We start from the raw sequence: 54,391 nt of genomic DNA, 5'->3' as shown, positions 1-54,391 counted from the left end.
TCCATGGAAACCACGCTAAACGTTGACGCAGCGTCAATGTCAAGCGATGCGGCATCCGATCGCTTGCAATCGTGGCAAACGCGATATATCGTGATCTCATCACAAACGCGATATATCGCGAAAACCAGCAGGGCGACGGATGCCGCCGGCACCCCGGTCCCGCAGAAGGAGAACACCATGGCCATCGAGAAGTGGGTCATCGCACCCGGCGACTCCCGGGTCATCGACCTCGAACTCGTCCGCAAGCTCAAGGTGAGCCTGATCGGCGGCAAGGTCGACGTGATCGCCCACGACGAGCCCGGCGCACGCATCGAGGTCTCGGGCGTCACCGGCAAGGACCTCATGGTCTCGATCGACGGCGACTCCCTCGAGATCGACCACCCGCAACTGCGATGGGACAACTTCCTCGAGGCGTTCAAGGGCTTCGTGGGCAGCGCCAAGGCCGAGGTGTCGATCCTCGCGCCGCGCAGCGTCGCGCTGAAGCTCGGCGTGGTCTCGGGCGACGCGCTCGTGTCGGGCTTCGCGGGCGACGCCCGGTTCAGCACCGTCTCGGGCGACGTGGTCGTCGACAGCCACGAGGGCGACATCGAGCTCTCGAGCGTGTCGGGCGAGCTCTCGGCCGGCAACCACACGGGCCGCATCACCGCGCACACCGTGTCGGGCGACGTGGTCGCGACCGGCGACATCGTCTCGTTCAACGCCGACACGGTCGCAGGCAACATGATCGTCGACGCGTTCAGCACGCCGAGCCGCATCGACAGCAACACGGTGTCGGGCGACCTCACGGTGCGCTTCGAGCCCGGCTCCGGCGCGCGCTACCGCATCAACACCGTCGGCGGCACGGTGCTCCTCGACGACATGACCGTGAAGGGCATGCTCGGCAAGGGCTTCGAGCGCACGGTCGGCGAACTCGCCGGCAAGTGGCTCGACCTCGGCGCGAACAGCGTGTCGGGCAGCATCTCGATCATGCGTCGCGAGGCGCCGGCGACGGCGGGTGCGGCGAGCGCCGCGGCCGGCACGAGCGCGGGCGACGGCGAGGCGTCGGCATGACCCCGCCGGTCTTCGCCCACGGCAACCTGCGCCTCTACCTGCTCGCACTGCTGGAGGAGCAGCCCCGTCACGGCTACGAGCTCATCCAGGCCCTCTCCGACCGGTTCGGCGGCACCTACAGCCCGAGCGCCGGCACGATCTACCCCCGCCTCGCGAAGCTCGAGGAGGAGGGACTCGTCACGAAGACCGCCGACGGCCGCAAGACCGTCTACGAGATCACGGCCGCCGGTCGGGCCGAGGTCGACTCCCGCCGCAACGACCTCGACGCCATCGAGGACGACCTGACCGACTCGGTGCGACGCCTCGCCGACGGCGTCCGCGCCGAGGTGAACGACGCCATGCGCTCGTTGCGCGCCGAGCTCGCGAGCGCCGCCCGCGAGGCCAAGCGGGCCGCGACGAGCACCTCGGCGAGCGCCGCGTCGAACGTGCCGGGCTACGGCAGCGACACGAGCCGTGCCGTGCACGAGGCCGACCTGGTGCTCAACGAGTTCCGGCAGCAGCTCCGCACCGACCTGCGCACGCACGCCCATCGCGGCGCCGTGACAGCCGACTCGGTGGGACTGCTCAAGGCCCGGCTCGCACAGGTTCGCGCCGACGTGCTGGCCTCGCTGGTCGAGCGCTGACACCGCCCCCGCACGGCCTCGCGTCGTGTCGGGGGCCGGTGCTGTGATGGGGGCATGACGGATGTCACGCTCCACCCCTGGTCGCCCGACGACCTCGACCTGCTGCGCCGGGCCAACACGCACGAGCTCATGGACCAGCTCGGCGGCCCCGAGGACGACGAGCACGTGATCGCGCGGCATGAGCGCTACCTCCGGCTGCAGCGCGAGGGCACCGCCCACCAGTTCCGCATCGCGATCCCCGGCCACCCCGAGGGCGTCGGCATCGTGGGCTACTGGGATCGCGACGACGACGGCGAGCACGTGCTCGAGGCCGGCTGGTCGGTCGAGGAGGCCTACCGCGGCCGGGGCATCGCGCCGGCCGCGGTGATCGCCATGCTCGACTGGGCGCGCGCCAACGGCGACACCCTGCCCGTGCACGCCTATCCGCGGGTCGACAACCCCGCGTCGAACGCGGTCTGCCGCAAGGCGGGCTTCGCACTCGTCCGCGAGGCCGATTTCGAGCTCACGCCCGGCAACGTGCATCGCCTGAACGACTGGGTCGTCGAGCTCGCCCCCGCCCGGGCGTAGCCTGCAGGGGTGCTCGCCTACCTCGCCGTCGCCGTCGGCGGCCTCATCGGCACCGGCCTGCGGCTCGCATGCGACCTGGCGTTCCCGCACGGCGACGGCGACTTCCCGATCGAGACCCTCCTCGTGAACCTCGTCGGCGCGTTCGTGCTCGGCTGGCTCGTGGGCGGGCTATGGACGCGGCCGACGATGCCGACGTGGATCAAGGCCGGCCTCGGATCGGGCGTCATCGGCTCGTTCACGACGCTCTCGGCAGTCATGGCCTCGCTCATCGTGCTGACCGGAGCGGGCGAGGCGTGGCTCGCGGCGCTCTACCTCCTCATCTCGGTCGTGGGCGGACTGGCGCTCGCGGCCGCGGGCCTGCGCATCGGCTCGCTCATCGCCCACCGTCCGATGCCCACCGAGATCACGGATGCCGGAGAGACCCTGTGACCGGCGGCCTGACCCCGGTGGTCGTGGTCGCCGTGCTCCTCGCGGGGGCCGGGGGCGCCCTGCTGCGGTACGCGCTGTCGCGGGCGCTCCCGGTACGCCCCGGACACCTGCCCGGCGGCATCCTCGTCGTCAACGTGGTCGGCTCGGGCGTCGCCGGCGCCCTCATCGGGCTCGCCGAGCGCGCGGCGCTCGACGGCGACCTGCGCCTGATCCTCGTCACGGGCTTCTGCGGCGGCCTCACGACGTTCAGCACGTGGACGGTCGAGACGGTCGAGCTGCTCGACGGCGGCCGCTGGCGCGCGGCGATCCTCAACGTGGTCGTGACCCTCGTGCTGGGGCTCGCGGCGGCGGCGGGCATGTACCTGATCACGCGCTGAAACGATGTAGCGACGCGTCCCCCGGTCCACCGACTTGACTTGCGCCTGCGCAGGTGTAGTGTCGTCCGCCGTGACGAACGAGGCGGGCACACCCGCTGAACCCAAGCCGGCCGGAACCACGGCCGCGCCCGCCGAACTCAAGTCGGCGAAGCACTGGATCATCGGCGAACCGCTGCCCACCGAGCGGCTCGAGGGCCAGCTGCTCCCGAAGTCGCTGGCACTCCCGATCTTCGCGAGCGACCCGCTCTCCTCCGTGGCGTACGCGCCGCAGGAGCTCGTCATGATCCTGCTCGTGGGCGGGCTCGCGTTCCTGTCGTTCACGCCGTGGGTCGCCCTCGCGGTCGTGGTGCTGCTCATCACGGTCGTGGCGAGCTACCGGCAGCTCATCCGGGCGTACCCGTCGGGCGGCGGCGACTACGAGGTGGCGCACCGCAACCTCGGCGAGAAGGCCGGCCTCGTCGTGGCATCCGCCCTGCTCGTCGACTACGTCATGACGGTCGTCGTGTCGGTCGCGTCGGGCGTCGACAACATCATCTCGGCGATCCCCGAGCTGAACCCGTTCCGCGTCGAGCTCGCGATCGTGTTCGTCATCATCCTCGCCGCCGTGAACCTGCGGGGCGTGAGCGAGTCGTCGAAGGCGTTCGCGATCCCGACGTACCTGTTCATCGGCAGCGTCTTCATCATGATCGTGGTGGGCCTCACGCGCACCGCGCTCGGCGACCCGCCCGTGGCGGAGTCCGCCGCCTACGGCGTCCAGGCCGAGTCCCTCACGCAGGCGGCGGTCATCCTGCTGCTGCTGCGGTCCTTCGCGAGCGGATGCTCCGCGCTCACCGGCGTCGAGGCGATCTCGAACGGCGTGCCCGCGTTCCGCCTCCCCAAGGTCCGCAACGCGCAGGCGACCCTCGTCGCGATGGGCGGCATCGCGATCATCCTCTTCGCGGGCCTCACCGCGATGGCGCTCATCTCGAACGTGCACTACGCCGAGGATCCATGCCATCTCATCGGCTGGACCGAGTGCGCCACCCAGCCGCAGCCGAGCCTGATGGCGCAGGTCGCCGCGGCGACGTTCGGCGGCGACTCGTTCCCGTTCTACGTCATCCAGGCGGCGACGGCCCTCGTGCTGCTGCTCGCGGCGAACACCGCGTTCAACGGATTCCCGCTGCTCGGATCGGTGCTCGCGCGCGACGGCTACGCGCCGAAGTCGCTCTCGACGCGCGGCGACCGCCTCATCTACTCGAACGGCGTGATCATCCTCGCGCTCGTGGCCATCGCGATCCTCGTGATCTTCCAGGCGAACCTCACGGTGCTGATCCAGCTCTACATCATCGGCGTGTTCGTGTCGTTCACGATCGGCCAGACGGGGATGGTGCGGCACTGGCTGCGCGAGCTGTCGCGGCGGCGGCATCCGGCCAAGGGCCCGTCGAAGAAGGCGCCTGCGCACGGCGACGGCGCCCAGCCGCTCTCGCAGGGCGCGATCATGCGCGCGCTCGTCATCAACGCGATCGGCGCGGCGATGACCGCGGTCGTCCTCATCGTCGTCACGGTCACCAAGTTCACCCACGGCGCGTGGATCGTGTTCGTGATGATGCCGATCCTGTTCTTCCTCATGATGGGCGTGCACCGCTACTACCGCGACGTGGAGCGGGAGATCGAGGTCGACCCCACGACGACGTTCGGCGCCACCGGCGACCACGCGATCGTGCTGGTCGGCCGCATGCAGAAGCCGACGCTGAAGGCGCTCGACTACGCGATCGCGGCGCGGCACGACTCCCTCGAGGCCGTGCACGTCTCCATCGACGACGACGCGACCAAGCGCCTGAAGAAGGACTGGGTCAAGCAGAACATCCACGTGAAGCTGCGGATCCTGTCGTCGCCGTACCGCGACCTCAGCTACCCGCTCATCCAGTACATCAAGAACCGTCGCGAGGAGCACGGCTCCGAGGTCATCACGGTCTACATGCCGCAGTACATCGTGGGCCACTGGTGGGAGAACATCCTGCACAATCACAAGGCCCGTCGCATCCGCCAGAAGCTGCTGCTCGTGCACGGCGTGACGGTCGCGCTGGTGCCGTGGCTGCTCGACTCGTCGGACCTGATCTACGGTCGCCGCTCGCGACCGCTGCCCGGCCAGGACCGTCGCGGCGAGCCGGTGCGGCCGATCCCGAGGCGGGCGGCGACCGAGAAGCCGGCCGCCCAGCCGCGCCGGTAGACTCCGCGGCATGGCCGACGTCGACCCCGAGGTCCGCAAGCTCATCGACTCCGTCGAGAATCCGGTGCGGCGTCGCGACGCCGACACGCTCCTCGAGCTCATGACGCGCGCCACGGGCCAGCCCGCCCGCATCGCCTACTCGGGGATCGTGGGGTTCGGCACGTACCACTACCACTACGAGAGCGGTCGCCAGGGCGATGCTCCCGGCGCCGGGTTCGCACCTCGCAAGCTTGCGACGACGATCTACCTCAACGACGGCGTCGCCGCGCATGCCGACGAGCTCGAGCACTTGGGCCCGCACACCACGGGCGTCGGATGCCTCTACGTGAAGGACCTCGAGCAGGTCGACCTCGACGCGCTCGAGCGGGTCGTGCGCTCGTCGTACGAGGCGTTGACCCGTCCGGTGGTCGAGTAGCGCGTCGCGCGGCCGCGGCGCGCGCCTCGACCGGGCGGTGACTACAGCATCGCCATGATCTGGCGCGCGATCATGCGGCCCGCGCGGTTCGCGCCGATCGTCGACGCCTGCGGCCCGTACCCCGCGAGGAAGATGCGCGGGTCGTTCCACGACGCGCCCTGCCCCACGGTGACGCCGCCGGCGCGCTCGCGCAACCGCAGCGCCGAGAGGTGGCGCAGCTCGGGACGGAAGCCCGTCGCCCAGATGATCGCGTCGGCGCGCGCCATACCGCCCGCGTCGCCGTCCCAGACGACTCGGTCGGGCTCGATGCGGTGGAACATCGGGCGGGCGACGAGCAGGCCACGGTCGATGCCCGCCGCGATGCGGCGGCTCTTCGGCACGCCCGTGCCGCTCACGACCGAGGGCAGCGCGCGCCCGGAGCGCGCGGCCTCGTCCTGCAGCGCGACCGCGGCCGACGCGCCCTCGAGGTCGAGCTCCTGGCGGTCGAGCCAGTCGATCGGTCGCCGCGACACCCAGGTCAGCCCGGCCGCCACGCCCTCGAGCTCGAGCATGAAGCCGATGGCCGACGTTCCGCCGCCGACCACGACGACGTGCTGGGCGCGGAAGTCCTCGGCGTCGACGAAGTCGGAGGTGTGCAGGTGCCGGCCGGCGAAGTCGGACATGCCGGGGTAGTACGGCACGAAGGGCGAGCCCCAGGTGCCCGTCGCGTTCACGAGGAACTGGGTCGCGATCCCATGCTGCGGGACCCCGGACTCCTCGGACGTGCGGCGACGGCGGCCGAAGAAGCCCCGCGACTTCAGCTCCTCGACCGGCTGGGGCGCGAGGTCCTCGGAGGTCACGAGCAGGTCGGCGCCCTCGTTCACCACCGAGCGCACGTTCATCGGGCGCCGCACGCGCAGGTCGAAGTGCTGCTCGAACCGCCCGTAGTAGTCGGCGACGACGTCCTTGGCGGGCAGCGTGCGGTCGGCCGTGTCGAAGCTCAGGCCGAGTTCGGCCATGCCGGGCAGGTCGTTCACGCGGTGCGCGGTGCCCAGGCGGAGGGACGACCACCGGTGCTGCCACGCCCCGCCGGGCCCGGGCGCGCGGTCGAGCATGACGAAGTCCTCGTCGGCGACGAGCTCGAACCGACGCAGGTAGTAGGCGACGGAGAGGCCCGCCTGCCCGGCGCCGATCACCACGACCTTCACGCGTTCCGGGTCCGACATCACGGAGACCATCTCAGCACGTGATCCTGTGTGCTCGCGCACGTCGTTCCGCCCCGTCCGAGGGTGCTCGGAAGGTTGTGCACGGCGCAGGCCGAGCCCGATCCGCGGTGCTAAACTGGCGGTCGGACGAATTTCATCTATCAGAGAGCGCCGGGTGACGACCATCCCACCCGGCCAGACGTCGTAAGGGGGTCACGCATGGGGCGCGGCCGTCAGAAAGCCAAGCACACCAAGGTCGCTCGGGAGCTGAAGTACTTCAGCCCGAACACCGACTATTCGGCGCTTGAGCGCGAGCTCACCAGTTCGCAACATGACGAGCACGATGACGAGATGTCGAAGTGGTCGGAGTATTCCGACGACGACGACACCTACGTCACGGGCGACGAGCAACGCGCCTGAGCGCGATCGACGTCGCAGCATCCCCGCGGAACACCTGCCGCCGCTGAGCCGGCGACTCGTCTCCTGAGGCGTTCCCGCGGGTTGCCTACGCACGTGACGTGGCGAGCTGCACACGCGGTGTCGTCACGCAGATTCGTCGCGCCAGCGTGCCGTCGTCTCGGCGAACCGCTCGAGCTCGGCGAGCGTGCCGTCGGGCGTGATCGCGCGCAGCACGATCTCGTCGACGACGTCGAACGCCGCGAGCGCGGACGCGTCGTCGATCGTCGCGTCGATCGCGCGGATCCCGGCGCGCTCGAAGTTCGCTGCATACGAGGGCACCGTCTCGTAGCGCCGGGCCTCCGCCTCGAGCGCCGGCCGGGCCGTGTCGTCGGCGATGGTGCGCACGTACAGGATGCTGCGCGCCGCGCGGTCGCCCGCGTCGCGACGCAGCTCCGCGGTCGCCTCGGCCGCAACCGACGGCGTGAGCCAGTTGAGGAGCACGCCGTCGGCCCGCTCGGCGGCGAGCCGCCGCATGCGGGGTGCGAGCGCGCCGACGACGACCGCGGCATCCGTCGCCTGCCGCAGCGCGGCGACGCCGTCGCGCACGAGCCCGAGCGGATGCCGCGCCCCGCCAGAGCCGATGCCGAGGACCGTGCGCTCGGCGGGAAGCCCCGCGAGGTCGAGCGTTGCGACCGGACGGCGGTCGAGCGGGATCACGCCGGTCGCGAGCCCGAGCGCGGTGGTCGCCTCCGCCGCGACGCGGAGCCCCGCGAGCGAGTCGCCGCCGGGGATGTCGTTGATCCACAGCGCGTGGAAGCCCAGCCGCTCGACGAGCGCCGCGAGCGTGCGGACCGTCGCGGCATCCGTGCGCCCGGTGATGCCGATCGAGACCGCCGCACGCATCGGGTCAGTCCGCGTAGGCGCCCACGAGGCGCACGGCGCCGCCGTCGACGCCCTTGGCGCCCTGCTCGAACCCGTCGAGGTCGCGAGCGCCGATCGTGACCGTGCCGGCAGGCCACGCGGGCAGGCCGAGCGCGCCGAGGGCGGCCACGACGTCGGACGCGGCATCCGCCGCCACGACTGCGAAGAAGCCGATGCCGAGGTTCCAGGTGCCCTCGGTCGACTCGAGCGTGGTGCCTGCGAGGCCGTTGAGCACCCGGAAGACGGGGGCGGGCGACCACGTCGACCGGTCGAGCTCGACCCAGGAGCCGCGCGGCAGCACGCGCGCGAGGTTCGCCGCGATGCCGCCGCCCGTCACGTGCGAGAGCGAGTGCACGGATGCCCCGAGCCGCTCGTCCTCGAGGAGCTGCACGAGCGGGGCGGTGTACAGACGCGTGGGCTCGAGCAGCGCCTCGCCCCACGTGGTGCCGAGGTCTGGCGCGGCATCCGTGTAGCTCAGGCCCGCGTTCGCGAGGATGTGCCGCACCAGCGAGAAGCCGTTGGAGTGCAGGCCGCTCGACGCGATCGCGATGACGACGTCGCGGTCGCGAACGCGCTCGGCGCCGAGCAGGCGGTCGGCCTCGACGACGCCCACCGCGGCGCCGGCCACGTCGTAGTCGTCGACGCCCATGAGGCCGGGATGCTCCGCGGTCTCGCCGCCGACGAGCGCGGTGCCGGTCTCGCCGCAGGCGCGCGCGATGCCCGTGACGATCGCCGCGATGCGCTCGGGAACCACCTTGCCGCAGGCGATGTAGTCGGTCATGAAGAGGGGCTTCGCGCCCACGACGACGATGTCGTCGACGACCATCCCGACGAGGTCCTGGCCGATCGTGTCGTGGCGGTCGAGGGCCTGGGCGATCGCGATCTTCGTGCCGACGCCGTCGGTCGACGTGGCGAGCAGCGGCCGCGCGTAGTCCTTGGCGAAGGAGAGGTCGAAGAGGCCGGCGAAGCCGCCGACGCCGCCGAGGACGCCGGGCCCGTGGGTCGCGGCGACGGCCTCCTTCATGAGTTCGACGGCCAGGTCGCCGGCCCGGGTGTCGACACCGGCGGCGGCATAGGAGGAATTCGCGTCGGTCACCCGTCAAGGCTACCCGCCAGCCGGAGGTGCCCGGCGTACAATGCCCCCATGAGCGCGGGGGGCACGCCATCGTGGGTGATTCGCGAGAACGCGTCTCGCTCGGTCCTGCTCGCCCTGTACCTGCGCGAGGTGCTCGGCATCGCCTCGCCCGTCGAGCTCCCCCGGCTGCGTGACGTCGGCCCGGTCGGCGCACGACTCGAGATGGACGAGCACGACCTGCTCGAGCGCCAGTGGCGCGCGTGGTGGGCCATGACGGTCGAGCCCGAGGTGCATCCGTCGCCCGTGCCGCTGGAGCTCGTCGACGCGTACGGCACCGAGGTCGCCCTCCCGGTCTCCGAGGCGGAGATCCTCGCCGCCTCGATCGTGCCGCACGCCGAGGCTGCGCGTGCGTGGGCGGACTGGGCGCACCAGAACTACCGGACGGCGTCGGCGTCGCGCCGCGGCGACTCCTACCGCGCCTACGCCGGCACCATCGCCGAGCACGAGCGCGAGGTGGGCCGCCGGGCGCACTCGTTCGAGCTCAACGTCGAGGTCGTGCCGCTCGCCGCGCAGGGCGTGTGGTGGATCGGCGCCATGACCGTGGCGGTCACCGACACGCTGCGATCGGATGCCTCGGCGTTCGACGACGCGATCCACCCGATCATCGCCGAGCTCGCGTAGCCGGCGCGTCTGCAAGACTCGACCGCATGAGCATCTGGTTCGGCGAGCCCTCACTCGCCTGGGCGACCTCCCGCCGCGAGGGCACCCTCCTCGACACCCTCGGCATCGAGCTGACCGAGCTGACCGAGGACTCGCTGAAGGGCCGGATGCCGGTCGACGGGCGCACGCGCCAGCCGGGCGGGGTGCTGCACGGCGGGGCATCCGTCGCCTTCGCCGAGACGCTCGCGAGCTGGGGCTCGACGTTCACGGTCGACCCCGAGGCGTTCTACTGCGTGGGCATGGAGATCAACGCCAACCACGTGCGGCCGATCGCCGAGGGCTGGGTCCTCGGCGAGGCGCGGCCGATCTCGCGCGGACGAACGACGCAGGTGTGGGACATCCGCATCACCGACGAGCAGGGGCGCCTCGTGTGCGTCTCGCGGTGCACCATGGCGGTGCTCGCGCGGCCGTCGGAGTACTGACCGCCGGGTGCTGACAGCGGCGGGGCCGCGAGAATATCGTGGTCCCGTGAAGCCATTCGTCCTCCTCGCCACGCGCGCGGAGGACCTGCCCGCCGACGCGGAGTACGCGCTCTTCCTGCGCTACTCCGGGCTCGACGAGCGCGACCTCATCCGGGTGCGGCTCGAGGCGGAGCCGATGCCGCACTTCGACCTCGACGCGCTGTCGGGGATATTCGTGGGTGGCGGTCCGTTCAACGCCTCCGACCCGCCCGAGCAGAAGTCGGCGGTGCAGCACCGCGTCGAGGCGGAGTTCGCCGCCCTGCTCGACGACGTGGTGGCCCGGGACTTCCCGTTCCTCGGCGCCTGCTACGGCGTCGGCCCGCTCGGCCTGCACCAGGGTGGGTCGGTCGACCGCACGTTCACCGAGCCGATCGGCGTCGTGCCGGTGACGCTGACCGACGCAGGCGCATCCGACCCGGTGCTGGCCGGGATGCCGCGCCTGTTCAACGCGTTCGTCGGGCACAAGGAGGCCATGAAGGACCTACCGTCCTCGGCGGCGCTGCTCGCCTCGTCGCCGACCTGCCCCGTGCAGATGTTCCGAGTCGGGCGGAACGTCTACGCCACGCAGTTCCACCCCGAGCTCGACCTCGAGGGGATCATCCTGCGCATCCACGCCTACGGCGGCTACGGCTACTTCGCCGACGACGAGGTCGACGCCACCATCGCCAGGTCGAAGCTGGGGCCGGTCGAGCATCCGAGCCGGATGCTGCGCACCTTCGTCGAGCTGCACGCACGGTAGGCATCGCTGTCGGATGCCGCGCGGCGCTGCATGCCGCTGCTCACGTGAGCAGCGGCATCCGTTCAGCCGGCTCACACGCGCGCGTGTGGGAGGATGGAACGTCCAGCTCGGACGCTTCACCCCCACCCCCGAGGAGCCATCGCTCGCATGTGCGGCATCGTCGGCATCGTCTCCACCGAGCCCGTCAACCAGCAGATCTACGACAGCCTCCTCCTGCTGCAGCACCGTGGCCAGGACTCCACCGGCATCGCGACCGCCGACGGCCCCGTCTTCCACATGACGAAGGCGCGCGGGCAGGTGCGCGAGGCGTTCCGCACGCGCGACATGCGCTCGCTGCTCGGCAACATCGGCCTGGGCCACGTGCGCTACACCACGAAGGGCGCCGCCGAGCGCGAGGAGGAGGCGCAGCCGTTCTACGTGAACGCGCCATACGGCATCATCCTCGTGCACAACGGCAACCTCACGAACACGCGCGAGCTCTCGAGCGACCTGTTCTCCATCGACCGCCGGCACGTGAACTCCACGAGCGACACCGAGATGCTGCTGAACGTGCTCGCCACCGAGCTGCAGTCGCAGATCAAGGGCCTCGAGCTCGACCCCGACCAGGTGTTCCGCGCGGTGTCGCAGGTGCACGAGCGCGTCGAGGGCTCGTACGCGGTCATCGCGATGATCGCCGGCCACGGACTGCTCGCGTTCCGCGACCCGTTCGGCATCCGCCCGCTCATCCTCGGCAAGCGCACCACCGAGGCAGGCAGGACCGAGTGGATCGTGGCATCCGAGTCGCTCGTGCTCGAGAACGGCGACTACGAGGTCGTGCGCGACGTCGAGCCCGGCGAGGCGATCTTCATCACCCTCGACGGCGAGATGATCTCGCGGCAGTGCGCCCGCGACCCGCGGCTCGTGCCGTGCTCGTTCGAGTACGTCTACCTCGCCCGTCCCGACTCGGTGATGAACGGCATCTCGGTCTACGAGGCGCGCCTGCGCATGGGCGACCGGCTCGCCGACACCATCGCCACCCACATGGACAAGGGCGACGTCGACGTCGTCATGCCCATCCCCGACTCGTCGCGCCCCGCGGCCATGCAGGTGGCGCAGAAGCTCGGCATCGAGTACCGCGAGGGCTTCTACAAGAACCGCTACGTCGGCCGCACCTTCATCATGCCCGGGCAGGCGCAGCGCAAGCGCTCGGTGCGCCAGAAGCTCAACGCCATGGGCACCGAGTTCAAGGGCAAGAACGTGCTCATCGTCGACGACTCGATCGTGCGCGGCACCACGTCGCAGCAGATCGTCGAGATGGCGCGCGCCGCCGGCGCCAACAAGGTCACCTTCACGTCGGCCGCTCCCCCGGTGCGGTTCCCGCACGTCTACGGCATCAACATGCCGAGCCGTCAGGAGCTCATCGCGCACGGCCGCAAGATCCCCGAGATCGCCGGCGAGCTCGGCGCCGACCACATGATCTACCAGGAGGTCGAGGACCTCCAGGCGGCGATCACGCAGGGCACGTCGATCGACCGGCTCGACCTGTCGTGCTTCACCGGCGACTACGTCACCGGCACCGTCACCGAGGAGTACCTCGAGTGGGTCGAGAAGACCCAGCTCAGCTGAGCGGCGCCGAGATGCGGCTCAGCGCGGCTCGCTGACCGCGGCCCGCTAGTCGTCGATGCGGTGCGTCGACTCGTGCACGACGTCGACGGCCCGCGCGCGCTTGGCCGAGGCGCGGTCGATGATGAGCGCGACCACCGCGCCGAGCGCGGCGCCGATCACGCCGCAGAGCAGCAGCAGGAAGCCGAAGACCTGGCCCTTGTCGAAGCCGGGCTGGAGATCGGGCTGCGCGGGCTCGCCCGAGAACGCGAACGTGAGGATCAGCGCGACGACCGCGCCGACGAGCGCGCCGAGCGTGATGAAGCGGCCGTAGCGCGGCGCGCGGCGCACCGTGACGACGTCGTCCGTCACGTCGGTCTCGAGCGGCTCGCCGCCGTCGCCCTCGGGGCGGGGGAAGTCATCGGTGTTGCTCACTCGTCCATTGTCCCATCCGGCGCGGTGTGCCATCGCCGGGCGCCGTCGGAGGCCGTGCCGCAAACCCTGCCGTCGACCCGTCAGCCCGGGATGACCGGCAGGACGTCCGCGAGGTCGGCCCGCTGCCCTGACGCGTGCACCCGCCCGGCGTCGCGGGCGTCCCGCCACGACAGGTCGCCCGCGGCGAGCGCGATCCAGGTCGCGGCATCCGTCTCGATGACGTTCGGCGGCGTGCCGCGCGTGTGCCTCGGACCCTCGATGCACTGCACCGCGGCGTAGGGCGGCACTCGCACCTCGACCGTACCGCCCGGCGCCTGCTCGGCGAGCAGCTGCAGCGAGTAGCGCACCGCGAGCGCGAGGGTCGTGCGGTCGACGGATGCCACGAGCCCGAGCCGATCGCCGGCCGCGGCGTGCTCCGCCGCGATCGCTCGCACGGTGGCGAACGCCGCGCGTCCGAGCTCGTCGTCGATGCGTGCGCGTGCCATGCCTCCATCCTCCCGCACGCCGGTGACGCCGAGGTGTGCGGGAGGCCGTCACACAGGGTCCCGGCCCGGGCGCGCACACCCCGATCCGGTAGCCTGAACCGGTGAGAATCCTCGTCCTCGGCTCGGGCGCGCGCGAGCACGCCATCATCCTCGCGCTCCTCGACGAGGAGGCCGGACACGAGATCATCGCAGCTCCCGGCAACGCCGGAATCGCGGCATCCGCCACCTCTGCGGCCCGCGGCAGCGTGACCACGATCGCCCTCGACCCGACCGACCCCGTCGTGGTCGCCGACTACGCGATCGACAACGACATCGAGCTCGTCGTCATCGGCCCCGAGGCGCCGCTCGTCGCCGGCGTCGCCGACGCCCTGCGCACCCGCGGCATCGCCGTGTTCGGTCCGGGCAAGGCAGCTGCGGCGCTCGAGGGATCGAAGACGTTCGCCAAGCGCATCATGGAGGCCGCCGGCGTGCCGACCGGCCGGGCCACCCTCGCCGAGACCCTCGCCGAGGTCGAGGCGACGCTCGACGAGTTCGGCGACCCCTACGTCGTGAAGGCCGACGGCCTCGCCGCCGGCAAGGGCGTGCTCGTGACGACCGATCGCGACGCCGCGCTCGCGCACGCCACCCACTACCTGCAGCAGGGCCCCGTGCTCGTCGAGGAGTTCCTCGACGGCCAGGAGGTCTCGCTCTTCCTGCTCTCCGACGGCACCAACGTGCTGCCGCTCTCGCCCGCCCAGGACTACAAGCGCCTGCACGACGGAGACTCCGGCCCGAACACCGGCGGCATGGGCGCGTACTCGCCGCTGCCCTGGCTCGCCGACGACTTCGGCAGCGAGCAGGCCTTCGTCGACGAGGTCATCGAGACCATCGCCCTGCCGACCGTGCGGCAGCTCGCCGAGGAGCAGACCCCGTTCATCGGGCTGCTCTACGCCGGCCTCATCCTCACGCCGAAGGGCATCCGCGTCATCGAGTTCAACGCCCGGTTCGGCGACCCCGAGACGCAGGCCGTCCTGCCGCGCCTCGCGACGCCGCTGTCGGGCCTCCTGTTCGCCGCCGCCACGGCCGGGTTGGGTGCGCTGCCGCGTCCCGAGTTCCGGGCGGATGCCGCGGTGACGGTCGTGCTCGCGAGCGAGGGGTATCCCGAGGCCCCCGTGACCGGTCGCGCGATCGAGGGGCTCGACGACGCGGCATCCGTGCCCGGCGTTCACGTGGCGCACGCCGCAACGGCCATCGGCGCCGCCGCGACCGAAGGCGGCGAGCCCCCGCTCATCGCCACCGGCGGCCGCGTGCTCAACGTCGTCGCGGTGGGCTCGGACTTCGCCGAGGCCCGCAGCCGCGCCTACGACGCGCTCGGCCGCCTGCGCCTCGAGGGCGGCCAGTACCGCACCGACATCGCCGCGCGCGTCGCGGAGTGACCGCCGCGCATCGTCGCGGAGTGAGGAGCACGGACACATGAGCGGAACGGCTGACCTGCCCGGCTGGACCCACGTCTACTCGGGCAAGGTGCGCGACCTGTACGTGCCGAGCTCGGCGCTCGTAGACGACGACACCTGGACGGGCGACCCGCTCCAGCTCTCGCGCATCGTGCTCGTGGTCGCGAGCGATCGCGTGAGCGCATACGACCGCGCGCTCGAGCCCGCGATCCCCGGCAAGGGCGCGATACTCACGGCCCTCACGCGCTGGTGGTTCGACCAGCTGCCCGACGTGCCCAACCACCTCGCCTACGCCGAGGACGACCGCCTGCACCTGCCGGCCATCCCCGCCGAGGTCGCCGACCGCGCCACCCTGGCCCGCACGCTCGACATGTTCCCCATCGAGTGCGTCGTGCGCGGCTACCTCACGGGCGGCGGTTGGAAGGAGTACCAGGCCACCGGCGCCATCGGCGGCGTGCCGCTGCCCCAGGGCCTGCAGAACGGCGACCGGTTCCCCGAGCCGATCTACACGCCCGCGTGGAAGGCGCCGATGGGGGAGCACGACGAGAACATCACCTACGAGCGCACCGTCGAGCTCGTCGGCGAGACGGTCGCCGAGCAGCTCCGCGCGATCTCGCTCGAGACGTTCGCGCACGCGTCGGTCATCGCCGAGCGTCGCGGCCTCATCCTCGCCGACACGAAGTTCGAGTTCGGCGCCGACCGCGACACGGGCATCGTGACGCTCGCCGACGAGGTGCTCACGAGCGACTCGAGCCGCTACTGGGATGCCGACGCGTACCGCACGGGCACGACGCCCGAGTCGCGCATGGCGAGCTTCGACAAGCAGATCGTGCGCGACTGGCTCGCCGCGAACTGGGACCAGGCGGCGTTCGAGGCCCCGCCGACGCTGCCGCACGAGATCGTCGAGCAGACCGCCGAGCGCTACCGGGCGCTGCTCGACCGACTGACGCTGGGGATCTGACGCGTCGGAGACCCACTCGGGGTCTCCTGCAACGACGTGCGCTGCTGCCCGATTCGGTGTTTCGGGGCGACACGCCGCGAGAGCCTGAGGATCACGGGCGTGTCGGCGCGAGACACCGAAGGCGGTGACGAGCGCGGCTCGTCCTCGACCTCGCGCGACGGCGAAACCAGGGCTACGACGCGATCGCCTTCGCGATCCGGTCGCCGCCCTCGCCGATCGCCCGAGTCGCCCCCGGGAACTCGATGACCCCAACCTAAGGACCGCCGAACGCGTCCTCAAGGCCCAGATCGCGGCCGCACGGAATACGTTCCGCGAACGTCGGGTTATCATTAGTTGTGACTACAACCAATGACCTCCCGTCGGGCGGGCTCCTCGCCGCCGACACCGGCATGGGCGCGGTGACGCTGCGGGTCGCCGACCTCGACGCCATGATCCGCTACTACCGCGACGGCGTCACCCTGCAGCTGCTGAGCCACGACGGCCCCGTCGCCGTGCTCGGACGCGGCGCCACGCCGATCGTGATCCTCGAGCACGCCCCCGAGCTGAAGCACGCGTCGCCGCGCAGCGCCGGGCTCTTCCACACCGCGATCCTGTTCGACTCGCGCGAGGCGCTCGCGACCGCGATCTACGCCGTCGCGTCGAAGTACCCGGGCACCTTCACCGGCAGCGCCGACCACCTCGTGAGCGAGGCGTTCTACTTCACCGATCCCGAGGGCAACGGCGTCGAGCTCTACTTCGACCGCGACCGCTCCACCTGGAGCTGGACGCACGGCCGGATCGAGATGGCCACGATCTTCCTCGACCCGAACACGTACCTGCGCGAGCACCTCGGCCAGGCCGGGGCGGATGCCGCGGCATCCGGACTCGGGCTCGGCGACGCCGTGGTGGGCCACGTGCACCTCTCCGTCGGCGACATCGACAGTGCGCGGGAGTTCTACGTGCACCGCCTCGGCTTCGAGACGACCGCCGACGGCTGGCCCGGCGCGCTGTTCGTCTCGGCGGGGGGCTACCACCACCACATGGCGATGAACACGTGGAACAGCGCGGGCGCCGGCCGACGCGGCCTCGCGCTCGGCCTCGGCAAGGTCGAGATCGTCGTGCCGACGGCCGACGACCTCGGCGAGCTCGGCGAGCGGATGTCGCACTACGACGTCGCGACGCGCGACGACGGCCGCACGCTCGCGTTCGACGACCCGTGGGAGAACCTCGTCGAGGTACGCGCCGAGCGCCGCCCGGTCATCGAGTAGCGCCGCCGAATACGACGCGTATCGAGACGCTTACGCCGACTTCGGCCCCTTCGCGTGCGACATGTCGTGGAAGGCGTCGAACGACTGCCCGGCGCCGGGCAGCGGCGTGAGGTCGGGTCGGGCGCGCAGGCCGTCGAGCACGACCGTGAGCTGGCGCCGCCAGTACGGCAGGTAGGCGCCGCCGTACTGCCCGATCGAGCCGAGCATGTCGACGAGCACGCCGAGGTCCACGGCCGTGACGTCGTCGCGCAGCGCTCCCTCGGCCTTCGCCCGCGCCACGATGCCGTCCATCGTGTCGGCGAACTCGGCGCCGGGCTTGTAGTCGGGATCGAGCTCGGCGACCCGCCGCATCACCGCGGGCAGGTACGGCGACTCGGCGACCCAGGCCCCCAGCCGCTCGAGCCAGAGCTCGATCGCGCGCCATCCCGTCTCGGCGCCGATGATCTCGGGCGCGAAGTCGTGCAGGTCGCCGACGGCGGTGTCGTAGAGCTCGCGGATGAGCGCGTCGCGCGTCGGGAAGTGGCGGTACACCGTGCCCGCGCCGACGCCCGCCCGGGTGGCGAGCTCGTCCAACGGGGCGTCGATGCCGCGCTCCCCGAAGAGCACCCTCGCCTCGGCGAGGAGCCGCTCGTGGTTGCGTCGTGCATCGCGACGTGGCGACGCAGTGGGGTTCACGAGTTCACTGTACGCCCGGTTGTCCGGTATCATTCGGAGAGTCGCCTCCGCTTCGATCGGAGCGGTGGCGGACGGCCCTCTTGGGGGAGAGGGAGGCGGCGCGGCGGGCAGCAGGCCGGTCTGACCGGGTGGGGGCGCCCGCCGCGCCCGATCCGCACGAAGCGTCGCGGGCTAGGCTGATGGCGTGCCCGAACCCCTCGAAGACGAGCAGCCCGTCGCGGCCAACACGCGCCGCATCGAGGCATCCGTCGTCACCGATTTCAGCGACCGCATGAGCTACGGCGGCTACCTCGACCTGTCGACCCTCCTCGCCGCGCAACGGCCGATCTCGCAGCCCGAGCACCACGACGAGCTGCTGTTCATCATCCAGCACCAGACCACGGAGCTGTGGCTGAAGCTGGTGCTGCACGAGCTCGAGACGGCGTGCGAGCTGCTGCGCGTCGACGAGCTCGCACCGGCGCTGAAGTGCATCGCGCGCGTCAAGCACATCCAGAAGACGCTCACCGAGCAGTGGTCGGTGCTCGCGACCCTCACGCCCACCGAGTACGGGCAGTTCCGCGGCGTGCTCGGCAATGCGAGCGGCTTCCAGTCCTACCAGTACCGCGCCGTCGAGTTCGTGCTCGGCAACAAGAACGCGAAGATGATGCAGGTCTTCGAGTCGGATGCCGCGGCGACCGCGATCCTCCGCCGCGCCCTCGAATCGCCCAGCCTCTACGACGAGTTCCTGCGACTGCTCGCCCGGGCGGGCTACCCGATCCCCGCCGACGTGCTCGAGCGCGACGTCACCCTCGCGTGGACGTTCCACCCCGACCTCGTGCCCGTGTTCGCGCAGATCTACGCGAGCCCCGACGAGCACTGGGCGGCGTACGAGACGTGCGAGGAGCTCGTCGACCTCGAAGACAACTTCCAGCTCTGGCGCTTCCGCCACCTGAAGACCGTCGAGCGCATCATCGGCTCGAAGACCGGCACGGGCGGGTCGAGCGGCGCCCCGTTCCTCAGGCGCGCGCTCGAGCTCACCTTCTTCCCCGAGCTCTACGCCGTGCGCACCGAGATCCCGGGCTGAGCAAGATGACCGACGCCCCCGCGGATCCGTTCGTCGCCCCCGTCGTCGCGCTCGACCTCGGCCCGCTGGCCGTGCCCGTGCGCCGTTCGCTCAACGGCGACCACGCCGGTGAGACGGGCACCATGCTGCCGCCGCTCGTGGATCACCACGTGCACCTCATGCTCGTCGGCGCCGACGCGCTCGCCGACACCGCGATCGCCGGCATCCTCGACCTGGGCGCGCCGCTCGATCTCGTGGCGGCCCGCCGCCACCGCGACGGACTGCCGCGCGCCGACTTCGCCGGCACGTTCCTGACGGCGCCCGGCGGCTACCCGATCGGTCGTCCGTGGGCGGCGCCCGGCTGCGCACACGAGGTCGAGGCCGACCGCGGCGATGGACGATCGGCGCTGCCGAGTGCCGCCGAGACGGCGGTCAACGAACAGCAGGCGTTCGGGGCATCCGTGATCAAGGTCGCGCTCAACGCCGACGTCGGGCCCGTGTTCGACCCGACGACGCTCGCCGCGATCGTGCGGGCCGCGCATGACCGGGGCCTGCCCGTGGTCGCGCACGTCGAGGGCGACGGGATGACGCGGCTGGCCGTGGAGGCGGGGGTCGACGCGCTCGCCCACACGCCGTTCACCGAGCACGTCGACGACGCCCTCGTCGAGCGCGCCGTCGCGATCGGCCAGCGCTGGATCTCGACGCTCTTCGTCACCGGCTACGGCACCGTCACGCCCGACTCCGAGCGCGCCGCCGACAACCTGCGGCGGTTCCTCGACGCGGGCGGCCGCGTGCTCTACGGCACCGACCTCGGCAACGGCGACCAGCCGCTGGGCGTGAACGCCGACGAGCTCGCACTCATGGCCGGCGCGGGCCTCGACGCCCCCGCGCTGCTCGCCGCGATCACCGATCCGTGGCCTCGCCCGGCCCGCGCCGAGGGCATCGCGACCTTCGTGCCCGGCCCCGTACCCGACACCCTCGACGACGTGCCCGCGTGGCTCGCGACCGCGTGCCTCGTGCCCACGGAAGACCTGGAGGCCCTGTGACCCTCGATCCGCACCTCGCGTACGCCCGGCGCATGGACCGCGCCGACGGCCTCGCGCACTACCGCAAGCGCTTCGTGGGCGCCGAGGGCGACCTCGTCTACTTCGACGGCAACTCGCTCGGGCGGCCCCCGATCGCGGCGATCGACCGGATGGACCGGTTCCTGCGGGAGGACTGGGGCGGGCGGCTCATCCGCGGGTGGGACGAGGCGTGGATGCAGCTCCCGTTCGAGATCGGCGACCGCATCGGCCGCGCCGTGATCGAGGCGAAGGCCGGGCAGACCGTCATCGGCGACTCCACGACGGTGCTGCTCTACAAGCTCGCGCGCGCGGCCGTCGACGCGCAGCTCGCACGCGACCCCGGCCGACGCGAGATCGTCGTCGACAGCGACAACTTCCCCACCGACCGCTACGTGCTCGACGGCATCGCGCGCGAGCGCGGCCTGCGCCTGCGCTGGATCGAGGTCGACACGTCGTCGGGCGTGACGCCCGAGCACCTCGCCGAGGTCGTCGGCCCTGACACGGCGCTCGTCGTGCTCTCGCACGTCGCCTACCGGTCGGCCTACCTCGCCGACGCCGAGGAGCTCACGCGGATCGCGCACGACGCGGGCGCCCTCGTCCTGTGGGACCTCTGCCACTCGGCCGGGTCGGTACCGGTGCGGGCCGACCACTGGGGCTTCGACCTCGCCGTCGGCTGCACGTACAAGTACCTCAACGGCGGTCCGGGCTCCCCCGCGTTCGCCTACGTGCGCGACGACCTGCAGGACGTGCTCGCCCAGCCCATCCAGGGGTGGATGGGCACCGCCGACGTGTTCGCGATGGGTCCCGAGTACCGGCCGGCCCGCGGCATCCGTCGCTTCATCAGCGGCACGCCGCCTATCGTGGGCATGCTCGCGATGGAGGAGACGCTCGCCATGATCGAGGAGGCGGGCATCGCCGCGATCCGGGCGAAGTCGGTCGCGCTCACGTCGTACGCGATCACGGTCGCCGACGAGTGGCTCGCTCCGCTCGGCGTCACGCTCGCCTCGCCGACCGAGTCCGAGGAGCGCGGCGGGCACGTGACACTCGAGCATCCGGCGATGCGCGAGGTCACCGCGCGGCTCTGGCAGCAGGACGTGATCCCCGACTACCGCGACCCCGGCGGCCTGCGCCTCGGCCTCTCGCCGCTGTCGACGAGCTTCGAGGAGGTGCACCGCGGGCTCGCGGCCACGCGAGACCAGCTGAAGAGCGTGCTCCTCGAGCGGGCCGGGTTGGCGTAGGGCCGGCGTAGCGGGCGGCCCGACGCAGGGCGGGCGCAGGGGGCGGATGCCTCAGGCCGCCGTCATGGCGTCCGACGGCGTGCGTGCGGTCGCGCGGCGGTCGCCGAGGACGATCGCGAGGATCACTGCGAGTGCGAGGCCGAACTCGAACACCGCCGAGAGCCAGAGCTCGGGTGCGGTGACCACCAGCGAGATGCCGAGTACGACGTGCATGCCGGAGATCGTGAGGATGATCGCGCGGCCCGCGGCGACCTGCGCCCGGTGCACGAGCACGAGGCCGACCACGACGGCCAGGCCCATGAGCATGTTGTAGACGCCCACGTTGCGGGTCCAGAGCGCGACGGCGTCGTACTCGTCGGGATCGATGAGGAAGATCGGGTACAGCTCGGGGCTGCGGAAGAAGAACGATTCGAGCATGCCGACGGCGATGAGCGTCAGCGCCTCGAGGGCGGCGAGCACCTGTGCGACGGGATTCATGCGCGCATCCTCGTCGGCGCCCGCGGCAGCCGCATCGGGGCCCGCCACACCATGAGGGCGCGGATACCCCGACCCCGACCTAGCAGCCCCGTCGGCGCGTTGGCAAGCCCTGCGGCCGCTTCGGGCAGCTCTCGACCAGCGCGCGTACCATGACCGGATCGCAACGACGAGGAGGGTGGAACCATGTCCGACACGGACCGCAAGATCGCCGACGCGACCCAGGCTGCACGCGAGGCCGCGAACAAGGTGACGGATGCCGTCGGCGATGCCGGCGACGAGCTGCTCGACGACGCGGGTGACGCCGTGCGCGACGGGAGCGACGCCGTCCGCGGCGCCGCCGACGACCTCGCCGACGGGGCGGCGGACGCCAAGGACCACGTGGCCGAGGTCGTCGGCGACGTGATCGACGACGTGAAGGCCGCGGCATCCGATGCCGCCGAGGCCGTCACCGCCCAGGCCAAGGAGGCCTACGCGAACGCGAAGACCGCCGCCGACGACGGCGTCACCTACGTGCAGGCGCGCTACCGCGAGAACCCGGTGGCCGTGATCGCCGTGGGCGCCGCGATCGTCGCGGGCGTCGTGCTCGTGCTGCGGGGCATCTTCAAGCGCTGAGCCGAGTGTCGCCGGCCCGGTCGAGCGCGTGGCGCCGACCGGGCCGACTCACGCGGTGACCCCCGACAGCCGGCGCCGCGAACGCGCGATCATCGCCTGCACGAGGTGCGGGTGCACGACCCGCACCGGCAGGAACCACGCCTGGCCGAGCCGGCCCTTGAGCCGCACGGCCGTGACCACGCGCACGATGCCGTGCCGTTCGTCGACGCCCACGCCGACCCGCACGTCGAGCAGCCGCTGGTCGACGGCGATCAGGACCTCGTCGCCCGAGACGCAGCGCACGGCGAAGCGGTCGCGCGGCGCCCTCGGCACGCCCACGAGCGGGCCGAGCAGCTGGCGCAGGCGCACGAGCAGGACGAGCCACGTCGGCAGCGAGCGCAGCGAGAACAGGCTGCGCGCCCACGCCGCCGGGTCGGCCGTCGCGTGCGCGGGCAGCACGCCGACCGCGACGTCGGCGTAGTCGGGATCGGCGATCTCGTCGAACGCCATCGACCAGAAGACGGGAGTGGACATCGTTCCTCCATACGGGGGCGTATGGCAGACTATACGGTACCGTACAGTCATGGCAAGCTTCTCCGCCGACGACTGGGTGGACGCGGCGTACCGTCGCTTCAACGACGGCGGCCTGGCCGCAGTGCGGGTCGAGGCCGTGGCGCGCGACCTCGGCGCCACCAAGGGCTCGTTCTACTGGCACTTCGCCGATCGAGCCGCTCTCGTGAACGCGGTCATGGGGCGGTGGGAGCGCAGCGAGACGGATTTCGTCATCGACCTCGTTGAACGCGCGGGCACGCCCGAGGAGCGGCTCGCCGCCCTCTACGACGTCATCGTCGACCGCATGGGCGAACGCGGCGGCGAGCGCACGCTCTACCTCGACGCGGCGGCCGAGTCGGTAGACGCCGTCGTCGCCCGCGTCACCGAGCGGCGCGTCGCCTACGTCGCCGCACTGCTGCACGACGCCGGCGTCGACGACGACGAGGCGCGCCGTCGCGGCGCCGCCGTCGTCGCGGCGGTCATCGGCTTCCAGCAGCTCGCCGCCGGCGGATGGAGGGCGGGCCCGGCGGTCGACACGCACGAGCTCACCGCCACGATCCTCGGCATGAGCCTCAGCGGCGCCCACGGCCGGCATGCAGCACGCCATGCGGATGAGGCCGAGCCCGAGGGTGCCGGCGTGCAGCCGGACGGCACGTCGCCCGACGCCCGATAGAATCGAGGCATCCACACCCTCGACACCGGACGGAGAACCGCGGTGCCCACCATCGTCGTCGACGTGATGCCCAAGGCCGAGCTGCTCGATCCCCAGGGGAAGGCCGTCGCCGGCGCCCTCGCCCGCACGGGCCGCACCGGATTCACCGGCGTGCGCATCGGCAAGCGCTTCGAATTGACCGTCGACGGGCCCGTCGACGACGCGCTCAAGGCGCAGGTCCAGCACATCGCCGAGGAGATCCTCTCGAACTCGGTCATCGAGGACGTCGTCGGCATCCACTACGAGCAGTCGAACGCCGAGCTCGCCGAGGAGGCCGCGCACGCGGCATCCGAGCATGCCGACACCGGCTACGTCGCGCCCGCGGGCGAGACCCACTGAGGCCGGCCCCCATGCGCATCGGCGTCATCACCTTCCCCGGCTCGCTCGACGACCGCGACGCCCAGCGCGCCGTGCGGCTCGCCGGCGCAGAGCCCGTGGCCCTCTGGCACGGCTCGCACGACCTCGAGGGCGTCGACGCGCTGATCCTGCCCGGCGGCTTCAGCTACGGCGACTACCTCCGCTGCGGCGCCATCGCCTCGCTCAGCCCGATCATGACCGAGGTCGTGGATGCCGCGAACAGGGGCCTGCCCGTGCTCGGCATCTGCAACGGCTTCCAGATGCTCACCGAGGCGCACCTGCTCGAGGGCGGCCTCATCCGCAACGACCACGGTTCGTTCATCTGCCGCGACCAGGTGCTGCGCGTCGAGAACGCATCGACCGACTGGACGAGCGGCTTCGAGGCCGGCCAGGAGATCACGATCCCGCTGAAGAACGGCGAGGGCGGCTTCATCGCCGACGCCGAGACGCTCGACCGCCTCGAGGGCGAGGGCCGAGTGGTGTTCCGCTACGTCGACGTGAACCCCAACGGCTCGCTGCGCGACATCGCCGGCATCACGAACGCCCGCGGCAACGTGGTCGGCCTCATGCCGCACCCCGAGCACGCGGTGGAGCCGGGCTTCGGTCCCGACACCCCCGCCGCGATGCGGTCCGGCGTCGACGGACTCGGGTTCTTCACCTCGGTCGTGCAGCGCGCGCTCGTCGAGGCGTAACTCCGCGAACGCGTCGAACGGCGGCAGGTCCTCGTGTGGACCTGCCGCCGTTCGCGTGCAGCGCGTCAGGCTCCGCGCGTCAGAACGAGGCCGGGATGATGCCGTCGTCGGTCTGGTAGCCGGTCACCGGAGCGTGCGGGATCTCCTCCCAGCGCGCGGGGTCCTCCTGCTGGACCTCGCCGGTCGCCATGCCGGTCAGCAGCTCGCGCAGGGCGAGGACGTTCTGCTTGATCGACTTGCCGCGCGCCTTCTGGCCGAGGCTGCCGTCGGACGTGTTGCCGCTCGTCTCGAAGAAGATCGCCGGGTTGCTGTGGCCCTCGGGGTTGAGCCCGTTGTGGTCGAGACCGAGCATCATCGCCGAGACGACGCCGCCCCTGATGTCGATCTCGAGGCTGCCGCCGACCTGGTAGCGGTCCATGTTGACGTACCCGGCCTTGGCGAGCTCGTCGTAGACGTGCACGTGCATCTGGCGGGTGAGCACGTCGTACGCGCCGCCCTGGACGCCCGGGAGGGTCGGTCCGCCCGGAGCCAGCGAGATGCCGAGCGACAGCGTGACGTCGTCGCCCGTGCCGTACTCGCGCTTGAGGCCCTGGTGGTGGATGTCGACCGCGAACGCCGGGTCGACCATGGTCCAGTACTCGTAGAACGCCTCGGACTCGACCGCCTCGAACTTGCCGACGCCCCAGTCGCGGTTGAGGTCGATCCGCTTCTGCGAGCCGTCCTGCAGGATCGTGTGCCGGATGTTGAGCTCGGACCCGTCGGGGTTGTACATCGGGATGACGTGGAACGTGTACGTGTCGCGGAGCAGTTGCCAGTCGGGCGACCCGTTCGTGCCGAGGTCCTTCAGCACCGCGAGCAGCGACTCGGCGCCGTAGGGCTCGTTGCCGTGGATGCGGCCCTGGAGCCAGACGGCCTCGGGGCCGTCGCCGACGGTGGCGACGTAGAGGTCGCGGCCCTGCTCCGACGTCGACACCGCGGTGCCCGCCTCAGCGAGCGTGAACACGTCGAGGCCGAACCGCGAGGTGCGCTCGAGCTTGTCGAGCTGGGCGACCACGTCGGCGTAGGTGAGGATGCTGGCGGTGCTGGTGGTGCCCTCGGTCGAGGGGAAGTTCGCGTCGGCCACCGCGGGTGCCGTCGCGGCGAACGGCGCCGCGATGGCGAAGGCGGCACCGGCCGCGAGTGCGGCAGCGGTGCGACGGCGGCGGTTCGGTGATCTCGTGCTGATGGTCATCGGTGACTCCCCTTCCGTACGGCATGCCGCGATCGCGACATGAGCCCTCGAACCGGGCCGGAAGGGCCTTTCCCGAGGGCTTGCGAGGAGCCTACGGAGGGACTTCTCCGCTTCTCAATGGACAGGCGTCCGTATTGTGGAACGATCCTGCGCCGTTCGTCCACGCAATGCCGAAAGTTGCAAGTTCGGCGACGGATGCCTCGCCGCGATCTGCATTCGTGGCTCCTCCATTGCCGGTTGATGGGCGGCCCATAGCGACGGGCCGGATGCTTCGGGGAGCCGCGGGGATCCGCCCCGCCTCGCCGGAGGACCTCATGACCGCCACCGCACCCCAGTACCCGACCGGACCTGCCGGCGCGACGCCGCAGTCGTACGCCGCGGCCCCCCAGCCGTACGCCGCGGCATCCGTCGCCTCATCGCCCGGCGCCGCGCCCGTGCCCCCCGCGGAGAAGACCCCGTGGTACCGCCGCGCCTGGGTGCTGGCTGTGTCGGCCGTGCTCATCGCCGCGCTGTCGTTCGCCAGCGGGTTCGTCGCCGGGAACGCCACGGCGTTCTTCAACCGGCTCGGCGGGCCCGGCATGAGCGTGAACGGTCCGGGCTTCCCCGACGGCGTACGCCCCGGCGACGGCCGGATCCCGCAGTTCCCGGGCGGTGACCTCGACGACGACGGATCGTGATCGGCCGAGCCGCGCGGGGGAATCCCGTTCGCGCGTTGGAATCCCCACCGAGCGGGATTCCTCCGCATCAGCGGGATTCCGGCGATGAGTTCGGCGCAGCCGACCACGGGCCGCGGCAGGATGAGGGGATGACCTCCGCCGATGCATCCGCCCCCGAGCCGCTCACGCCCGAGCTCGCCGACACGATCGCCGACCTCTTCGGCAAGCGCGACCGCGAGCACATGCAGCCGACCATCGACGCGTTCCTCGCGCTGCTCGCGGAGCATCCGAACCAGCCCGAGGTGCTCTACGAGGTCGGCGGCTCGTACGACACGGACGGACAGGAGCAGGAAGCGCTCGGCTACTACGAGGCGGCGATGGCCGCCGGCCTGTCGGGGGACGCGCTGCGCAGGTGCCTCCTGCAGTACGGCAGCACCCTGCGCCTCCTCGGGCGACATGAGGAGTCGGTGACGGCGCTCGACCGCGCGCTGGCGGGGTGGCCCGAGTCGCCGTCGGTGCGGGCGTTCCACGCGCTCGCGCTGCACGCGGCCGGGCGCAGCGATGGCGCCGTCGGCGAGCTGCTCGCGCTCGTGGCCGAGGAGATCCGCACGCCCGACGTGCTCCGCTACGAGGCGGCGCTGCGCGGCAATGCGGGGTTCCTGATCGGGCTCGACGAGCAGCGCGGGCGCTGACAGCGGCGGTCAGCCGCCGTCCTGCTGCGCGATCCAGGCCCGGATCAGCTCCTGCAGCGCATCCCGCTTCGCCGCGAGGTCGTCGGCGTCGAGGAAGCGCGCGATGCGGGACACCTCGCCTTCACCCTCGAGCAGCCCGTCGGGATCGGGGAGCGCCGCGCCCCGATGGAACATCAGGCTCGCGTGGGTCCGCGTCTTCGGGTAGAACGACGCGATGTTGCCCTTGTAGGTGAAGGTCGGCGCCTGCCACTTGATGACCTCGTTCACGCGGTCGTCGGCATCGAGGATCGCCTCGCGCACGGCGAGCACGAGTTCGCGCTGCGGGTTGTCGTAGCGGTCGAACCAGGCGTCCACGTCGGGATCGTGCGTCATCACCGCTCCTTTCGTCCGCGTGCAGGCCGGCTGATCGCTCAGTGCACGAGCGAGCCGAGCCAGATCACGATCAGCCCGAGGGTGGCCGTCACCACGGCGCTCAGGAGCCACCAGCCCCAGTGCCCACCGCGGCGCCGGGCGGCGAACCAGCCGATCACGGCGAGCACGGCGACCCCCACCCAGAGGGCGAGGTAGTACGCGAGGTACTCGTCGAGCAGGTTCAGGGCGGCGAGGCCGAGGAAGATCGTGGGCAGCACCATCGCCAGCAGCATCCCCGCCGTGTGCGCGGCCGAGGAGCGCGCGGCGAGCAGGATGCCGCGCAGCCGCGGCCCCTCCGACTCTTCGCGCGCGATCGTTCCCGCGTAGACATGGGCGAGCCAGAACACGACGACCGCACCCAGCGTGAAGACCAGCACCTGGAGGTCGGTGTCCTCGCGCCAGCCGATCGCGATCAGCGAGCTCACGAGCACCACGCCGTAGATGGCGGACTCCGATCGATACGCCCGCAGCATGAGGGTGGCGTGCTTCACCACGGTCTCGGACGCCGCCTGCGCAGCGTGCCGGGCCGTGCGCTCCTCGTCGGGGACGCGCGCCGCGTGCTGCTCGTCGCTGCTCGTCATGTCGGCCTCCCCGATTCGCGGACATCGTAACGCCGCAGGGGACCGGAGCGCTCGCCGAATCCGACGGACCGGTTCCATCCTTCGACGGATGCCGCGTGCGGCCGGCCTTGGCACGATGGAAGGACCCCGAACCCTGGAGCTCCTGTGTCACCCAAGCGCCTCTTCCGCGCCCTCGCCTTCGCCGAAGCCGTCACCTGGACGATCCTCATCGTCGCCATGATCCTGAAGTACGCCGCCGGCGTCGACGCCGCCGTGCTCGTCGGCGGCTCGATCCACGGCTTCGTGTTCCTCGCGTACGCGTTCGCCGCGGTGCTCGTCGGCGTGAACCTGCGCTGGCACCTCGGCCTCATCGCGTTCGCGGTGCTCACCGCGATCGTGCCCTACGCGACGATCCCGTTCGAGGTCTGGCTCATGCGCCGCGGCCGCCTCGAGGGCGAGTGGCGCCGCGAGGCAGGCGAGCACCCGGCCGACGGCTCCTGGGTGAACCGGATGCTGCGCTGGTTCCTGGCCCGCCCGGTACTGCTCACCGTCGTGGCGGTCATCGGCATCGCCGTCGTGTTCTCCGCGCTGCTCGTCATCGGCCCGCCCGGAGGCCGCGAGGCGTAGGCGTTGCTGCCTGCCCCGACCCGTTCAGCCGTCGCGGCGGTCCTCGCGGGGCGGGAGAATGGACGGCATGCCCATCCTCAACAAGGACATGTCGGTGTGCATCTCGCTCGCCGGCCGCCCGTCGAACCTCGGCACGCGCTTCCACAACGTCCTCTACGACGAGCTCGGCCTGAACTTCATCTACAAGGCGTTCACGACCGACGACATCGAGGGGGCCGTCCGCGGCATCCGGGCGCTCGGCATCCGCGGATGCTCCGTGTCGATGCCGTTCAAGGAGGCGGTCATCCCGCTCGTCGACATCGTCGAGCCCTCGGCCGCGGCGATCGAGTCGGTGAACACGATCGTGAACGACGGCGGCGTGCTGTCGGCCTCGAACACCGACTACGAGGCGATCGCGCAGCTCATCGCCGAGCACGAGCTGGATCCGGCGCAGCGGGTGCTGGTGCGCGGCTCGGGTGGCATGGCGAAGGCCGTCGTGGCGGCGTTCCGTGGCGCGGGTTTCACCGACCTCAGCATCGTGGCGCGCAACGCCGACGCGGGCGGCGCGCTGGCCGAGAAGTACCGCTACCACTGGGTCGCCGACGATCCCGAGCCCGACTTCGACGTCATCGTGAACGTCACTCCCCTCGGCATGCACGGGGCGGACGCCGCGGCACTCGCCTTCACGCCCGGGTTCATCGAGCGCGCGAACACCGTCTTCGACGTGGTCGCGTTCCCCGCCGAGACCCCGCTCATCCTCGCCGCCCGCGCGGCCGGGAAGCCCGTGATCACGGGCGCGGAGGTCATCGCGCTGCAGGCCGCGCGGCAGTTCGAGCGCTACACGGGCGTCGCGCTGACGCGCGACCAGGTGGAGCGCGCCTCCGCCTTCTCCCGCGAGGAGTAACCCGCCGCACGAACGCTTTTCTCAGGACCACGGGGTCGCAACCGCACGCTTCTCAGGAGATTCGCCCGACCTCGGCCGCCGAGCCGCGCAGATCTCCTGAGAAACGCAGACCGTGCCGCGGCTCCGGGTGGCGGAGCGGACCGGGCGCGGTCGCGGCAGCCGGTGGGGGCGGGTGGCCGGGCGCGCTCGGTCCGCTCGGCCTGCTCACGTGAGCACGCCGGGTAGACTCGTCGGGTCCGGCATCCGCCCGCGGCATCCGCTCGCCGCTGTTCCCTGGAGCTCGCCACCCGTGACCACCGAAACCGCCGCCACGACCGCTGCCCCGACCCCTTCGACGGGCTCCCCTTCGACGGGCTCAGGGACCCCCGCGCCGGTGCTCGACACCGTCGAGGTCGCCGCCGTCACGCCCGAGAAGGAGCAGCCGTACGCGGCGCTGGGCCTGAAGCCCGACGAGTACGAGCGCATCCGCAACATCCTCGGACGCCGCCCCACCAGCGCCGAGCTCGCGATGTACTCGGTCATGTGGAGCGAGCACTGCTCCTACAAGTCGTCGAAGATCTACCTGCGCCAGTTCGGCAGGAAGGTCACGCCCGAGATGAAGCAGCACCTGATGGTGGGCATGGGCGAGAACGCCGGCGTGCTCGACATCGGCGAGGGTTGGGCCGTCACCTTCAAGATCGAGTCGCACAACCACCCGTCGTACATCGAGCCGTTCCAGGGCGCCGCGACGGGCGTCGGCGGCATCGTGCGCGACATCATCTCGATGGGCGCGCGTCCGGTCGCCGTCATGGACGCGCTGCGCTTCGGCGCCATCGACCACCCCGACACGGCGCGCGTGGTGCACGGCGTCGTCGCGGGCATCAGCTTCTACGGCAACTGCCTCGGCCTGCCGAACATCGGCGGCGAGACGTGGTTCGACCCGACCTACCAGGCCAACCCCCTCGTGAACGCGCTCGCGGTCGGCGTGCTCCGGCATGAAGACCTCCACCTCGCCAACGCGAAGGGCGCCGGCAACAAGGTCGTGCTCTTCGGCGCGCGCACGGGCGGCGACGGCATCGGCGGCGCGTCGATCCTCGCGTCCGACACGTTCGCCGAGGGCGGCCCCACCAAGCGCCCTGCGGTGCAGGTCGGCGACCCGTTCGCCGAGAAGGTGCTCATCGAGTGCTGCCTCGAGCTGTTCCAGCAGGACCTGGTCGAGGGCATCCAGGACCTCGGCGCGGCCGGCATCTCCTGCGCGACGTCCGAACTCGCAAGCAACGGCGACGGCGGCATGTCGATCGTGCTCGACGAGGTGCTGCTGCGCGACCCGACGCTCACGCCCGAGGAGATCCTCATGAGCGAGAGCCAGGAGCGCATGATGGCGATCGTGAAGCCCGAGAAGCTCGCGGGCTTCCTCGAGGTCGTCGAGAAGTGGGACGTCGAGTCGAGCGTGCTCGGCGAGGTCACCGAGACCGGCCGCCTCTCGATCACGTGGCGCGGCGAGGAGATCGTGAACGTCGACCCGCGCACGGTCGCGGTCGACGGCCCCGTGTACGAGCGCCCGGTCGCCTACCCGTCGTACCTCGACGCGCTGCAGGCCGACGGGGCATCCGACCTCGAGCGCCCCTCGACCCCCGAGGCGCTGCGCGAGCAGTTCCTGCAGCTCGTCGGCTCGGCGAACCAGGCGGATGCCGCGTGGGTCACGAACCAGTACGACAAGTACGTGCTCGGCAACACCGCGCTCAGCCACCCCGACGACGCCGGCATGGTGCGCGTCGACGAGGAGTCGGGCCTGGGCGTCTCGGTCGCCACCGACGCGAACGGCCGCTACTCGCAGCTCGACCCGCGCCAGGGCGCGAAGCTCGCCCTCGCCGAGGCGTACCGCAACGTCGCCGTCACCGGCGCGAAGCCCATGGGCGTCAGCGACTGCCTGAACTTCGGCTCCCCCGAGAACCCCGAGGTCATGTGGCAGTTCTCCGAGACCGTCGAGGGCCTCAGCGACGGATGCCTCGAGCTCGGCATCCCCGTGACGGGCGGTAACGTCTCGTTCTACAACCAGACCGGCGACGTGCCGATCCACCCGACCCCCGTGATCGCCGTGCTCGGCGTGATCGACGACGTCGCCCGCCGCATCCCCTCGGGCTGGCAGGACGACGGCCACAACGTCTACCTGCTCGGAGACACGTCGGTCGAGCTCGACGGCTCCGCCTGGGCGGGCGTCGTGCACGACCACCTCGGCGGTCGCCCGCCGGCCGTCGACCTCGGTCGCGAGAAGGACCTGGCCGAACTGCTCAACGCGGCCGCGCTCGAGGGCCTGGTCGATTCGGCGCACGACCTCAGCGACGGCGGCCTCGCGGTCGCCCTGTCCGAGGCGGTCGGCCGCTTCGGCGTCGGCGCGCGCGTCGTCCTCGACGAGGTGCTGCAGGACGCCGGCATCGACGCCGCGACGGCGCTCTTCTCCGAGTCGACCGGTCGCGTGATCGTGACGGTGCCCCGCGAGGACGACGTGCGGTTCCGCGGGCTGTGCGAGGGTCGGGGCTACCCGGTGCGTCGCATCGGCGTGACGGATGCCGCGTCGGGCGCGCTCGAGGTGCAGGGCCTGTTCACCGTGCCGGTCGAGGAGCTGCGCCGCGTCAACCGCGCCCCGCTCGCCGACGCGTTCGGCCCGGTCGTCGGGTACTGACCCGGCGGCACTGACGGGACGCGCGGATCCGGCGATGAGCGACGAGCGACAGCACTACACGGCGGGCTACGCCGCGGAGCACGGCCGCTTCACCGTCATCCCGGCGGCCTACGTGTTCCTGCTCGACGGCGGACGCGTGCTGCTGCAGCTCCGGGCCGGCACCGGGTACTACGACGGCTGGTGGGGCGCCTCGGCGGCCGGCCACGTCGAGGCGGGCGAGTCGGTGCTCGACGGGCTCATCCGGGAGGCTGCCGAGGAGATCGGCGTCGCCATCGAGCCCCGAGCGCTCACGCCGCTCACCACCATGCACCGCACCGGATCGCCGGCCGCCATCGACCAGCGCGTCGACTTCTTCTTCGCCTGCCGCACCTGGACGGGTGAGCCGCGCCTGCTGGAGCCGAAGGCCGAGGAGGTCCGCTGGTTCGATCTCGACGACCTGCCGGCGAACGTCGTGCACCACGAGCGCTTCGTGCTCGACGGCCTGCTCGCCGGCAAGCTTCCCGTGATCACGGCGTACGGCTTCGAGCCGGGCAGTCCGCGCGACGAGGCGAGCCGCTGATGGAGTCGTTCGTCCTCTGGCTCGCCGGTGCCTTCGTGCTGGCGCTCATCGTCGGCACGATCGTGCGTGCGGTGCGTGCACCCAAGGGCCGCCGACTTCGCGAGGCGTTCTCGCCGCTCATGGGCGCCGGCGAGACCTACCAGGAGCTGCACACCGGCCAGAAGGGCCTCCAGGCCTCGGTCATCGAGTCGATCCAGGAGTCCGAGGTGCGCCCGTCGCGCACCGACGGCGACGACCGGTGAGTCCGTCCCGCCCGGCGGCGCCCGCGTCCGCGATCGCGTCGACGCGCGTCGTGCGGGTGCGCGCCGTCATCGGTGCCGTCGCCTGCCTCGCACTCGGACTGGGGCTGCAACTGCTCGACCGGTCGCTCGTGATCGACCTGCTCGGCAGCGTGCTCTACGTCATGTTCGCGGGCCTGCTGGTGCTGCTGATCCGTCCGTCGCTCACCGGGCCGGCGGTCGCCCTGATCGCCGTCGCCTTCGCGACGGTGATCGAGCTGCTGCAGCTCACCGGGATCCCTGCCGCGATCGTCGACGTCGTGCCGCTCGCCCGCCTCGTGTTCGGCAGCTCGTTCGACCCGATGGACCTGGTGGCGTATCTCGTCGGGGCCGTGCTGCTGGTGCCGATCGTCGCCGTGATCCGGCGCACCGGGAGCGCGCCGGAGGGCGGCGACGGCCCGGTGACTCAGAAGACGAGCACGCCCGCGAGGTAGCTGAGGGCCATGGTCGCCGCGCCCAGCGTGAGGGTGCGCGCCAGCGCTCGGGGCACCGACGTCCGGGCCGAGATCGCGATCAGCACGCTCGTGATCGCCAACGAGATCAGCACGGCGATGAAGACGGCCCAGGTCTCCCAGGCCGCTGGGTAGGCGAGCAGGATGGCGAGCGGCAGCGCCGAGCCGACGGCGAACGCGAGCGCGGTCGCGAGCGCGCCAAGGTAGGGGCCGGCCGCTCCCGTCCGCGCGGTGATGCCGTGCTCGGTCTCGAGCTGGGCGGCGAGCGCGTCGTGCGCGAACATCTGCTCCGCGGTCGCCCGGGCGAGGTCCCGCTCGACACCGCGCTCCTCGAAGTGCGCGGTGAGCTCGACGAGCTCGTCGGAGGAGTCCTCGTGCAGGTCGCGCTCCTCGTCGGCGATCACCGCCCGCTCGGCGTCGCGATCGGCCGCGAGCTCGGCGTACTTCGACCCGAAACCCGCGGCGGATCCGGCGACGAGGGCCGAGATCGAGGCGACGAGCAGCGTCGAGCTCGAGGCGCCGGCGCCGGCGAAGCCCTGCAGCACACCGGCGGTGCCGATGATGCCGTCGCTCGCCGCGATCGCCAGCCCCCGGAACCCGGGCGATCGGTACCAGCCCATCTCACGTCCCCTCGGGCGGGTGCACGAGCAGGTCGACACGGTCGCGCAGGTAGGCGTCGAGGGGCGTGAGCGCATCGGGCTGCGCCGGGCTCCAGCGCACGCGCACGACGTCGTCGAGCAGCACGAGCGGGCCGGATGCCCCGACCCGGCCGAGCTCGTCGAGGTCCACGGCCGGCGCATCGAAGTCCACGGTCTCGCCCTCGGGTATCCCGCCCTTCACCGCCGCGGAGCGCCACGCCCGCTGCTGCGCGACCGCCTCCGCGGTGATGCTCTTGCGGGCGGCTCGCTCTGCGCGCACCACGTGTCCGGTGGCGTACGCGCGACCGGACTCGTCGAGGAGGAGCACGCCGAGCCGCCACACGGGACCGATCGGCGTCATGCGGGCGGAGCGTGAGATCCCCAGGACGCGGCGGGCGGGTGCGAGCTCGGCGAGCGTCTCGCGGCGGGCTCCGCCGTCGCGCAGTGTCGCCGCGGCTTCGACCAGCAGCTCGCGGGCGCGAGCGAGGGCCGGCGCGGCATCCGGTGCCGGACCCGGTGGGCCCGCGGCATCCGGTGCCGGACCCGGCGGACCCGCGGCATCCGTCATCGCGACCTGCCGATGAGCTCGAGCAGCGCCATGCCGTAGGCCTCGGCGACCTCTGGATGCTCGAAGCGGCGGGGCTCGCCGCCGAGCTCGACGTCGACCGCGAACGTGTCGTCGAGCCGGGTGAGCGAGCGGAACGTGGCGCGCAGGAGCTCGCGAAGCTGGTCCTCGCGCGGAAGCCACACGGCGTCGACGAGCGCGACCGAGTCGAGCGCCCACTCGGTGGTGCCGTTGAACGCGAGGATCGTGCCCGTCGGATAGCGGCGCGCCTCGATCGTCATGTCGCTCACCGTGAAGATGTCGGCCTCGACCTCGGGTTCGACGTGCTCGGGCAGGTCGAGCTGGAACCGGTCGCCCGACTCGGGATGCCAGACGAGCCCCGCGTCGCGCAGCTCGCGCGCCAGCTCCCTCGAGATCATCCCCCCATGCTGCCGTGCTCGGGCCGCTGCGTCACGCCGGACACGGCTCCGGCCTCCAGCCTCCGGACTCCGGCCCGGTGGACCGGCTCAGATCGGGCGCCGGCCGGGCGCCACGCCGACGCGCACGAACTCCCCGGTCGCCGCCTCCGCGATGGCGTCGTCGACCTCGGCGAGCGGATGCGTCGCACCCACGAGCTCGTCGAAGGGCACGTTCCGCCACGCGCGCTCGAGGAACGCGACCGCCCGTCGCAGCTGCGCGCCCGTGTAGTCGTGCACCGCCGAGATCGTCACGAGCCGGCGCGTGAGCGACGCGGGGTCGAGGCAGACCTCGGACCCGGGCGGGACGTTGCCGACGAGCACGGCCACGCCGCCGACGCCGAGCGCGCCGACCGCGGTGTGCACGGACTGCGGGACGCCGGTCGTCTCGACGGCGACGAGCACCTCGGGGACGCCGCGCGCCGCGAGGGTCGCGAGCGCGGTGGCCAGCCGTTCCGGCGACGGCGGACGTGCGGCCGGGTCCGCCGTCAGCGCGCCGAACCCCCGCGCGAACGCCCGCCGGGCGGCATCCGGGTCGGACACGACCACTTGCGCGCCCGCCTCGAGCGCCATCGCCGCCGCCGTGATGCCGACGAGGCCGGCGCCGGTCACGAGCACCCCCGCGCCATCGAGATCCACCCGAGCGGATGCCGCGTCGAGCGCGGCGAGGGCCGTCGCCGTCGCGCACGAGGCCGGCGCCAGCACCCGGCTCGGCACCTCCTCGCTGACGCGCACGACCTCGGTGCCGGCGCGGAGCTGGACGTGCGTGGCGAATCCCCCCGAGAGCTCCCAGCCCCGATGCACGCGCTCGTGGCCGTACTTCGCGAGGGAGCGGCACCGCTGCGGGAGTCCGCGCAGGCAGCGGTCGCACTCGCCGCAGCTGACGGTGACCGACCACACGACCCGGTCGCCGAGCTCGAGCGGGACGCCGTCGGAGCGCATGGCCCCCTCGCCGATCGCGACCACGCGGCCGACCTGCTCGTGGCCGAGCACGAGCGGGGTCGTGACCGGCCGCTCGCCGCGCACCATGCGCACGTCGGACTCGCAGACCGTGGCGAGCTCCACCTCGACGAGCGCCTCGCCGGGCGAGAGTCGCACGCCGGGCGCCGCGATGGCGTCGTGCGGCCGGCCGGGCTCGTTCCAGACCATGGCGACGGGCGAGGGCTTCACGATGATGTCGAGGGCGCCGACGCGCTGGACGGTGTGCACTCCCGGGCGCCTAGCGACCGGCGCCGAGACCGAGCGCATCGACGAGCAGGTCGATGTCGTGCTCGTCGGCGTCGTCGATGACGTCGAACAGGTCCACGATGGTGCTGTGCCTGGACATGCAGGGCCCTCCTCACGACGACCCGACATCGGGGCCGCTCCGCCACGCGGTGCGACCGCCCGCGATACCTTTCCTCGACGCTAGGCAGCGGTCGCCAACGACACTCGAAGCGGGGGTTGCGCGCAGGTGAACGAGTCGCGGCGGTGCAGGCCGACGGGCGGTCGTCGGCCGGCCGTCGTGCGGGTGGTCAGTCGCGGATGCGGGCCGGCCCCATCGCGGCGCCGAGCCCGATGACGACGATGGCCGCGAAGAGCAGTCCCCACCGCGCGGTGAGCAGCGCGAAGAGCCCGAGGCCGGCGCCGACCACCACGACGACGCGCGCGAGCACGAGCCGCCTGCGCGGCGAGAGGCGACGGCGCTTCTGGGGCTCGAGCGTCATGACGCGGCACCCGTCTGCACCGGGAACGGGCGACCCGTCGCCTGCTCCGCGAACGCCCACACCCTCGCGCCGATCGCCGGGTCGGAGGACACCCGCGTCGGCCGCTGCTGGGCGGGGATCCCATGGGTGAGGTACTTCGGTCCCCAGAACTGCCCGCCCTCGACGTCGGCGGCGGTCAACGCGTGCAGCGGCACCTCGGCCCCGCGGTGCTTGCCCTGCGCCCAGGGCGACTGCAGTGAATCGGCGAAGCGGGTGCCGCGGGTCGGCTCGTTGACGCCCGGCACCGTCGGCGTGCGGCCCGAGACGGAGTAGCCCGGGTGCGCCACCACGCTCGCGACCGGCAGGCCCGCCGCGCGGATCCGCCGGTCGAGCTCGAACCCCACCGACTGCGCCGCGATCTTCGACTGGGCGTAGGCGCGCCAGCTGTCGTAGCCGCGTTCGAGCTGCAGGTCGTCGACCCGGAACGTCGAGAGCATCGTCGACAGCGAGCCGAGCCAGACGACGCGGGCATCCGTCGCGAGGTGCGGGAGCAGTCGACCGAGCAGCGCGAAGTGGCCGAGCACGTTCGTCGCGAGCACCAGCTCGTCGCCGTCGACCGACACCTGCCGTTCCTGCGGCGTGTGCACCATGCCGGCGTTCGCGATGACGCCGTCGAGCGGTCCCTCCGCGAGCAGCCGGTCGGCGCCGCCGTCGACCGAGGCGAGCGACGACGTATCGATGACGAGGGTCTCGACGGATGCCGCGGGCCGGGCACCGAGGATCGCCGCCGACGCGGCATCCAGTCGCTCGCTGCTGCGTCCACCGAGCACGACGTGCGCGCCGGCGGCCGCGAGCCGCGCGGCGGTGAAGAATCCGAGCCCCCGGTTCGCGCCCGTGACCAGGTACCGCCGGCCGGTCTGCTGGGGCAGGGGGAGCGGGTACCGGCTCACAGGCCGTCGCCGGAGGCGCCGTTGCCGGCGAGCTCCTCGTGGTGCTGGATGACCTCGGCGACCACGAAGTTGAACCACTTCTCGGCGAACGCCGGGTCGAGGTGCGCGTCGACGGCGAGGGCCCGGAGGCGGGCGATCTGCCGCTTCTCGCGCTCGGGGTCGCTCGGCGGGAGTCCGTGGTCGGCCTTCAGCCGGCCGACCTGCTGGGTGAACTTGAACCGCTCGGCGAGCAGGTGGATGAGGGCCGCGTCGATGTTGTCGATGCTCGAGCGGATGCCGAGCAGCTCGCTCATCGCCGCATCCCGTTCGTCGATGGACCCGTCAGTCATGCTTCGACCCTACCCGCGCTGCCCGCGGGTTGAGGAGGCGCGGAACGCCGTCTCGAAACCGGCTCGACCCGCGGCGGCGGCCCGATCGAGCACCGGACGCGTTGCGACGAGCCCGAGCCACACGATGCCGATCCCGGCCGCGAGCACCGCCGCGATCACGACCAGCGACGCGGGCGCGACGATGAGCGACACCCCGGTGAGCGGCAGCATCACGATCGCGGCCGTCACGGCTGAGCCGATCGCGGTGATGCGCAGCGGCGACATCACCGCACGGCGGCGCGCGGCATCCATGGTGCCCGTCGGCATGCCGAGCATGCCGAGGCTGCGGTAGAGGTCGCCGCGGTCGAGGATGCCGGCCGCCTGGTTGACGCCCACCGAGCAGGCGACCATGAGGAACGAGCCCACCACGGTGATGAGGATGCCGGTGCGGATGTCGGCGAGCAGCAGGTCCGACTCCGCGTCGGGCGACGTGCCCAAGACCTCGAGCACGGCGACCCCGGTCCCTGCGAAGACGGCCATGAAGCTCGTCATCGCGACGCCGCCGACCTGCCGCCACGCGGCCTTCGGGGACTCGAGCACCGAGCGGGCCGCGAGGAGCCGTGCGGGCGTCTTCGCACGCCGCGCCTGTCCCTTCGCGACGAGCCGGATGACCCACGGTCCCATGAGGTTGAGCACGGCGATCGATCCGCCGAACGCCAACGCGAGCATCCCGAGGATGACGAGCACGGACGGCGCCACCTGCAGCACCGCCATCAGGCCGAACGCGAGCGCGACGACGCCGAGCCCCACCACGAGGCGCAGCCAGTGCATGCGCGGCGCCTCCTGCCGGGTGCGCACCCCGAGCGGCGAGATGACGACCTGCCGCAGCCCGAGCACGGCGCTCACCGCGGCGAGCGCACCGATCACGAACGGCACGGCCACGAGCGCCCACCACGGCAGCAGCACCCCGGATGCCCCGAGCGGCTCGCCGCGGAAGTGGATGAGCCCGAGCAGCGGCACGCCCGCGAGGTACACCGCGACGCCGAGCACGGCGCCCACGAGCGCGAGCACCACGGACTCCAGCACGGCGAGCGCCGACACGGTCGCCGGCGTCGCCCCGAGCAGCCGGAGCGTCGCGAGCCGGTCGTCGCGACGGCGGGCGCTGAGTCGCGCGGCCGCTCCCCCGAGCGACACGAGCGGCACCACGAGCAGTGCGAGGGCGATCACGGCGAGCGCCTGGTAGAGCACCCCGCCGTCGTCCTGCCAGGTCCAGAAGGTCTGCGCTCCCCCGAGCACCATGAGCAGCAGTGCGGTCACGATGCCGAAGGCGGTGACGGGCAGCACGGATGCCGCGGCGCCCGCCGATCCCGGACGCGCCAGCAGCAGCGCGATGCGGGCGATCACGCGGGCACCCGCTCTCCGACGATCCGGCCGTCGCGCATGTCGACGATCCGCGAGCAGCGCGCCGCCACCTCGGCGTCGTGCGTCACGAGCACGAGCGTGCGCCCCTGGCTGGTCGTCGAGTCGAGCAGCGCCTGCATCACGTCGGCCGAGGTGGCCGAGTCGAGCGCGCCCGTCGGCTCGTCGGCGAACACGACGGCGGCACCCGTCACCTGCGCCCGGGCGATGGCGACGCGCTGCGCCTGCCCGCCCGAGAGCTGGCCGATGCGACGGTCCTCCATACCGGCGAGGCCGAGGGCGTCGAGCCAGCCCCGTCCGTACTCCTCGGCCCGGGCGCGCGGCATCCCGTTGAGCATGAGTGCGAGCGCGACGTTCTCGACCGCGGTGAGCTCCGGGATGAGGAGCCCCTGCTGGAAGACGAACCCGAACGCCTCCCGTCGCAGCCGGGAACGCTCGCGCTCGCCGAGTCCCGTGACCTCCACCCGCCCGGTGCCGGACCGGAAGCCGACGGTCCCGGCATCCGGACGGGTGATCCCCGCGAGGCAGTGCAGGAGCGTCGTCTTGCCCGAACCCGACGCGCCCATGATGGCGAGCGACTCGCCCGTGCGCACCGAAAGGTCGACGCCCGCGAGTGCGCGCGTCGACCCGAACGACCTGCTGAGGCCTGCTGCCTCGATCACGTAGGAACTCATGCCATCGAGCCTGCCGGGCCGGTGCCGCCCGCCGCGTCGGGCCGGAGGCTGATGTCGCGCGGCATCCGTCATCCTTCGGAATGAGGTGCGGCGCGGCATCCGAGCCCCCACCCGGATGCCGCGCCGCGACCTTGTACGCCGCCGGTCAGCGCGGCGTGGCCCGCCGGATCACGAGGTAGCCCGCGACGGCGCAGACCGCCGCCAGGCCGAGCAGCACGGTGAAGACGCCCACGAGGCCGATGCTGCCGAACCAGTCGAACACCGCCGGCCACGACTCGGTGAAGGTGAGGCCCGCGATCAGGGCGAGCACGACTGCGACGGCTCCGAAGAGCAGGATCATCATGCCCTTCATGCGCCAGCGCATGAACACCGTGGTGATGCTCGCGCCGATGAAGAGCACCAGCAGCTGCAGGGCGAAGGTCGTGTAGAAGTCGACCAGCCAGCCGTCGATGCCGTACCAGAGCGCGTCGAACATGCCCGCGCCGACCCACCATCCGTCGGTCAGGATCTCGAGCTGCACGAGCGTCGCGATCGCCGCCGCCATCTCGATCGAGACGAACAGGAACATCGCCGCGGTGCCGAGCCAGAAGTCGCGGCGGGTGGCGCCGAAGCCGAGCGCGAACGGGAAGGTGTACGCCAGGGCCTGCACGCCGACGACGATCAGGTACCACTGCGGCGAGAGCACGGCCCAGGAGTAGCGGAAGCCGTCCTCGGCGTCGGAGATGCCGGCACTGCGGAGGATGAGCGCGATGACCATGGTCACCGCCCACGCACCGCCGAGGATGATCCACGGGACGCCGAAGAAGATCGACGGGTTCACCGTGTGCAGGCGCACGATGCGCCAGATCTCGTGCGGGCGGAAGCGTGACGCGGTCTCGGTCACGGGCGCGGTCGCGACGGCGGTCATGCTGCGGCCTCCTGTTCGGTCGTGCCGGCGAGGTCGGTGCCGGTGAGGTGGACGATGAGCTGCTGGAGCGAGACGGGCGCGAGCTCGAGGCCGAGCTCGGCAGCACGGATGCGCTCCGCCTGGTCGAGGCGGCCGTCGATGGTCACCGACGCGAGGCCGCCGAGCGACTCGCGGCCGATCACCGGGCGGTCGGCGACGAAGTCGTCGACGACGCGCCGTGCGCCGGCGATCGTGGTGGCGGAGCCGCGCACCTCGTCGGCGTCGCGGTCGAGCAGGATGCGCCCCTGGTCGATGAGGATCACGTGCTCGAGGAGGTTCGCGACCTCGTCGATCAGGTGCGTCGACAGCACGACCGTACGCGGGTGCTCCGCGTAGTCCTCGAGGAGGCGGTCGTAGAAGATGTGGCGAGCCACCGCGTCGAGGCCGAGGTACGGCTCGTCGAAGAACGTGAGCGGCGCCCGAGACGCGAGCCCGACGATCACGCCGACGGCCGAGAGCTGGCCGCGCGAGAGCTTCTTCACCCGGCGCTTCACCGGGAGCCGGAAGTCGGACACGAGGCGCTCGGCGTACTCGGCGTCCCAGTTCTCGAAGAACCAGGGCGCGGACTTGAACACATGCGCCGGTGTGAAGTCCTCCGGGTACCGCTGCGACTCGGCGATGAAGCACATCCGGCGCAGCACGTCGGAGTGCTCGGCGGGCGTGCGGCCGAAGACCTCCAGCTCGCCGCCGTTCGCGAAGATCTGCCCGGTGAGCAGCTGCATGATCGTGGTCTTGCCCGCACCGTTGCGGCCGAGCAGGCCGTAGATGCGGTGCTCCTCGATCGAGAGGTCGACGCCGTCGAGCGCCGTGAACGAGCCGTAGCGCTTGGTGAGTCCGCTGGCGCGGACCACGGTGCGGGTCATGACTGGATCCTTTCCGCGCGGAGGAGTCCCGCGAGTTCGTCGATGTCGATGCCGAGCTTCTCGGCCTCGACGATGAGGGGTCGGATGTACTGGGCGGCGAATTCGGCCCGGCGACGCTCGATCAGCCGCTCGCGGGCGCCGGCGGTCACGAACATGCCGATCCCCCGTCGCTTCTCCACGATTCCGTCGTCGACAAGGCGATTCACCCCTTTCAATGCGGTGGCCGGGTTGACCCGGAGGAAGGCCGCGAACTCGTTCGTCGAGGGGATCTGGCTGCCCTCGGGCAGCGCCCCGTCGATGATGTCGTTCTCGACCTGCTCGGCGATCTGGATGAAGATCGGTCGCGATTCGTCCATTCCGGCCCATCTGGTGCTTGGCGTGGTGCTGAACCTTGGTTGGTTCATTACTTGTGTAACTAACCAACCATCCGCGCGGGCCGATGTCAAGACCCCGCGGTGATCGAGGAGCGCCGCGCGAAGCGCGACGCGTATCGAGATCCCCCGACCCTGCTCGGCATTGCGCCACTTGCGCGCGCTCTGCGCCAGTCGAAGTGGCGCAGGCGGCGGCGAAGTGGCGCAGTGGAGGCGGGTGGGTGGGTCGGCCGGGCGCGCCGGCGCGGCATCCGCTCGGTTCAGGCCGCAGGCGCAGCGGATGCCGCGGCGCGACGCCGACCGAGCCGCAGGCGCCCCTGCGCGAACAGGATGCCCACGAGCACCAGGGCGCCCCCGACGGGCTCGTGCCACGAGAGCTGCTCGCCGAGCAGCAGGATGCCGAGCGCGACGCCCACGACGGGCGTGACGTACGTCACCGTCGAGACGTTGGTGGGACCCCAGGCGCGCAGCACGTTGATGTTCCAGATGTAGGCGAGGCCGGTGCCGAGCACGCCGAGCGCGAGGAGGGATCCGACGATCGCCCAGTCGAGCTCGACCGGCTCGAGCGCGAGCCACGGCGTGAGCACGAGCATGACGACCGCCGAGACGCCGATCGAGAGGAACGCGAACGTCGCCGGCGCGATCGGCCGCTGGCTCAGGAACCGGCGCTGGTACCCGAACGTGAACCCGTAGCAGAGCGTCGCGACGAGGCACGCGAGCTGTCCGGCCAGGCTGCCGGTGAAGCCGACGAGCTGCCACGGCCCGATCACGACGAGCACGCCGATGATCCCGAGCCCGACGCCGAACCAGCGGCTGCCCGACAGGCGCTCGACGCGGAAGACCAGCGTGGCCATGAGCGCGGTCATGATCGGCGTGGTCGCGTTGTAGATCGACGCGAGGCTCGACGACACGTACTGCTCGGCCCACGCGAAGCACAGGTACGGGATGACGCAGGTCGTCGCCGAGACGACGAGGAAGTGCGCCCACACGACGGGCTCGCGCGGCAGCACCGGGCCCGGCGTCTCGTCGGCGGCGGGCACGCGCGGCCGGGTGACGAGCACGATGAGGCCGAGCGCGATCGCACCCAGCACGGTGCGCGACCAGGCGACCTGCCCGAACGAGACGCCCTCGAGCGCGACCTTCATGAACAGGAAGCTCGCACCCCACGTCACGCCCATCGCGAGGAACTGCAGCCACGCCGAGGCGGCCCCCGGTCGGCTCACGGATGCCGCCGGTGGGGCTGCTGCGGTGGTGGTGCGTTCGCTCACCGATCGAGGCTACGTCCGACCGCGGTGCCGCCGTCACCGATCCGGGGGTGCTTGTCCGGAATCCGCCGAAGAACGGCAGCCGCGTGCGACGGATGCCGCGGCGTTCCGCCGCCGACCTCGGGCGGATTGCAGTGCTATCCCTGACGCGGGCGGGCACCCGATCGCAGTACCGTACTGGCGTCGGCACGGTCGCGCCGGCGACGGGAACCCGCCATGGACGCCATCTTCGAACTCGAGATCGTGCCGGCGAACGCCGACGGCACATTCTCCGCACGCGTCCTCAGGTCGGTCGGCGGGGCGAGCCGACGGCCGAGTTCCACCTCGACGTCGACGGACTGCTGCAGCAGCGACCGCTGTTCGAGGCGACGGTGCTCTCGTCGGCGGTCTCGGCTCGACGGGTCATCTCGACGACCGAGACGACGGTGCAGCAGGTCGGCGTCCGCCTCTTCGAGGCGGTCTTCACCGGGGCGATCGGCGGCGCGTACCGCACCAGCTCGGCACTGGCGCAGGAGCGCGGCACCGGACTCAAGCTCGTCCTCCGCCTCACCCCCGAGCTCGCGGCTCTCCCGTGGGAATCGCTGTACGACGCCGAGGCCGGCGCGTACCTCAGCCGGCAGGAGCCGCTCGTGCGGACGGTTCCCGCGAACTTCACCGCCGAACCGCTCGCCATCGACCCGCCGCTCCGGCTCCTCGGCATCGTCTCGGCGCCGCGCGACCTGCAGCGGCTCGACGCCGCGGCGGAACGCAGCCGACTCGAGGATGCGCTGCGCCCGCAGATCCAGGCCGGACTCGTCGAGCTCGTCTGGCTCGAGGACGTGACCTGGAACGGCCTGCACGCCATGCTCCTCAGCGAACCGTGGCACGTCCTGCACTTCGTCGGGCACGGGGGCTTCGACGTCACGACGGAGGAGGGCCAGCTCGCCCTGACCACGGAGGACGGCCGGGCCGACTTCGTGAGCGCGAGCAGCCTCGCCGACCTCCTGCGCGAGGCGGAGCCGACGCCGCGCCTCGTCGTGCTCAACTCGTGCGACTCGGGTGCGGTGAGCGAGGACGACCTCTTCTCGGGCACGGCGGCCGCGCTCGTGCGGAGCGGCATCAACGCCGTGGCCGCCATGCAGTTCGCGATCTCCGACGGCGCGGCGATCAGCTTCGCTCGCGGCTTCTACACCGCGCTGGCCCGCGGGCGGAAGGTCGACGAGGCCGTCCGCAGCGGCCGGATCGGGATCCTCGGCATGGGCCGGGGCACGCTCGAGTGGTTGACGCCCGTGCTGTACCTCCGCGGGGACGACACCCGGCTCTTCGACATCGTGAGCGCGCCGACGGCGATCCCGGTGCCGCTGTCCGCGCCGGCGGGCGAGGCGCCTCCGGCGGAGGTCGTGGAGCCGGGGGCTGAGGTGGTCGAGCCCGAAGTGGCCGAGGCCGCGGGGGCCCCACAGGAGATTCCCGCACCCGAGGGGCCGGCACCCGAGGCATCCGGACCGGAGGAACCCGCACCCGAGGCAGCACGGCCACCCGAGGCATCCGATGCCGACCGCTCGGAATCGATCGTGCCGCCGCAGACCCCGCCCGACGACGGCGGTCCGGACGACAGCTCGGCCGACGGCGGGTCGGAGGACGAGGCGGCCGTGCAGCGCCGTCGGAGGCGGATCGCGATCGCGGTCGGCGCCGGCGCGGCGGTGGTGGCGCTCATCGGCTTCATCATCTGGGGCTTCGCCGCATTCCGGGGCTCGACCGGCGGCACGGCCTCCAAGAGCACGGGCGACGACACCGTCCAGACCGACGGCCCGACGCCGACCCCCGAGCCGCCGCTCCCGCCGGTCACCGCGCAGGTCTCCGTGCCGGGGAACGCGCAGTGGACGCCGACCCAGTTCACCTGCGCGGCGGGCGATCGCCTCGACATCGTCGCCGACGGCAGAGTCAACCACGACGGGACGCCGGAGTCGGCGGTCGGGCCGAGCGGCCTCACCGGCGTGGGCAACCACCAGTGGAACCTGCCCGGCCTCCCCGACGAGAACACGGTCGGGCTCGTCGGTCGCGTCGCCGACGTGCAGCCGTCCTTCTTCGTGGGCAGCGAGTTCCACGGCGTGTGCCCGAGCGACGGCGTGCTCAGCCTCGGCGTCAACGACGCCTTCGTCGAGGCCAACACCGGCGCCTTCCTGGCCACCGTGACGCACTCCCCGGTCGACAGCGTCACCGCGGCGCTCACGACCGTCGTCCCGTCGACGTCGACGTGGAGCGGCACCCCGGTCACGTGCACCGCCGGGGACACGCTGTGGTTCACGGCCAGCGGCGCGGTCCAGCACGGTCCGACCGAGGATCGGACCTCCGGCCCCGACGGAACCGCCGACTACGACCCGGCATGGAACGTGGCGGGCCTGGAGGACGCGAATCACGCGTCGCTCATCGGGAGGCTCGACGGCGAGACGCCGTTCGTGGTCGGCACCGCATCGCGGGTGGAGTGCCCGACCGACGGCCGCCTCGAGCTCGGGATCAACGACGACGGCGACGACATCGCGCAGAACGCCGGCGACTTCACCGTCTCGGTGGTGACCGACCGCATCGGCTGACGTTCTGCCACTCCCAGTTTAAGGCCGGGACGGGGCCTTGCCGCAAGGCCCGGATGGTGAGGCATGATGGTCGGTCTGCCGAACCCCCGGATCGGAGCCGACGTCGTGAATCCCCTGACCACCAGCGTGTTCGACCTGCCCGAACGCCTCGCCCGGAAGGCCGACCCCGCACTGGTCGCCGCCGACGAGGCGCACTTCGCCGCGATCGCGGAGCGACTCGAGCGATCGGTCGCCGACGTCTCCGATCACCTCGACGCGGTGCGGCGCGACGGCGACGGCGACGGCGAGGGACAGGCGGCACTCGACCGCGACCTCGAAGTGCACCGGCTCACGGGACGCCTGCGGCTCCTCCGCCGCTTCGGGCTCGATCTCTGCCTCGGGCGGATCGTGCACGCCGACGACGCCGAGCCCGTCTACATCGGGCGCATCGGCCTCGCCGACGACACGGGCCGGCGCCTGCTCGTCGACTGGCGCTCCCCCGCCGCCGAGCCGTTCTTCGGGGCCACGCACGGCGACCCGATGGGACTCGAGAGCCGGCGGCGATACCGGTGGACCCACGGCCGGATCAGCGACTACTGGGACGAGGTGTTCACGGCCGAGGGGCTCGCGCACAACGCCGCCCTCGACGACCAGTCCGCGTTCATCGCGAGCCTCGGCAGCAGCCGGTCCGACCGCATGCGCGACGTGCTCGCCACCATCCAGGCCGACCAGGACGCGATCATCCGCGCCGGCTCCCGAGGGGCGCTCGTCGTCGACGGTGGGCCCGGCACGGGCAAGACGGTCGTCGCGCTGCACCGCGCCGCCTACCTGCTCTACGCCGATCCGCGCCTCGGCCACCGCCGCGGCGGCGTGCTCGTCGTGGGCCCCCACCAGCCCTACCTCGACTACGTGGCCGACGTGCTCCCGGGGCTCGGGGAGGAGGGCGTGCAGACGTGCACGCTGCGCGACCTCGTGCCGGAGGGAGCGCGTGCGCTGCCCGAAGCCGATGTCCGCGCAGCCACCCTGAAGTCCTCGGCCCGCCTCGTGCAGGCGGTCGAGGCGGCGGTCGCGCACTACGAACGGCCGCCGACGGGCGAGCTCACGATCGACACGCCGTGGGTCGACGTGGAGGTCGACCCCGACGACTGGGCGGAGGCGTTCGACGCCCCCGAGCCCGGCACGCCGCACAACGAGGCGCGCGACGAGGTCTGGGAGGACCTGCTGCGGATCCTCTGCGACAAGCACGACGACGTGTCACCGCACCTGCTGCGCCAGTCGCTGGCGCAGAGCGAGGAGCTGACGGGCACGTTCCGGCGGGCCTGGCCGGTGCTCGACCCGGCGGGCGTCGTCGCCGACCTCTGGTCGGTGCCCGCGTACCTCCGCCGATGCGCGCCATGGCTCGCTCCCGACGACGTCGAGGGGTTGCTGCGCGTGGACGCGCGGACGTGGACGGTGTCGGACCTGCCGTTCCTCGACGCCGCCCGACGCCGGATCGGGGACCCCGAGGCATCCCGCCGCCGACGTCTGCGGGAAGCGGCACTCGCCGACGAACGCGAGCAGCGCGAGATGGTGCTCGAGCACCTCATCGCGGCCGACGCCTCGGAGATGGCCGTCATGTCGATGCTGCGCGGGCAGGACGTGCGCAACACGCTCGTCGACGAGGCCGCGCTGCCGGCCGCCGATCCCGACTACCTCGCCGGTCCGTTCGCGCACCTCATCGTCGACGAGGCCCAGGAGATGACGGATGCCGAGTGGCAGATGCTGCTCGCGCGCTCCCCGTCGCGCAGCTTCACCATCGTCGGCGACCGCGCCCAGGCCCGGCACGGGTTCACCGAGTCGTGGCGGGAGCGGCTCGAGCGGATCGGGCTCGACCGCATCGACCTCGCGACGCTGAGCATCAACTACCGCACGCCGACCGAGGTCATGGCGGAGGCCGAACCGGTGATCCGGGCCGTGCTCCCCGACGCGAACGTGCCCACCTCGATCCGGAGCACCGGCGTGCCCGTCGCGCACGGGGACGTGTCGGAGCTCGGCGCGATCCTCGACGACTGGCTCGCCGAGCACGCGGAGGGGGTCGCCTGCGTCATCAGCACGCGGGCGATCGAAGGCGGCGGATTCCCGACGACACCGCGCGTGCGATCGCTGACGCCCGAGCTGGCGAAGGGGCTCGAGTTCGACCTCGTCGTGCTCATCGATCCCGACGGATTCGGCACCGGCATCGAGGGCGCCGTCGACCGCTACGTCGCGATGACCCGGGCGACGCAGCGCCTCGTCATCCTGACGAGCAGCTGACGACCTCCTGAGCAGCACATGACGGGGCGGCGCCCACGGTCCTAGGCTGGCCCGCATGACCGAACAGTTCGATGTCGTCGTCCTCGGCGCGGGTCCGGGCGGCTACGTGGCCGCGATCCGCGCTGCCCAGCTCGGCCTGAAGGTGGCCGTCGTCGAGGAGCGGTACTGGGGCGGTGTCTGCCTCAACGTGGGCTGCATCCCGTCGAAGGCCCTCCTGCGCAACGCCGAGCTCGCGCACATCTTCCACGACCAAGCCACGACGTTCGGCATCTCGGGCGACGTGCAGTTCGACTTCGGCGTCGCGTTCGACCGCAGCCGCCAGGTGTCCGAGAAGCACGTCAAGGGCGTGCACTTCCTCATGAAGAAGAACGGGATCACGGAGTTCGACGGCCGCGGCAGCTTCCGCGACGCGAACACGCTCGACGTGCGCAAGGCCGACGGCACGGTCGAGACGATCACGTTCCGCAACGCGATCATCGCGACGGGCTCGCAGGTGCGGCTCCTGCCGGGCGTGCAGCTGTCGCAGAACGTCGTCACGTACGAGACGCAGATCCTCACGCGCGAACTTCCGCGCTCGATCGCGATCGTCGGCGCCGGCGCCATCGGCATGGAGTTCGCGTACGTGCTGCGCAACTACGGCGTCGAGGTCACGGTCATCGAGTTCCTCGACCGCGCACTCCCCAACGAGGACGTGGAGGTCTCGAAGGAGATCACGCGGCAGTACCGCAACCTCGGCATCCCGATCCTCGCCTCGACGAAGGTCGAGACGGTCGTCGACAACGGGGCATCCGTCACCGTGTCGTACACCGGCGCCGACGGGCAGCCCGGCTCGCTCGAGGTCGACAAGGCGCTCATCTCCGTCGGCTTCGCGCCGAACGTCGAGGGCTACGGGCTCGAGAACGCCGGCGTGCAGCTCACCGAGCGGGGCGCGATCGCCATCGACGAGCGGATGCGCACGAACGTGCCGCACATCTACGCGATCGGCGACGTCACGGCCAAGCTCATGCTCGCCCACGTCGCGGAGGCGCAGGCCGTCGTCGCCGCCGAGACCATCGGCGACGCCGAGACCCTCGAGCTCGGCGACTACCGGATGATGCCGCGGGCGACGTTCTGCTCGCCGCAGGTCGCCAGCTTCGGGCTCACCGAGCAGCAGGCCCGAGACGAGGGCTACGACGTGGTCGTCGCGAAGTTCCCGTTCACCGCGAACGGCAAGGCGAACGGCCTCGGCGACCCGGTGGGCTTCGTGAAGCTCGTGGCAGACAAGCAGTACCTCGAGCTGCTCGGCGGCCACCTCATCGGCCCGGATGTCTCGGAGCTGCTGCCCGAGCTCACCCTGGCCCAGAAGTGGGACCTGGGGGCGCTCGAGCTCGCGCGCAACGTGCACACCCACCCGACGCTGTCGGAGGCGCTGCAGGAGGCGTTCCACGGGCTCACGGGGCACATGATCAACATGTAGACCCTCGCTGTCGAGGAGCGCCGCGCGAAGCGTGACGCGTATCGAGACGCACCATCGAGTGAAGGAAAGCAGGTACGGATGAACGGGTTCCTGATCGGCCTCGGCGCCCTGATGATCGTGGTCGGCGGGGTCTGGGCGCTGCAGGGGTTCGGCGTGCTGCCGGGCTCCGTCATGAGCGGAGTGGCTCTCTGGGCGATCGTGGGGCCCATCCTCGTGCTCGTGGGCGTGGCCCTGCTCGCGTGGGGGATCGCGCGGCGACGACGCCGCATCCGCGAGTAGCAAACGTGACCCCTCAGTCGCTCGGCAGCGGGTCGTAGCAGTCGTACGCCTCCACGCGCCGGATCCGATCGCCGTCGATGCCGAAGCTGATCACGCTGTTCGAATGCAGGAGCGTGCCGACGGGCACCGTGCCGATGGGCTGCGCCACCCGGCCGTGCCAGTCGACCTGTACGACGAGGTCGTCGCCCGACGCGACGACCCGCCGCACGTCGTAGCGCTGCTCGTCGATCATGCCCGCGCCCGCCGTGCTCGCGGCGAGGATCGCCGCCAGGCCGCGGCGGCCACCCTGCGGGTTCATGAGGCTCGGATAGTCGACCTGCTCGACCTCGGGGTGGAGGAACTCGAGGAGGGCGTCTCCGTGCGTTCCGGACTCGATCGCCCGGATGAAGCGCTGGACGAGGTCGAGGTGCGGTGAGGGTGCTGCGCTCATGGGCTCAACCTACCCACGCCTCGGCGCATGGTGAAGGGGGCGGATGCTCCCGGCATCCGCCCCCTGCACTGCTATCCACACGGCATGGGCAGGCATTCCCGCCGCGTCGATGGCTGCCCGGCGGCCGGTCCCCCGACCACCGCCGGAACCCCTAGTGGCTCACCGCCTTCTCGGCGCCGATGCCGGTGAGCGAGCGCACCTCCATCTCGGACTGCTTCTTCGGGTCCTCGACCGTCTTGTCGAGCACGCTCACGATCCAGCCGAGGAGGAAGGCCAGCGGGATCGAGACGATGCCCGGGTTCGACAGCGGGAACCAGGCGAAGTCGATGGCCTCGGTCTTCAGCATCGACGTCTCGGAGCCCGAGACGACCGGCGAGAAGACGATGAGCACGATCGCCGAGATGAGCCCGCCGTACATGCTCCACAGGGCGCCCTTCGTGGTGAAGCGCTTCCAGAACAGCGAGTACACGATGGTCGGCAGGTTGGCGGATGCCGCGACGGCGAACGCGAGCGCGACGAGGAACGCGACGTTCTGTCCGTTCGCCCCGATGCCGCCGATGATCGCGACGATGCCGATGATGACCACGGTGCGGCGCGCGACCTTGACCTCGGCGCCCGGCTCGGGCTTGCCCTTCTTCACGACCGACGCGTAGATGTCGTGCGCGAACGAGGCGGCCGCGGTGATCGTGAGGCCGGCGACGACCGCGAGGATCGTCGCGAACGCGATCGCCGAGATGAGGCCGAGCAGCAGCGGTCCGCCGAGCGAGAACGCGAGCAGCGGGGCCGCCGAGTTCGGTCCGCCGGGCGCCGCCGCGATGACCGCCGGGCCGACGAGGGCCGCAGCGCCGTAGCCCAGCACGAGCGTGAACACGTAGAAGATGCCGATGAGCCAGATCGCCCAGACGACCGACTTGCGCGCCTCCTTCGCCGTGGGCACCGTGTAGAACCGCATGAGCACGTGCGGGAGGGCGGCCGTGCCGAGCACGAGGGCGAGGCCCAGGGAGAGGAAGTCGACCTTCGTGACATCCGACACGCCGTACTTCAGGCCGGGGTCGAGGATCGCGGGGTTCTCGGCCACGGCGACCGCCTTGTCGAGCAGCGCCGAGAAGTCGAACCCGTTGAGCGCGAGCACCCACACGGTCATCACGCCGGCGCCCACGATGAGCAGCACGGCCTTGATGATCTGCACCCAGGTGGTGCCCTTCATGCCGCCGATGAGCACGTAGAGGATCATCAGCGCGCCGACCACCGTGATGACGACGGCCTGGCCGACCTGGTCCCCGATGCCGAGCAGCAGCGACACGAGGCCGCCGGCGCCCGCCATCTGGGCGAGGAGGTAGAAGAAGCAGACGACGAGCGTCGTGGTCGCCGCGGCGATGCGCACCGGGCGCTGCTTGAGGCGGAACGACAGCACGTCCGCCATCGTGAACTTGCCGGTGTTGCGGAGCAGCTCCGCGACGAGGAGCAGGGCCACGAGCCACGCGACGAGGAAGCCGATCGAGTAGAGGAACCCGTCGTAGCCCGTCATCGCGATGGCGCCGACGATGCCGAGGAACGAGGCCGCCGACAGGTAGTCGCCCGCGATGGCCGAGCCGTTCTGGCCGCCCGTGAACGAGCGCCCGGCCGCGTAGTAGTCGGCCGCGGTCTTGTTGTTCCGGCTGGCGCGGAACACGATGACCATCGTGACGGCGACGAACGCGCCGAAGATGGCGATGTTGAGCCAGGGCTCGCCGGGCGAGGTGCTCGCCGCTTCGAGGTGCAGCATCAGCGGGCCTCCTCGTTCTCGAAGACGCCGGTCTCGATCTCGTCGCGGATCTCCTCCGCGAGCGGGTCGAGGCGCTTGTTGGCGTAGTGCACGTACCACATGGTCACGGCGAAGGTCGTGACGACCTGGGCGAGGCCGAGGACCATCGCGATGTTCACACTGCCGAACACCCGCGTCGACATGAAGTCGTGCGCGTAGCTCGCGAGGAGCACGTAGGCGAAGTACCAGGCGAGGCACGCGCCCAGGACCGGGAAGACGAAGCTCCGATGCGTACGCCGGAGCCGTTGGAACTCGGGTGATGCTTGGACCGCGCCGTAGTCGACCTCTGCGAGGGTCGTGCTCGTTGCGCTCGGGGCGTCGTTGCCCATGGCGTCTCTCCTTCGAGGGGGGATCGGCGGGGCCGACGGCCGCGCCGCTGCGTCGAGTTCCTCCCTGAGGACCCGGCAGTGCGACCATGCTTGCGCTCGCCTCGGAGCGCTTGGGGCGGTCGCCGCTCGTCGTCGCCGAGCGGCGTCCACGGTGCGACGAACGGCGGATCGGCGACGACGAACGACGGCTACGCTGGCCTGCATGCCCGAGTCGATGCTGCTCGCCGCTGCCGCCGGCGTCGTCGCCGGGGCACTCGCGGTCGGCGTGGTCATCCTCCTCCGGCGCATCGTGGTCGCGTCGAAGGACCTCGGCACCGACGTCGAGCAGGCGACGTACCAGACGCTGCACCTCGCGAGCCGGGCGGCGAAGCACCTCCGCGGGGGCATCGCCGAGGGCGACGCCGTGCGCGCCGGGCGCTACCTGCGGGCGTTGCTGGGCTGCGAGACGCTCGCGCTCGTGGGTCCGGCCGGCGACGTGACCGTCGAGGGCGACGACGCCGTGCGCACGGTAGCGGGCCGGCTCGCCGCCGAGGCGCGGTCGTCGGGTCGTCCCCAGGTGCAGCGCCGCATCCGGCTCGGCGAACGCGAGACGGATGCCGTCGCGGCCCCGATCCTCGCGAGCGGCGTGCCCGCCGGGGCGCTCGTCGCCTTCGCGCCCCGCGTCCGGGCCGGGCTCGTGCGTGCCACGGGCGAGGTGGCGGACTGGGTCGCGGCCCAGGTCGAGCTCGGCGAGCTCGACGCGTCGCGCGCGGCCCTCGCCGAGGCCGAGGTGCGGGCGCTGCGGGCGCAGATCAGCCCGCACTTCATCTACAACTCGCTCAACGCGATCGCGTCGTTCATCAACACCGACCCCGCGAAGGCGCGCGAGCTCGTGCTCGAGTTCGCGGACTTCACGCGGTACTCGTTCCGGCGGCACGGCGACTTCACCACCGTCGCCGAAGAGCTGCGCTCCATCGACAGCTACCTGAAGCTCGAGCGCGCCCGGTTCGGCGACCGCCTCAAGGTGACGCTGCAGATCGCGCCCGAGGTGCTCTCGACCGTGGTGCCGTTCCTCTCGATCCAGCCGCTCGTCGAGAACGCCGTGCGGCACGGCCTCGAGGGCAAGGAGGGCGGCGGCCGCATCACGATCGAGGCGTCCGACCAGGGCGCGTTCGCCGAGATCAGCGTCGAGGACGACGGCGTCGGCATCGACCCCGAAGTGCTCGAGCGCGCGCTCGCGGGCGGCGCCCCGGGCGAGCACGTGGGCCTGCGCAACGTCGACGCACGGCTCCGGCAGGTGTACGGCGACGAGCACGGGCTCGTGGTCGAGACCAACGTCGGCGCAGGCACGCTCGTGCGGATGCGCGTGCCGAAGTCGCAGCCCGGCCGCGTCGCGACCTCGGGCCCCGAGC

Annotated in this window: 63 protein-coding genes (2 of these 63 running past the window's edge); 35 read left to right on the top strand and 28 right to left on the bottom strand. The window is 71.8% G+C overall.

The genetic code is table 11. The annotated features are described in order from the left end of the window. On the bottom strand, window positions 1-5 hold the 5' end (the start) of the coding sequence (locus ACWGO8_RS09715; RefSeq protein ID WP_452042856.1) for a MerR family transcriptional regulator. 775 nt of this gene lie to the left of the window's left edge; the window shows 5 of its 780 coding nt (coding positions 1-5); the start codon lies at window positions 3-5; its stop codon lies beyond the left edge, outside the window. A 172-nt stretch (window positions 6-177) separates the two neighbouring features. On the opposite strand from ACWGO8_RS09715, the gene ACWGO8_RS09710 reads away from it, so the two are divergent. From ACWGO8_RS09710 to ACWGO8_RS09680, 7 genes are all read left to right on the top strand, one after another. Next, window positions 178-1,050, top strand: a complete 873-nt coding sequence (locus tag ACWGO8_RS09710; protein ID WP_452042855.1) for a DUF4097 family beta strand repeat-containing protein — start codon at window positions 178-180, stop codon at window positions 1,048-1,050. After that, window positions 1,047-1,673, top strand: coding sequence for a PadR family transcriptional regulator (locus ACWGO8_RS09705; RefSeq protein WP_452042854.1), 627 nt, complete (start codon window positions 1,047-1,049; stop codon window positions 1,671-1,673). The genes ACWGO8_RS09710 and ACWGO8_RS09705 overlap by 4 nt, the downstream gene beginning before the upstream one ends. A gap of 54 nt (window positions 1,674-1,727) precedes the next feature. Further along, on the top strand, window positions 1,728-2,240 hold the full coding sequence (locus ACWGO8_RS09700) for a GNAT family N-acetyltransferase (RefSeq protein ID WP_452042853.1): 513 nt from the start codon (window positions 1,728-1,730) through the stop codon (window positions 2,238-2,240). Window positions 2,241-2,249: 9 nt separating this feature from the next. After that, complete coding sequence (locus ACWGO8_RS09695; RefSeq protein ID WP_452042852.1) at window positions 2,250-2,669, top strand: fluoride efflux transporter FluC; 420 nt, start codon at window positions 2,250-2,252, stop codon at window positions 2,667-2,669. Beyond that, entirely contained in the window at window positions 2,666-3,046 is a 381-nt protein-coding gene (crcB, locus tag ACWGO8_RS09690; protein ID WP_452042851.1) for a fluoride efflux transporter CrcB, read from the top strand. Before ACWGO8_RS09695 ends, crcB begins: the two co-directional genes overlap by 4 nt. Window positions 3,047-3,203: 157 nt before the next feature. Continuing rightward, the gene (locus ACWGO8_RS09685) at window positions 3,204-5,255 is read left to right on the top strand and encodes an APC family permease (protein WP_376954306.1); all 2,052 of its coding nucleotides are present in this window, start codon (window positions 3,204-3,206) and stop codon (window positions 5,253-5,255) included. Window positions 5,256-5,265: 10 nt separating this feature from the next. After that, window positions 5,266-5,670 (top strand): DUF1801 domain-containing protein, encoded by a 405-nt coding sequence (locus ACWGO8_RS09680; RefSeq protein ID WP_452042850.1) that lies wholly within the window; start codon window positions 5,266-5,268, stop codon window positions 5,668-5,670. Between the two features lie 41 nt (window positions 5,671-5,711). Here the strand turns inward: ACWGO8_RS09680 and ACWGO8_RS09675 are convergent, their stop codons facing one another. Further along, a complete protein-coding gene (locus ACWGO8_RS09675) occupies window positions 5,712-6,875 on the bottom strand; it encodes an FAD-dependent oxidoreductase (RefSeq protein ID WP_452042849.1) in 1,164 nt (387 codons plus the stop codon). 198 nt (window positions 6,876-7,073) lie between these two features. Here ACWGO8_RS09675 and ACWGO8_RS09670 point away from each other — a divergent pair, with 198 nt between their 5' ends. Continuing rightward, entirely contained in the window at window positions 7,074-7,274 is a 201-nt protein-coding gene (locus ACWGO8_RS09670) for a DUF3073 domain-containing protein (RefSeq protein WP_452042848.1), read from the top strand. 123 nt (window positions 7,275-7,397) lie between these two features. Here ACWGO8_RS09670 and ACWGO8_RS09665 read toward each other — a convergent pair whose 3' ends face one another. Both ACWGO8_RS09665 and purM read right to left on the bottom strand, forming a co-directional pair. Continuing rightward, window positions 7,398-8,156 (bottom strand): LLM class flavin-dependent oxidoreductase, encoded by a 759-nt coding sequence (locus tag ACWGO8_RS09665; protein ID WP_452042847.1) that lies wholly within the window; start codon window positions 8,154-8,156, stop codon window positions 7,398-7,400. 4 nt (window positions 8,157-8,160) lie between these two features. Then, entirely contained in the window at window positions 8,161-9,270 is a 1,110-nt protein-coding gene (gene purM, locus ACWGO8_RS09660) for a phosphoribosylformylglycinamidine cyclo-ligase (RefSeq protein ID WP_452042846.1), read from the bottom strand. A 48-nt stretch (window positions 9,271-9,318) separates the two neighbouring features. On the opposite strand from purM, the gene ACWGO8_RS09655 reads away from it, so the two are divergent. The 4 genes from ACWGO8_RS09655 (at window position 9,319) to purF (ending at window position 12,774) form a co-directional block, all read left to right on the top strand. Continuing rightward, window positions 9,319-9,930, top strand: coding sequence for a zinc-binding alcohol dehydrogenase (locus ACWGO8_RS09655; protein WP_452042845.1), 612 nt, complete (start codon window positions 9,319-9,321; stop codon window positions 9,928-9,930). Between the two features lie 26 nt (window positions 9,931-9,956). Beyond that, complete coding sequence (locus ACWGO8_RS09650; protein WP_452042844.1) at window positions 9,957-10,391, top strand: hotdog fold thioesterase; 435 nt, start codon at window positions 9,957-9,959, stop codon at window positions 10,389-10,391. A gap of 46 nt (window positions 10,392-10,437) precedes the next feature. Beyond that, window positions 10,438-11,169: a glutamine amidotransferase gene (locus ACWGO8_RS09645; RefSeq protein ID WP_452042843.1), complete on the top strand. Its 732-nt coding sequence runs from the start codon at window positions 10,438-10,440 to the stop codon at window positions 11,167-11,169. Between the two features lie 147 nt (window positions 11,170-11,316). Beyond that, the gene (gene purF, locus ACWGO8_RS09640) at window positions 11,317-12,774 is read left to right on the top strand and encodes an amidophosphoribosyltransferase (protein WP_452042842.1); all 1,458 of its coding nucleotides are present in this window, start codon (window positions 11,317-11,319) and stop codon (window positions 12,772-12,774) included. Window positions 12,775-12,819: 45 nt separating this feature from the next. On the opposite strand, the gene ACWGO8_RS09635 is transcribed toward purF, so the two are convergent. Beyond that, window positions 12,820-13,185 carry a potassium transporter Trk gene (locus ACWGO8_RS09635; protein WP_376953273.1) on the bottom strand — a complete coding sequence of 122 codons (366 nt, stop codon included), beginning with the start codon at window positions 13,183-13,185 and terminating at the stop codon, window positions 12,820-12,822. An 80-nt stretch (window positions 13,186-13,265) separates the two neighbouring features. Further along, window positions 13,266-13,670, bottom strand: coding sequence for a sterol carrier family protein (locus ACWGO8_RS09630; protein ID WP_452042841.1), 405 nt, complete (start codon window positions 13,668-13,670; stop codon window positions 13,266-13,268). 101 nt (window positions 13,671-13,771) lie between these two features. Between ACWGO8_RS09630 and purD the strand changes: the two genes are divergently transcribed. The 3 genes from purD to ACWGO8_RS09615 all read left to right on the top strand — a co-directional run bounded on the left by purD (window position 13,772) and on the right by ACWGO8_RS09615 (window position 17,311). Further along, the gene (gene purD, locus ACWGO8_RS09625; protein ID WP_452042840.1) at window positions 13,772-15,085 is read left to right on the top strand and encodes a phosphoribosylamine--glycine ligase; all 1,314 of its coding nucleotides are present in this window, start codon (window positions 13,772-13,774) and stop codon (window positions 15,083-15,085) included. A 37-nt stretch (window positions 15,086-15,122) separates the two neighbouring features. Then, the gene (locus ACWGO8_RS09620; RefSeq protein WP_452042839.1) at window positions 15,123-16,064 is read left to right on the top strand and encodes a phosphoribosylaminoimidazolesuccinocarboxamide synthase; all 942 of its coding nucleotides are present in this window, start codon (window positions 15,123-15,125) and stop codon (window positions 16,062-16,064) included. Between the two features lie 389 nt (window positions 16,065-16,453). After that, window positions 16,454-17,311: a VOC family protein gene (locus ACWGO8_RS09615; RefSeq protein ID WP_452043544.1), complete on the top strand. Its 858-nt coding sequence runs from the start codon at window positions 16,454-16,456 to the stop codon at window positions 17,309-17,311. A 30-nt stretch (window positions 17,312-17,341) separates the two neighbouring features. Here the strand turns inward: ACWGO8_RS09615 and ACWGO8_RS09610 are convergent, their stop codons facing one another. Further along, window positions 17,342-17,986 carry a TetR/AcrR family transcriptional regulator gene (locus ACWGO8_RS09610; protein ID WP_452042838.1) on the bottom strand — a complete coding sequence of 215 codons (645 nt, stop codon included), beginning with the start codon at window positions 17,984-17,986 and terminating at the stop codon, window positions 17,342-17,344. 184 nt (window positions 17,987-18,170) lie between these two features. On the opposite strand from ACWGO8_RS09610, the gene kynA reads away from it, so the two are divergent. Genes kynA through ACWGO8_RS09595 form a run of 3 tightly spaced genes read left to right on the top strand, consistent with a single transcriptional unit; the run spans window position 18,171 to window position 21,330 of the window. Then, window positions 18,171-19,049 carry a tryptophan 2,3-dioxygenase gene (gene kynA, locus ACWGO8_RS09605; protein WP_452042837.1) on the top strand — a complete coding sequence of 293 codons (879 nt, stop codon included), beginning with the start codon at window positions 18,171-18,173 and terminating at the stop codon, window positions 19,047-19,049. A 5-nt stretch (window positions 19,050-19,054) separates the two neighbouring features. Then, window positions 19,055-20,074 (top strand): amidohydrolase family protein, encoded by a 1,020-nt coding sequence (locus tag ACWGO8_RS09600; RefSeq protein WP_452042836.1) that lies wholly within the window; start codon window positions 19,055-19,057, stop codon window positions 20,072-20,074. Window positions 20,075-20,106: 32 nt separating this feature from the next. Continuing rightward, a complete protein-coding gene (locus tag ACWGO8_RS09595) occupies window positions 20,107-21,330 on the top strand; it encodes a kynureninase (RefSeq protein ID WP_452043543.1) in 1,224 nt (407 codons plus the stop codon). 51 nt (window positions 21,331-21,381) lie between these two features. On the opposite strand, the gene ACWGO8_RS09590 is transcribed toward ACWGO8_RS09595, so the two are convergent. Beyond that, a complete protein-coding gene (locus tag ACWGO8_RS09590; protein ID WP_452042835.1) occupies window positions 21,382-21,807 on the bottom strand; it encodes a DUF1304 family protein in 426 nt (141 codons plus the stop codon). A 183-nt stretch (window positions 21,808-21,990) separates the two neighbouring features. Here ACWGO8_RS09590 and ACWGO8_RS09585 point away from each other — a divergent pair, with 183 nt between their 5' ends. Further along, window positions 21,991-22,419, top strand: a complete 429-nt coding sequence (locus ACWGO8_RS09585) for a hypothetical protein (protein WP_452042834.1) — start codon at window positions 21,991-21,993, stop codon at window positions 22,417-22,419. Between the two features lie 48 nt (window positions 22,420-22,467). Here the strand turns inward: ACWGO8_RS09585 and ACWGO8_RS09580 are convergent, their stop codons facing one another. After that, a complete protein-coding gene (locus tag ACWGO8_RS09580; RefSeq protein ID WP_452042833.1) occupies window positions 22,468-22,932 on the bottom strand; it encodes a DUF2867 domain-containing protein in 465 nt (154 codons plus the stop codon). Between the two features lie 49 nt (window positions 22,933-22,981). On the opposite strand from ACWGO8_RS09580, the gene ACWGO8_RS09575 reads away from it, so the two are divergent. Genes ACWGO8_RS09575 through purQ form a run of 3 tightly spaced genes read left to right on the top strand, consistent with a single transcriptional unit; the run spans window position 22,982 to window position 24,711 of the window. After that, window positions 22,982-23,623 carry a TetR/AcrR family transcriptional regulator gene (locus ACWGO8_RS09575; protein WP_452042832.1) on the top strand — a complete coding sequence of 214 codons (642 nt, stop codon included), beginning with the start codon at window positions 22,982-22,984 and terminating at the stop codon, window positions 23,621-23,623. Between the two features lie 42 nt (window positions 23,624-23,665). Further along, window positions 23,666-24,001 (top strand): phosphoribosylformylglycinamidine synthase subunit PurS, encoded by a 336-nt coding sequence (purS, locus tag ACWGO8_RS09570; protein ID WP_452042831.1) that lies wholly within the window; start codon window positions 23,666-23,668, stop codon window positions 23,999-24,001. Between the two features lie 11 nt (window positions 24,002-24,012). After that, the gene (gene purQ / locus ACWGO8_RS09565; RefSeq protein WP_452042830.1) at window positions 24,013-24,711 is read left to right on the top strand and encodes a phosphoribosylformylglycinamidine synthase subunit PurQ; all 699 of its coding nucleotides are present in this window, start codon (window positions 24,013-24,015) and stop codon (window positions 24,709-24,711) included. A gap of 79 nt (window positions 24,712-24,790) precedes the next feature. On the opposite strand, the gene ACWGO8_RS09560 is transcribed toward purQ, so the two are convergent. Then, window positions 24,791-25,942: a M14 family zinc carboxypeptidase gene (locus tag ACWGO8_RS09560; RefSeq protein ID WP_452042829.1), complete on the bottom strand. Its 1,152-nt coding sequence runs from the start codon at window positions 25,940-25,942 to the stop codon at window positions 24,791-24,793. Between the two features lie 314 nt (window positions 25,943-26,256). Here ACWGO8_RS09560 and ACWGO8_RS09555 point away from each other — a divergent pair, with 314 nt between their 5' ends. Both ACWGO8_RS09555 and ACWGO8_RS09550 read left to right on the top strand, forming a co-directional pair. Next, complete coding sequence (locus ACWGO8_RS09555) at window positions 26,257-26,619, top strand: hypothetical protein (protein WP_452042828.1); 363 nt, start codon at window positions 26,257-26,259, stop codon at window positions 26,617-26,619. Window positions 26,620-26,747: 128 nt separating this feature from the next. Then, window positions 26,748-27,290: a tetratricopeptide repeat protein gene (locus ACWGO8_RS09550; RefSeq protein ID WP_452042827.1), complete on the top strand. Its 543-nt coding sequence runs from the start codon at window positions 26,748-26,750 to the stop codon at window positions 27,288-27,290. Between the two features lie 9 nt (window positions 27,291-27,299). Here the strand turns inward: ACWGO8_RS09550 and ACWGO8_RS09545 are convergent, their stop codons facing one another. Both ACWGO8_RS09545 and ACWGO8_RS09540 read right to left on the bottom strand, forming a co-directional pair. After that, entirely contained in the window at window positions 27,300-27,662 is a 363-nt protein-coding gene (locus ACWGO8_RS09545) for a DUF1801 domain-containing protein (protein ID WP_452042826.1), read from the bottom strand. A 38-nt stretch (window positions 27,663-27,700) separates the two neighbouring features. Further along, window positions 27,701-28,282, bottom strand: coding sequence for a hypothetical protein (locus ACWGO8_RS09540; protein ID WP_452042825.1), 582 nt, complete (start codon window positions 28,280-28,282; stop codon window positions 27,701-27,703). A 144-nt stretch (window positions 28,283-28,426) separates the two neighbouring features. On the opposite strand from ACWGO8_RS09540, the gene ACWGO8_RS09535 reads away from it, so the two are divergent. The 6 genes from ACWGO8_RS09535 to ACWGO8_RS09510 all read left to right on the top strand — a co-directional run bounded on the left by ACWGO8_RS09535 (window position 28,427) and on the right by ACWGO8_RS09510 (window position 33,704). After that, window positions 28,427-28,888: a DUF3817 domain-containing protein gene (locus tag ACWGO8_RS09535; protein ID WP_452042824.1), complete on the top strand. Its 462-nt coding sequence runs from the start codon at window positions 28,427-28,429 to the stop codon at window positions 28,886-28,888. Between the two features lie 67 nt (window positions 28,889-28,955). Further along, a complete protein-coding gene (locus ACWGO8_RS09530; RefSeq protein ID WP_452042823.1) occupies window positions 28,956-29,771 on the top strand; it encodes a shikimate 5-dehydrogenase in 816 nt (271 codons plus the stop codon). A gap of 373 nt (window positions 29,772-30,144) precedes the next feature. Then, window positions 30,145-32,433 carry a phosphoribosylformylglycinamidine synthase subunit PurL gene (gene purL, locus ACWGO8_RS09525; protein ID WP_452043542.1) on the top strand — a complete coding sequence of 763 codons (2,289 nt, stop codon included), beginning with the start codon at window positions 30,145-30,147 and terminating at the stop codon, window positions 32,431-32,433. Between the two features lie 34 nt (window positions 32,434-32,467). Further along, complete coding sequence (locus ACWGO8_RS09520; protein ID WP_452042822.1) at window positions 32,468-32,992, top strand: NUDIX hydrolase; 525 nt, start codon at window positions 32,468-32,470, stop codon at window positions 32,990-32,992. Next, window positions 32,992-33,234, top strand: coding sequence for a hypothetical protein (locus ACWGO8_RS09515; protein WP_452042821.1), 243 nt, complete (start codon window positions 32,992-32,994; stop codon window positions 33,232-33,234). The genes ACWGO8_RS09520 and ACWGO8_RS09515 overlap by 1 nt, the downstream gene beginning before the upstream one ends. Further along, on the top strand, window positions 33,231-33,704 hold the full coding sequence (locus ACWGO8_RS09510; protein WP_452042820.1) for a ribosomal maturation YjgA family protein: 474 nt from the start codon (window positions 33,231-33,233) through the stop codon (window positions 33,702-33,704). The genes ACWGO8_RS09515 and ACWGO8_RS09510 overlap by 4 nt, the downstream gene beginning before the upstream one ends. Here ACWGO8_RS09510 and ACWGO8_RS09505 read toward each other — a convergent pair. From ACWGO8_RS09505 to ACWGO8_RS09445, 13 genes are all read right to left on the bottom strand, one after another. Next, window positions 33,677-34,342 carry a VIT1/CCC1 transporter family protein gene (locus ACWGO8_RS09505; RefSeq protein ID WP_452042819.1) on the bottom strand — a complete coding sequence of 222 codons (666 nt, stop codon included), beginning with the start codon at window positions 34,340-34,342 and terminating at the stop codon, window positions 33,677-33,679. The genes ACWGO8_RS09510 and ACWGO8_RS09505 overlap by 28 nt on opposite strands. A 1-nt stretch (window position 34,343) precedes the next feature. Beyond that, a complete protein-coding gene (locus ACWGO8_RS09500) occupies window positions 34,344-34,928 on the bottom strand; it encodes a hypothetical protein (protein ID WP_452042818.1) in 585 nt (194 codons plus the stop codon). Continuing rightward, window positions 34,925-35,344: a pilus assembly protein CpaE gene (locus tag ACWGO8_RS09495; RefSeq protein WP_452042817.1), complete on the bottom strand. Its 420-nt coding sequence runs from the start codon at window positions 35,342-35,344 to the stop codon at window positions 34,925-34,927. Before ACWGO8_RS09495 ends, ACWGO8_RS09500 begins: the two co-directional genes overlap by 4 nt. A gap of 87 nt (window positions 35,345-35,431) precedes the next feature. Then, entirely contained in the window at window positions 35,432-36,589 is a 1,158-nt protein-coding gene (locus ACWGO8_RS09490) for an alcohol dehydrogenase catalytic domain-containing protein (RefSeq protein ID WP_452042816.1), read from the bottom strand. Window positions 36,590-36,894: 305 nt separating this feature from the next. Beyond that, a complete protein-coding gene (locus tag ACWGO8_RS09485) occupies window positions 36,895-37,086 on the bottom strand; it encodes a hypothetical protein (RefSeq protein WP_452042815.1) in 192 nt (63 codons plus the stop codon). Next, window positions 37,083-38,015 carry an SDR family NAD(P)-dependent oxidoreductase gene (locus tag ACWGO8_RS09480; protein WP_452042814.1) on the bottom strand — a complete coding sequence of 311 codons (933 nt, stop codon included), beginning with the start codon at window positions 38,013-38,015 and terminating at the stop codon, window positions 37,083-37,085. The genes ACWGO8_RS09485 and ACWGO8_RS09480 overlap by 4 nt, the downstream gene beginning before the upstream one ends. Then, window positions 38,012-38,344, bottom strand: coding sequence for a chorismate mutase (locus ACWGO8_RS09475; RefSeq protein WP_452042813.1), 333 nt, complete (start codon window positions 38,342-38,344; stop codon window positions 38,012-38,014). The genes ACWGO8_RS09480 and ACWGO8_RS09475 overlap by 4 nt, the downstream gene beginning before the upstream one ends. A gap of 9 nt (window positions 38,345-38,353) precedes the next feature. Further along, the gene (locus ACWGO8_RS09470; RefSeq protein WP_452042812.1) at window positions 38,354-39,727 is read right to left on the bottom strand and encodes an FtsX-like permease family protein; all 1,374 of its coding nucleotides are present in this window, start codon (window positions 39,725-39,727) and stop codon (window positions 38,354-38,356) included. Continuing rightward, window positions 39,724-40,416, bottom strand: coding sequence for an ABC transporter ATP-binding protein (locus ACWGO8_RS09465; protein WP_452042811.1), 693 nt, complete (start codon window positions 40,414-40,416; stop codon window positions 39,724-39,726). Before ACWGO8_RS09465 ends, ACWGO8_RS09470 begins: the two co-directional genes overlap by 4 nt. Window positions 40,417-40,561: 145 nt before the next feature. After that, window positions 40,562-41,323: a hypothetical protein gene (locus tag ACWGO8_RS09460; RefSeq protein WP_452042810.1), complete on the bottom strand. Its 762-nt coding sequence runs from the start codon at window positions 41,321-41,323 to the stop codon at window positions 40,562-40,564. Then, window positions 41,320-42,225 carry an ABC transporter ATP-binding protein gene (locus ACWGO8_RS09455; protein WP_452042809.1) on the bottom strand — a complete coding sequence of 302 codons (906 nt, stop codon included), beginning with the start codon at window positions 42,223-42,225 and terminating at the stop codon, window positions 41,320-41,322. Before ACWGO8_RS09455 ends, ACWGO8_RS09460 begins: the two co-directional genes overlap by 4 nt. Further along, entirely contained in the window at window positions 42,222-42,581 is a 360-nt protein-coding gene (locus ACWGO8_RS09450) for a GntR family transcriptional regulator (RefSeq protein ID WP_452042808.1), read from the bottom strand. Before ACWGO8_RS09450 ends, ACWGO8_RS09455 begins: the two co-directional genes overlap by 4 nt. Before the next feature lie 275 nt (window positions 42,582-42,856). Beyond that, on the bottom strand, window positions 42,857-43,864 hold the full coding sequence (locus ACWGO8_RS09445) for a DMT family transporter (protein WP_452042807.1): 1,008 nt from the start codon (window positions 43,862-43,864) through the stop codon (window positions 42,857-42,859). 368 nt (window positions 43,865-44,232) lie between these two features. On the opposite strand from ACWGO8_RS09445, the gene ACWGO8_RS09440 reads away from it, so the two are divergent. From ACWGO8_RS09440 to ACWGO8_RS09425, 4 genes are all read left to right on the top strand, one after another. Then, window positions 44,233-46,431, top strand: coding sequence for a CHAT domain-containing protein (locus ACWGO8_RS09440; protein WP_452042806.1), 2,199 nt, complete (start codon window positions 44,233-44,235; stop codon window positions 46,429-46,431). A 105-nt stretch (window positions 46,432-46,536) separates the two neighbouring features. Then, window positions 46,537-48,702: an RNA polymerase recycling motor ATPase HelR gene (helR, locus tag ACWGO8_RS09435; protein ID WP_452042805.1), complete on the top strand. Its 2,166-nt coding sequence runs from the start codon at window positions 46,537-46,539 to the stop codon at window positions 48,700-48,702. Window positions 48,703-48,757: 55 nt separating this feature from the next. Further along, a complete protein-coding gene (lpdA, locus tag ACWGO8_RS09430; RefSeq protein WP_452042804.1) occupies window positions 48,758-50,158 on the top strand; it encodes a dihydrolipoyl dehydrogenase in 1,401 nt (466 codons plus the stop codon). Window positions 50,159-50,236: 78 nt separating this feature from the next. Further along, window positions 50,237-50,437: a hypothetical protein gene (locus ACWGO8_RS09425; RefSeq protein WP_452042803.1), complete on the top strand. Its 201-nt coding sequence runs from the start codon at window positions 50,237-50,239 to the stop codon at window positions 50,435-50,437. A 13-nt stretch (window positions 50,438-50,450) separates the two neighbouring features. On the opposite strand, the gene ACWGO8_RS09420 is transcribed toward ACWGO8_RS09425, so the two are convergent. The 3 genes from ACWGO8_RS09420 to ACWGO8_RS09410 form a co-directional block, all read right to left on the bottom strand. Continuing rightward, window positions 50,451-50,867 (bottom strand): nuclear transport factor 2 family protein, encoded by a 417-nt coding sequence (locus ACWGO8_RS09420; RefSeq protein WP_452042802.1) that lies wholly within the window; start codon window positions 50,865-50,867, stop codon window positions 50,451-50,453. Window positions 50,868-51,018: 151 nt separating this feature from the next. Further along, on the bottom strand, window positions 51,019-52,632 hold the full coding sequence (locus tag ACWGO8_RS09415) for a solute symporter family protein (RefSeq protein WP_376953222.1): 1,614 nt from the start codon (window positions 52,630-52,632) through the stop codon (window positions 51,019-51,021). Then, on the bottom strand, window positions 52,632-53,000 hold the full coding sequence (locus ACWGO8_RS09410; RefSeq protein WP_452042801.1) for a DUF485 domain-containing protein: 369 nt from the start codon (window positions 52,998-53,000) through the stop codon (window positions 52,632-52,634). Before ACWGO8_RS09410 ends, ACWGO8_RS09415 begins: the two co-directional genes overlap by 1 nt. A 202-nt stretch (window positions 53,001-53,202) precedes the next feature. Between ACWGO8_RS09410 and ACWGO8_RS09405 the strand changes: the two genes are divergently transcribed. Continuing rightward, window positions 53,203-54,391 carry the 5' portion of a sensor histidine kinase gene (locus ACWGO8_RS09405; protein WP_452042800.1) on the top strand. 131 nt of this gene lie beyond the right edge of the window, so only the first 1,189 of its 1,320 coding nucleotides appear in the window; it begins with the start codon at window positions 53,203-53,205; its stop codon lies beyond the right edge, outside the window.

Source organism: Agromyces sp. NPDC055661 (assembly GCF_053618135.1).
Note: the sequence above shows the minus strand (reverse complement) of the source record. Positions and strands in the feature narration are given on the sequence as shown.

Coding starts and splice junctions, on each gene's coding strand:
- ACWGO8_RS09585 (WP_452042834.1), top strand. CDS start 21,991: ATGTCCGACACGGACCGCAAGATCGCCGACGCGACCCAGGCTGCACGC.
- purQ (WP_452042830.1), top strand. CDS start 24,013: ATGCGCATCGGCGTCATCACCTTCCCCGGCTCGCTCGACGACCGCGAC.
- ACWGO8_RS09475 (WP_452042813.1), bottom strand. CDS start 38,344: ATGACTGACGGGTCCATCGACGAACGGGATGCGGCGATGAGCGAGCTG.
- ACWGO8_RS09460 (WP_452042810.1), bottom strand. CDS start 41,323: ATGACCGCCGTCGCGACCGCGCCCGTGACCGAGACCGCGTCACGCTTC.
- ACWGO8_RS09425 (WP_452042803.1), top strand. CDS start 50,237: ATGAACGGGTTCCTGATCGGCCTCGGCGCCCTGATGATCGTGGTCGGC.
- ACWGO8_RS09560 (WP_452042829.1), bottom strand. CDS start 25,942: ATGACCATCAGCACGAGATCACCGAACCGCCGCCGTCGCACCGCTGCC.
- ACWGO8_RS09520 (WP_452042822.1), top strand. CDS start 32,468: ATGAGCGACGAGCGACAGCACTACACGGCGGGCTACGCCGCGGAGCAC.
- ACWGO8_RS09665 (WP_452042847.1), bottom strand. CDS start 8,156: ATGCGTGCGGCGGTCTCGATCGGCATCACCGGGCGCACGGATGCCGCG.
- ACWGO8_RS09620 (WP_452042839.1), top strand. CDS start 15,123: ATGAGCGGAACGGCTGACCTGCCCGGCTGGACCCACGTCTACTCGGGC.
- ACWGO8_RS09600 (WP_452042836.1), top strand. CDS start 19,055: ATGACCGACGCCCCCGCGGATCCGTTCGTCGCCCCCGTCGTCGCGCTC.
- lpdA (WP_452042804.1), top strand. CDS start 48,758: ATGACCGAACAGTTCGATGTCGTCGTCCTCGGCGCGGGTCCGGGCGGC.
- ACWGO8_RS09500 (WP_452042818.1), bottom strand. CDS start 34,928: ATGACGGATGCCGCGGGTCCGCCGGGTCCGGCACCGGATGCCGCGGGC.
- ACWGO8_RS09530 (WP_452042823.1), top strand. CDS start 28,956: ATGCCCATCCTCAACAAGGACATGTCGGTGTGCATCTCGCTCGCCGGC.
- ACWGO8_RS09675 (WP_452042849.1), bottom strand. CDS start 6,875: ATGTCGGACCCGGAACGCGTGAAGGTCGTGGTGATCGGCGCCGGGCAG.
- ACWGO8_RS09615 (WP_452043544.1), top strand. CDS start 16,454: ATGGGCGCGGTGACGCTGCGGGTCGCCGACCTCGACGCCATGATCCGC.
- ACWGO8_RS09630 (WP_452042841.1), bottom strand. CDS start 13,670: ATGGCACGCGCACGCATCGACGACGAGCTCGGACGCGCGGCGTTCGCC.
- ACWGO8_RS09680 (WP_452042850.1), top strand. CDS start 5,266: ATGGCCGACGTCGACCCCGAGGTCCGCAAGCTCATCGACTCCGTCGAG.
- ACWGO8_RS09670 (WP_452042848.1), top strand. CDS start 7,074: ATGGGGCGCGGCCGTCAGAAAGCCAAGCACACCAAGGTCGCTCGGGAG.
- ACWGO8_RS09550 (WP_452042827.1), top strand. CDS start 26,748: ATGACCTCCGCCGATGCATCCGCCCCCGAGCCGCTCACGCCCGAGCTC.
- ACWGO8_RS09505 (WP_452042819.1), bottom strand. CDS start 34,342: ATGGGCTGGTACCGATCGCCCGGGTTCCGGGGGCTGGCGATCGCGGCG.
- ACWGO8_RS09580 (WP_452042833.1), bottom strand. CDS start 22,932: ATGTCCACTCCCGTCTTCTGGTCGATGGCGTTCGACGAGATCGCCGAT.
- purF (WP_452042842.1), top strand. CDS start 11,317: ATGTGCGGCATCGTCGGCATCGTCTCCACCGAGCCCGTCAACCAGCAG.
- ACWGO8_RS09485 (WP_452042815.1), bottom strand. CDS start 37,086: ATGACGCTCGAGCCCCAGAAGCGCCGTCGCCTCTCGCCGCGCAGGCGG.
- ACWGO8_RS09575 (WP_452042832.1), top strand. CDS start 22,982: ATGGCAAGCTTCTCCGCCGACGACTGGGTGGACGCGGCGTACCGTCGC.
- ACWGO8_RS09700 (WP_452042853.1), top strand. CDS start 1,728: ATGACGGATGTCACGCTCCACCCCTGGTCGCCCGACGACCTCGACCTG.
- ACWGO8_RS09705 (WP_452042854.1), top strand. CDS start 1,047: ATGACCCCGCCGGTCTTCGCCCACGGCAACCTGCGCCTCTACCTGCTC.
- ACWGO8_RS09710 (WP_452042855.1), top strand. CDS start 178: ATGGCCATCGAGAAGTGGGTCATCGCACCCGGCGACTCCCGGGTCATC.
- ACWGO8_RS09655 (WP_452042845.1), top strand. CDS start 9,319: ATGAGCGCGGGGGGCACGCCATCGTGGGTGATTCGCGAGAACGCGTCT.
- ACWGO8_RS09410 (WP_452042801.1), bottom strand. CDS start 53,000: ATGGGCAACGACGCCCCGAGCGCAACGAGCACGACCCTCGCAGAGGTC.
- ACWGO8_RS09515 (WP_452042821.1), top strand. CDS start 32,992: ATGGAGTCGTTCGTCCTCTGGCTCGCCGGTGCCTTCGTGCTGGCGCTC.
- ACWGO8_RS09420 (WP_452042802.1), bottom strand. CDS start 50,867: ATGAGCGCAGCACCCTCACCGCACCTCGACCTCGTCCAGCGCTTCATC.
- ACWGO8_RS09590 (WP_452042835.1), bottom strand. CDS start 21,807: ATGAATCCCGTCGCACAGGTGCTCGCCGCCCTCGAGGCGCTGACGCTC.
- ACWGO8_RS09540 (WP_452042825.1), bottom strand. CDS start 28,282: ATGACGAGCAGCGACGAGCAGCACGCGGCGCGCGTCCCCGACGAGGAG.
- ACWGO8_RS09415 (WP_376953222.1), bottom strand. CDS start 52,632: ATGCTGCACCTCGAAGCGGCGAGCACCTCGCCCGGCGAGCCCTGGCTC.
- ACWGO8_RS09595 (WP_452043543.1), top strand. CDS start 20,107: ATGGACCGCGCCGACGGCCTCGCGCACTACCGCAAGCGCTTCGTGGGC.
- ACWGO8_RS09455 (WP_452042809.1), bottom strand. CDS start 42,225: ATGACCCGCACCGTGGTCCGCGCCAGCGGACTCACCAAGCGCTACGGC.
- ACWGO8_RS09495 (WP_452042817.1), bottom strand. CDS start 35,344: ATGATCTCGAGGGAGCTGGCGCGCGAGCTGCGCGACGCGGGGCTCGTC.
- ACWGO8_RS09555 (WP_452042828.1), top strand. CDS start 26,257: ATGACCGCCACCGCACCCCAGTACCCGACCGGACCTGCCGGCGCGACG.
- ACWGO8_RS09545 (WP_452042826.1), bottom strand. CDS start 27,662: ATGACGCACGATCCCGACGTGGACGCCTGGTTCGACCGCTACGACAAC.
- ACWGO8_RS09650 (WP_452042844.1), top strand. CDS start 9,957: ATGAGCATCTGGTTCGGCGAGCCCTCACTCGCCTGGGCGACCTCCCGC.
- ACWGO8_RS09450 (WP_452042808.1), bottom strand. CDS start 42,581: ATGGACGAATCGCGACCGATCTTCATCCAGATCGCCGAGCAGGTCGAG.
- ACWGO8_RS09465 (WP_452042811.1), bottom strand. CDS start 40,416: ATGAGTTCCTACGTGATCGAGGCAGCAGGCCTCAGCAGGTCGTTCGGG.